The 57671-nt window shown below is 64.4% G+C and carries 49 protein-coding genes and 1 tRNA gene (2 of these 50 running past the window's edge); 16 read left to right on the top strand and 34 right to left on the bottom strand.

Annotation, left to right across the window (positions count from 1 at the left end; genetic code table 11):
• Positions 1–831, bottom strand: the 5' portion of a protein-coding gene (locus T31B1_RS05265) for an acyclic terpene utilization AtuA family protein (protein WP_353248754.1). Its footprint begins 990 nt before the window's first position; 831 of the gene's 1821 nt are visible here — the first part of the coding sequence; it begins with the start codon at positions 829–831; the stop codon falls past the left edge of the window.
• Between the two features lie 163 nt (positions 832–994).
• On the opposite strand from T31B1_RS05265, the gene T31B1_RS05260 reads away from it, so the two are divergent.
• Complete coding sequence (locus T31B1_RS05260) at positions 995–1642, top strand: TetR/AcrR family transcriptional regulator (RefSeq protein ID WP_353248395.1); 648 nt, start codon at positions 995–997, stop codon at positions 1640–1642.
• A gap of 122 nt (positions 1643–1764) precedes the next feature.
• Here the strand turns inward: T31B1_RS05260 and T31B1_RS05255 are convergent, their stop codons facing one another.
• Entirely contained in the window at positions 1765–2643 is an 879-nt protein-coding gene (locus T31B1_RS05255) for an SDR family oxidoreductase (RefSeq protein WP_353248394.1), read from the bottom strand.
• A 189-nt stretch (positions 2644–2832) separates the two neighbouring features.
• Between T31B1_RS05255 and T31B1_RS05250 the strand changes: the two genes are divergently transcribed.
• Positions 2833–3816: an NADPH:quinone oxidoreductase family protein gene (locus T31B1_RS05250; protein ID WP_353248393.1), complete on the top strand. Its 984-nt coding sequence runs from the start codon at positions 2833–2835 to the stop codon at positions 3814–3816.
• 535 nt (positions 3817–4351) lie between these two features.
• Here T31B1_RS05250 and T31B1_RS05245 read toward each other — a convergent pair.
• From T31B1_RS05245 to rmuC, 7 genes are all read right to left on the bottom strand, one after another.
• The gene (locus T31B1_RS05245) at positions 4352–6091 is read right to left on the bottom strand and encodes a diguanylate cyclase (protein WP_353248392.1); all 1740 of its coding nucleotides are present in this window, start codon (positions 6089–6091) and stop codon (positions 4352–4354) included.
• Between the two features lie 97 nt (positions 6092–6188).
• Positions 6189–7145, bottom strand: a complete 957-nt coding sequence (locus T31B1_RS05240) for an ArsA family ATPase (protein ID WP_353248391.1) — start codon at positions 7143–7145, stop codon at positions 6189–6191.
• Between the two features lie 60 nt (positions 7146–7205).
• Positions 7206–7469: a cory-CC-star protein gene (locus T31B1_RS05235; RefSeq protein ID WP_353248390.1), complete on the bottom strand. Its 264-nt coding sequence runs from the start codon at positions 7467–7469 to the stop codon at positions 7206–7208.
• Between the two features lie 58 nt (positions 7470–7527).
• Positions 7528–7944, bottom strand: coding sequence for a hypothetical protein (locus T31B1_RS05230; protein ID WP_353248389.1), 417 nt, complete (start codon positions 7942–7944; stop codon positions 7528–7530).
• Positions 7945–7994: 50 nt separating this feature from the next.
• Positions 7995–9695 carry a carbon starvation CstA family protein gene (locus T31B1_RS05225; RefSeq protein ID WP_353248388.1) on the bottom strand — a complete coding sequence of 567 codons (1701 nt, stop codon included), beginning with the start codon at positions 9693–9695 and terminating at the stop codon, positions 7995–7997.
• Positions 9696–9773: 78 nt separating this feature from the next.
• Entirely contained in the window at positions 9774–10886 is a 1113-nt protein-coding gene (gene moeB, locus T31B1_RS05220; protein ID WP_353248387.1) for a molybdopterin-synthase adenylyltransferase MoeB, read from the bottom strand.
• Positions 10883–12316 (bottom strand): DNA recombination protein RmuC, encoded by a 1434-nt coding sequence (gene rmuC / locus T31B1_RS05215; protein ID WP_353248386.1) that lies wholly within the window; start codon positions 12314–12316, stop codon positions 10883–10885. The genes moeB and rmuC overlap by 4 nt, the downstream gene beginning before the upstream one ends.
• A 344-nt stretch (positions 12317–12660) precedes the next feature.
• Here rmuC and T31B1_RS05210 point away from each other — a divergent pair, with 344 nt between their 5' ends.
• Complete coding sequence (locus T31B1_RS05210; protein WP_353248385.1) at positions 12661–14559, top strand: ATP-binding cassette domain-containing protein; 1899 nt, start codon at positions 12661–12663, stop codon at positions 14557–14559.
• A gap of 267 nt (positions 14560–14826) precedes the next feature.
• Here the strand turns inward: T31B1_RS05210 and T31B1_RS05205 are convergent, their stop codons facing one another.
• Positions 14827–15405, bottom strand: a complete 579-nt coding sequence (locus T31B1_RS05205) for a YceI family protein (RefSeq protein WP_353248384.1) — start codon at positions 15403–15405, stop codon at positions 14827–14829.
• A 204-nt stretch (positions 15406–15609) separates the two neighbouring features.
• On the opposite strand from T31B1_RS05205, the gene gltS reads away from it, so the two are divergent.
• The gene (gene gltS, locus T31B1_RS05200; protein ID WP_353248383.1) at positions 15610–16815 is read left to right on the top strand and encodes a sodium/glutamate symporter; all 1206 of its coding nucleotides are present in this window, start codon (positions 15610–15612) and stop codon (positions 16813–16815) included.
• A 43-nt stretch (positions 16816–16858) separates the two neighbouring features.
• Positions 16859–17704: an endonuclease VIII gene (gene nei, locus T31B1_RS05195; RefSeq protein WP_353248382.1), complete on the top strand. Its 846-nt coding sequence runs from the start codon at positions 16859–16861 to the stop codon at positions 17702–17704.
• Positions 17705–17716: 12 nt separating this feature from the next.
• Here the strand turns inward: nei and T31B1_RS05190 are convergent, their stop codons facing one another.
• Complete coding sequence (locus T31B1_RS05190; protein WP_353248381.1) at positions 17717–18295, bottom strand: exopolysaccharide biosynthesis protein; 579 nt, start codon at positions 18293–18295, stop codon at positions 17717–17719.
• A gap of 163 nt (positions 18296–18458) precedes the next feature.
• On the opposite strand from T31B1_RS05190, the gene T31B1_RS05185 reads away from it, so the two are divergent.
• Positions 18459–19442: an aldo/keto reductase gene (locus T31B1_RS05185; RefSeq protein ID WP_353248380.1), complete on the top strand. Its 984-nt coding sequence runs from the start codon at positions 18459–18461 to the stop codon at positions 19440–19442.
• A gap of 128 nt (positions 19443–19570) precedes the next feature.
• On the opposite strand, the gene T31B1_RS05180 is transcribed toward T31B1_RS05185, so the two are convergent.
• Complete coding sequence (locus T31B1_RS05180) at positions 19571–20899, bottom strand: lytic murein transglycosylase (RefSeq protein WP_353248379.1); 1329 nt, start codon at positions 20897–20899, stop codon at positions 19571–19573.
• A gap of 46 nt (positions 20900–20945) precedes the next feature.
• The gene (locus tag T31B1_RS05175; protein ID WP_353248378.1) at positions 20946–22148 is read right to left on the bottom strand and encodes a BaiN/RdsA family NAD(P)/FAD-dependent oxidoreductase; all 1203 of its coding nucleotides are present in this window, start codon (positions 22146–22148) and stop codon (positions 20946–20948) included.
• A gap of 315 nt (positions 22149–22463) precedes the next feature.
• Here T31B1_RS05175 and T31B1_RS05170 point away from each other — a divergent pair, with 315 nt between their 5' ends.
• From T31B1_RS05170 to T31B1_RS05155, 4 genes are all read left to right on the top strand, one after another.
• Entirely contained in the window at positions 22464–23492 is a 1029-nt protein-coding gene (locus T31B1_RS05170; RefSeq protein WP_353248377.1) for a hypothetical protein, read from the top strand.
• A 1-nt stretch (position 23493) separates the two neighbouring features.
• Positions 23494–25623 (top strand): TRAP transporter large permease subunit, encoded by a 2130-nt coding sequence (locus T31B1_RS05165; protein WP_353248376.1) that lies wholly within the window; start codon positions 23494–23496, stop codon positions 25621–25623.
• A 59-nt stretch (positions 25624–25682) separates the two neighbouring features.
• Positions 25683–26735, top strand: a complete 1053-nt coding sequence (locus T31B1_RS05160) for a putative solute-binding protein (RefSeq protein WP_353248375.1) — start codon at positions 25683–25685, stop codon at positions 26733–26735.
• A 568-nt stretch (positions 26736–27303) separates the two neighbouring features.
• On the top strand, positions 27304–28761 hold the full coding sequence (locus T31B1_RS05155) for an alanine/glycine:cation symporter family protein (protein ID WP_353248374.1): 1458 nt from the start codon (positions 27304–27306) through the stop codon (positions 28759–28761).
• Positions 28762–28852: 91 nt separating this feature from the next.
• Here the strand turns inward: T31B1_RS05155 and cqsA are convergent, their stop codons facing one another.
• The 3 genes from cqsA to T31B1_RS05140 form a co-directional block, all read right to left on the bottom strand.
• Positions 28853–30124 carry an alpha-hydroxyketone-type quorum-sensing autoinducer synthase gene (gene cqsA, locus T31B1_RS05150; protein WP_353248373.1) on the bottom strand — a complete coding sequence of 424 codons (1272 nt, stop codon included), beginning with the start codon at positions 30122–30124 and terminating at the stop codon, positions 28853–28855.
• Positions 30125–30459: 335 nt separating this feature from the next.
• Complete coding sequence (locus T31B1_RS05145; protein WP_353248372.1) at positions 30460–31479, bottom strand: response regulator; 1020 nt, start codon at positions 31477–31479, stop codon at positions 30460–30462.
• Complete coding sequence (locus T31B1_RS05140) at positions 31466–32836, bottom strand: sensor histidine kinase (RefSeq protein ID WP_353248371.1); 1371 nt, start codon at positions 32834–32836, stop codon at positions 31466–31468. Before T31B1_RS05140 ends, T31B1_RS05145 begins: the two co-directional genes overlap by 14 nt.
• A 251-nt stretch (positions 32837–33087) precedes the next feature.
• Between T31B1_RS05140 and T31B1_RS05135 the strand changes: the two genes are divergently transcribed.
• From T31B1_RS05135 to T31B1_RS05125, 3 genes are all read left to right on the top strand, one after another.
• Positions 33088–35541, top strand: coding sequence for an EAL domain-containing protein (locus T31B1_RS05135; protein WP_353248370.1), 2454 nt, complete (start codon positions 33088–33090; stop codon positions 35539–35541).
• Positions 35542–35604: 63 nt separating this feature from the next.
• A complete protein-coding gene (locus T31B1_RS05130) occupies positions 35605–36153 on the top strand; it encodes a lipocalin family protein (RefSeq protein WP_353248369.1) in 549 nt (182 codons plus the stop codon).
• Positions 36154–36211: 58 nt separating this feature from the next.
• Positions 36212–38026, top strand: coding sequence for an ABCB family ABC transporter ATP-binding protein/permease (locus T31B1_RS05125; RefSeq protein ID WP_502950914.1), 1815 nt, complete (start codon positions 36212–36214; stop codon positions 38024–38026).
• Here the strand turns inward: T31B1_RS05125 and T31B1_RS05120 are convergent.
• From T31B1_RS05120 to T31B1_RS05100, 5 genes are all read right to left on the bottom strand, one after another.
• Positions 38006–39190, bottom strand: coding sequence for an MFS transporter (locus T31B1_RS05120; RefSeq protein WP_353248368.1), 1185 nt, complete (start codon positions 39188–39190; stop codon positions 38006–38008). The genes T31B1_RS05125 and T31B1_RS05120 overlap by 21 nt on opposite strands.
• Before the next feature lie 187 nt (positions 39191–39377).
• Positions 39378–40259, bottom strand: a complete 882-nt coding sequence (locus tag T31B1_RS05115; protein WP_353248367.1) for a glycine betaine ABC transporter substrate-binding protein — start codon at positions 40257–40259, stop codon at positions 39378–39380.
• Between the two features lie 52 nt (positions 40260–40311).
• Positions 40312–41202 (bottom strand): ABC transporter permease, encoded by an 891-nt coding sequence (locus T31B1_RS05110; RefSeq protein ID WP_502950931.1) that lies wholly within the window; start codon positions 41200–41202, stop codon positions 40312–40314.
• Positions 41203–41251: 49 nt separating this feature from the next.
• On the bottom strand, positions 41252–42466 hold the full coding sequence (proV, locus tag T31B1_RS05105; RefSeq protein WP_353248365.1) for a glycine betaine/L-proline ABC transporter ATP-binding protein ProV: 1215 nt from the start codon (positions 42464–42466) through the stop codon (positions 41252–41254).
• A 95-nt stretch (positions 42467–42561) separates the two neighbouring features.
• Positions 42562–43164, bottom strand: a complete 603-nt coding sequence (locus tag T31B1_RS05100; protein ID WP_353248364.1) for a GNAT family N-acetyltransferase — start codon at positions 43162–43164, stop codon at positions 42562–42564.
• 208 nt (positions 43165–43372) lie between these two features.
• On the opposite strand from T31B1_RS05100, the gene T31B1_RS05095 reads away from it, so the two are divergent.
• Positions 43373–44155 (top strand): hypothetical protein, encoded by a 783-nt coding sequence (locus tag T31B1_RS05095; RefSeq protein ID WP_353248363.1) that lies wholly within the window; start codon positions 43373–43375, stop codon positions 44153–44155.
• 17 nt (positions 44156–44172) lie between these two features.
• Positions 44173–44724 (top strand): hypothetical protein, encoded by a 552-nt coding sequence (locus T31B1_RS05090; RefSeq protein ID WP_353248362.1) that lies wholly within the window; start codon positions 44173–44175, stop codon positions 44722–44724.
• Positions 44725–44734: 10 nt separating this feature from the next.
• On the opposite strand, the gene T31B1_RS05085 is transcribed toward T31B1_RS05090, so the two are convergent.
• The 13 genes from T31B1_RS05085 to T31B1_RS05025 form a co-directional block, all read right to left on the bottom strand.
• Positions 44735–45529 (bottom strand): sulfotransferase family 2 domain-containing protein, encoded by a 795-nt coding sequence (locus T31B1_RS05085; protein WP_353248361.1) that lies wholly within the window; start codon positions 45527–45529, stop codon positions 44735–44737.
• 195 nt (positions 45530–45724) lie between these two features.
• Positions 45725–47227: a tripartite tricarboxylate transporter permease gene (locus T31B1_RS05080; protein ID WP_353248360.1), complete on the bottom strand. Its 1503-nt coding sequence runs from the start codon at positions 47225–47227 to the stop codon at positions 45725–45727.
• A 3-nt stretch (positions 47228–47230) separates the two neighbouring features.
• Positions 47231–47668, bottom strand: coding sequence for a hypothetical protein (locus tag T31B1_RS05075; protein WP_353248359.1), 438 nt, complete (start codon positions 47666–47668; stop codon positions 47231–47233).
• 64 nt (positions 47669–47732) lie between these two features.
• Positions 47733–48716, bottom strand: coding sequence for a Bug family tripartite tricarboxylate transporter substrate binding protein (locus T31B1_RS05070; RefSeq protein ID WP_353248358.1), 984 nt, complete (start codon positions 48714–48716; stop codon positions 47733–47735).
• A gap of 50 nt (positions 48717–48766) precedes the next feature.
• Positions 48767–49588 (bottom strand): amidohydrolase family protein, encoded by an 822-nt coding sequence (locus T31B1_RS05065; RefSeq protein ID WP_353248357.1) that lies wholly within the window; start codon positions 49586–49588, stop codon positions 48767–48769.
• Positions 49588–50421, bottom strand: coding sequence for an HpcH/HpaI aldolase/citrate lyase family protein (locus T31B1_RS05060; protein WP_353248356.1), 834 nt, complete (start codon positions 50419–50421; stop codon positions 49588–49590). The genes T31B1_RS05065 and T31B1_RS05060 overlap by 1 nt, the downstream gene beginning before the upstream one ends.
• Complete coding sequence (locus T31B1_RS05055) at positions 50418–51668, bottom strand: CaiB/BaiF CoA transferase family protein (protein WP_353248355.1); 1251 nt, start codon at positions 51666–51668, stop codon at positions 50418–50420. Before T31B1_RS05055 ends, T31B1_RS05060 begins: the two co-directional genes overlap by 4 nt.
• Complete coding sequence (locus T31B1_RS05050) at positions 51665–52444, bottom strand: IclR family transcriptional regulator (protein ID WP_353248354.1); 780 nt, start codon at positions 52442–52444, stop codon at positions 51665–51667. Before T31B1_RS05050 ends, T31B1_RS05055 begins: the two co-directional genes overlap by 4 nt.
• Positions 52445–52903: 459 nt before the next feature.
• A tRNA-Phe gene (locus tag T31B1_RS05045) sits at positions 52904–52979 on the bottom strand.
• Positions 52980–53058: 79 nt separating this feature from the next.
• Positions 53059–53331, bottom strand: coding sequence for an oxidative damage protection protein (locus T31B1_RS05040; RefSeq protein WP_353248353.1), 273 nt, complete (start codon positions 53329–53331; stop codon positions 53059–53061).
• Positions 53328–54398: an A/G-specific adenine glycosylase gene (gene mutY / locus T31B1_RS05035; protein ID WP_353248352.1), complete on the bottom strand. Its 1071-nt coding sequence runs from the start codon at positions 54396–54398 to the stop codon at positions 53328–53330. Before mutY ends, T31B1_RS05040 begins: the two co-directional genes overlap by 4 nt.
• Positions 54395–54961 (bottom strand): SRPBCC family protein, encoded by a 567-nt coding sequence (locus T31B1_RS05030; RefSeq protein ID WP_353248351.1) that lies wholly within the window; start codon positions 54959–54961, stop codon positions 54395–54397. The genes mutY and T31B1_RS05030 overlap by 4 nt, the downstream gene beginning before the upstream one ends.
• A gap of 31 nt (positions 54962–54992) precedes the next feature.
• Positions 54993–57233 (bottom strand): AsmA family protein, encoded by a 2241-nt coding sequence (locus T31B1_RS05025; protein ID WP_353248350.1) that lies wholly within the window; start codon positions 57231–57233, stop codon positions 54993–54995.
• A gap of 194 nt (positions 57234–57427) precedes the next feature.
• Here T31B1_RS05025 and thiS point away from each other — a divergent pair, with 194 nt between their 5' ends.
• Positions 57428–57671: the 5' end (the start) of a sulfur carrier protein ThiS gene (gene thiS / locus T31B1_RS05020; RefSeq protein WP_353248349.1), read on the top strand. The gene runs 755 nt beyond the window's last position; only the first 244 of its 999 coding nucleotides appear in the window; its start codon is at positions 57428–57430; its stop codon lies beyond the right edge, outside the window.

Genomic DNA, 57671 nt, shown 5'->3' with positions numbered 1-57671 from the left:
GTCGGGCAGTCGATACGCCGCCGGATCGCCGATTTCATAAAGCAGCTGTTCGCCCACGGTATGCGGGCTGACGAGCCCGCCGGTCTCGGCCGGCTTGGTAACGAAGCACGCGCCATCTGCATGGCATTCGACGATCGGAAAGCCCATATCGGCATAGCCGTCGGCCACAAGATGCCAGTCGGTGAAGTTGCCCCCGGTGCACTGACAGCCGCATTCGATCAGATGGCCGGCCAGACTGCCGGCGGCCAACCGGTCATAGTCGTCCCATGCCCAACCGAAGGCATGCACCAATGGCGCGAGCGTGACCGCGCTGTCCACACAACGGCCAGTGATCACGACATCGGCACCGGCCGCGAGCGCGGCAACGATTGCCGGTGCACCGGCATAGGCATTGAGACTGGCCAGTCGCTCCGGCAACGGTCCGTCGCCCTTGGCCGGACGCATCAGGCCGGCCAGCGTGTCGCGGGCTGCCAGCAGGTCGTCGCCGGTCACGATGGCGATCGAAAGCGCCACGCCCGCCGCCTCCGCCGCCGCGGCGAGCGCATCGCGACAGGCTGCCGGATTGATCCCGCCGGCGTTGCTGATCACCCGTAGTCCCTGGGCCTTGATATCGGTCAGATAAGGCCCGATCGCGTGGTCGACGAAGTCCTCGGCGTAGCCGGCCGTCGGGTCGCGCTGGCGCTTGGCCGCCAGGATCGACAAGGTGATCTCCGACAGATAGTCGAACACCAGATAATCGAGCCCGCCCTTGGCGATCAGCTGCGCTGCGGCGGCATTGCTGTCGCCCCAGAATGCCGAGGCACAACCGATACGTATGGCCGAAGCTGCGATGGCTCACCTCCCGATAGCCGTTTAAGGACCCGTGCCGCCAACCGGCCCGAGCGCCCCTTCTCAGATTGAAACGCCGGACATTCTAAGTCAAGTCGAGTGACTCAGTTTAGGATACAGCTGATCCGTACTAGACTGCAGCGATGACCCGTTCACAGTCACTGCCATGAACCGCGCCAGTCCGGCCGCTGCCTATCAGCGTCAGATATCCACGGCCAAGCGCAACGCGATCCTCGACGCCGCGCTCGAATGCTTTCTCGCCCGTGGCTTTGCCGGTACCAGCCTGGCACGCATCGCTCGCGCCGCCGATGTATCGACCGCAACGCTGTATCGACATTTCCCGTCCAAGGACGAGCTGTTCGCCCAGATCATCGAGCGACCGTTTCTGGGCGAGTCGCCCGACGCCTCCACGGACTGGCCCGGCGGCCGGCCCGCTCAGACGCTGCCGGCGATCGCGCACCAGTACGCCCGGCGGATCCTCACCCCCTATTTCCATCCGCTGGTGCGAGCGCTGATCGCCGAAGCATTGCGGGCGCCGGAGATGGGCCACGCGCTGGAAGAGCGCGGACATGGGCCGTTTCTGGCCGCAGTACGCGAATATTTCGCCCGCGAAGACACGCTCGGCTCGCTGAGCGTGGTCGATCCCGGGCTGGCCGCGGAACAGTTTCTGGGCATGATCTCGGCCGTCGTGTTCTGGCCGCGCATGCTTAACGATGCACGCCGGCCGTCCGATGCCAAGATCGCGCGCACCTGCGAGGAAGCAGCGAAAACCGTGCTCGCCCGCTATGCGCCACCGACGGTGCCCGGCTGCTGACCCGGTCTGTGCCTCATCTGCGGTCTGCGGTCTGCGGTCTGCGGTCTGCGGTCTGCGGTCTGCGGGCACCGTCTGTCCTGCCCGGGCTCGGGCAAGCGGCGCGCTCGCGTAGAGCCTTCTGCTTAGTCGTTCCTGTCCAGCCCCTGGGCGGCCCTGGGCGGCGCGGCGCGGTGGAAGCCTCGAAACGGTGTACTGCGATCGTGATCAGCCAGCCCGAACAGGCCCGATGCCAGACTCGAACCGCCGTCGATCTTGATACAGCCGCCCGTGATGTAGGCCGCCGCCGGGCACAGCAGGAACACGATGGCCGCGGCTACCTCGGCCTCTTCACCCATTCGCTTGAGCGGCGTGGCGGCCGCACAACGGGGCATCATCGCCCGGGCAAAGGCCGGATCGTAATGATCCATGCCCGAGGACGCGATGTAGCCGGGTGCGACCGCATTCACTCGCACGCCGGAGGCCGCCCATTCCACCGCGGCGGATTCGGTGAAATTGAGCATGCCGGCGCGCGCAGCGCCGCTGTGACCCATCCCGGGCATGCCGTTCCACATGTCGGCGAGCATGTTGACGATCGCCCCGCCATCCGCGGCCATGCACTGGTTGTACAGCTCGCGCGCGACCAGAAAACCGCCGGTCAGATTGCTGGCCACCACCGCATCCCAGCCTTTCCGGCCGATCTCGGCCAGGGGCGCCGGATACTGGCCCCCGGCGTTGTTGACCAGCCCGCAGATGGGGCCGTGGGCCGCCAGCAGCTCGGCAATCGAGCCCGCCACCGCGTCCTCGTCACGTATATCGAAAACCGCGGTGGCCGCCCGGCCGCCGTCGGCAACGATTTCGGCGGCCGTGGCATCCAGACGTTCGGCCCGGCGCCCGGCGACGATGACCATCGCCCCCAGGCGAGCCAACTCATGTGCGGTGCAGCGGCCGATGCCCGAGCCGCCACCGGTCACCAGGATCGTCTGGCCGGCGAACAATTCATCACGGAAGACCGATCCATACATCCGGGCATACCTTGTCAGCGATTGATGACGTTCTAGAACATACAAGCCAGCGGCCGCGAAAGCGATGCGTACGCGCGTCGCATCGGGCGCGCGCGTCGGGCACACTACGGCGAACGATCGTTCGAGCACGAGCGTCCAGTCAGGCCGAACCCGCCACGGCCGGACGCCACCCACCACGAGGAAATTTGCATGAAAGCATTGCTGTGCAAGCAGTTCGGTCCGCCCGAGACGCTGGTCGTCGAAGAGATGCCGACGCCCGAGATCGGCCCGGATCAGGTACTCATCGATGTCCATGCAGCCGCTGTGAACTTCCCGGACAGCCTGATCATCGAGGACAAGTATCAGACCAAGCCGGAGCTGCCGTTCGCGCCCGGCGGCGAACTCGCCGGCGTGGTCGCCGCGATCGGCGACAACGTTCGCCATGTGAAGGTCGGCGACGACGTCATCGCGTTCACGACCTACGGCGCGTTTGCCGAACAGGTCGCCACCAACGCCGACCGCGTCATTCCGATGCCCAAGGGTGCGGACTATGTCACCGCCTCGGCGTTCGTCATGACCTACGGCACGACGTATCACGCCCTGGCCGACCGGGCCGCGCTGGCCGAAGGCGAAACATTGCTCGTGCTGGGCGCCTCGGGCGGCGTGGGTCTGGCCGCCGTGGAACTGGGCAAGGCAATGGGCGCCCACGTGATCGCCGCGGCCTCCAGCGACGAAAAGCTGGCTGTCTGTGTCGAACACGGCGCGGACGAGACGATCAACTATGCCAACGAGGACCTGAAGACCGCCATCAAGGAACGAACCGGCGGGCGCGGCGTCGATGTGGTCTATGATCCGGTCGGCGGACCGTATACCGAAGCCGCTCTGCGCGGCACGGCCTGGCGCGGTCGTCTGCTGGTGGTCGGCTTTGCCGCTGGCGACATTCCCAAACCGCCGCTCAACCTGGCCCTGCTCAAGGGCTGCTCGATCGTGGGCGTGTTCTGGGGCGCGTTCGTCAAGAAAGAGCCCGAGAACAACGCCGCCGATCTCGCCGCGCTGTTCAAGCTGCTCAATGAAGGCCGTCTTCGCCCGCATATCGCTGCCACCTACCCGCTGTCACGGGGCGGCGAAGCCATTGCCTCACTGACCTCGCGCAAGGTCTCCGGCAAGGTCGTGATCACGCCACGCGACGATTGATTCACGCCCTGCCAAAGGCTGCCGGGCCGGTCCGCCGGCCCGGGATCCTGCGGGATGGCCGAGCCTGCGTCAATACGGGCCTGACAGCCATTTGTCGAGCACCGGCCCCGTAGAACCGCGCTGGCGTCTGCATCGAAGGTCACCGGCGACGACTGTGCTCATGCCAGACGTCATCGAATCGTCTTGCGACGGTCATCGCCCGGTAATTGCTGCCCTACAGACGCGCTGTCATCGACGGCTCGCCGGTCCGATGAAAGTCCGAGGCAGGTGAATCGCCTTGCAGTCCGATGCCTGGCGACGCGGATGAACGGCGTGGTCACCGCGCGGGTTGCCGACTCGAGCGGGCCGGCCAAGATGTACTCGTGATTCATCCCGGGCTTGTTTGCCAGCGTGGCCTGTCCGGCCTATCGCGCGATCCGTCTGGCGGCCACCCCGCTGACACCTGTCGCGATGCGCCTGCTGCGATGCCGGCCCGAGGCCGTGCATATCGCCAGCGCGGATGCGCGGGTTGACCGATACCGCAGCACGTACGGATTTACTTGCGCATGCGTCCGTCGAGTTGATTGTCCGCCCAGGGCGAATCGACCGCAGAGTCGTCGTGGAACTGGTAACGGCCGCGGCCGGCCGTCTTGGCCCGATATAGCGCGATATCGGCCTTGTTGAGGGCCGCCTCGCCGGAGATCAGGCCCGGCTCGATCACCGCGACGCCAAGGCTCACACCGAGCGGCAACGTGCGTCGACAGGCTTTTACGTGGATCTTGCGCGCAGCTTTTATGAGCTTGCGAGCGATGGTATCGACATCTTCCGGCGCGGCCGACTCGACGATCGCGGCGAACTCGTCACCGCCCAGACGCGCCAGTACGTCGGAGCTGCGCAGGATCTGGCGAAAGGCCTCGGCGACTTCGCGCAGCAGCGCGTCGCCGATCGCGTGGCCGAAGCGATCGTTGATGGTCTTGAAATGATCCAGGTCCAGATACATCACGCAGGCCTTGCGCTGACCGGCGTTGACCTGGTGCCAGGCGCGTTCGAGCGCCTCTTCGAAGCCACGTCGGTTGAGCAGGCCGGTCAGCGGATCATGGCTGGCCTGATGCACGAGCTCTTCGGTCATGCGCCGGGCCTCGCTGATGTCCTGGAACACGAACACCACGCCCCGAACGGCGCCGGCTTCGTCGTGGATCGGCGAAACCGAGTCGACGATCGCCAGAAATGCGCCGTCCGCCCGTCGGAGCCGGCTGAAGATCGGCACGCGCACGCGCTCGCCGTGTTCGATCACTTCGGCCACCGGATCCGGCAGCAGCCGGTCCCGGGCTGCCTCGTAGAGTTGCACGACGTCGACGAAGCGCTGGCCGATGGTGCTTGCCGCATCACGCGCCAGCAGCGCGCAGCCGGCCGAATTGATTTCGCTGATACGGCCCTCGCGGTCGACCCGTATCAGGCCTTCGCCGATCGCCTCGAAAGTCACCTCGGCCAGTTCCTTGGCGTCGAACACCGCGCGCTCGGCCAGCTTGCGGTCGGTGATGTCGGACAATGTGCCGATCATGCGGTCGCCGCCGACATCCTCGTCTTCGGCGGCGCGACGGCCGGCCTCTCGCACCCACAGGTCCTGGTCGCCGCCCAGCCGCAGCCGATATTCGCAGACGTAGAACGCGCTCTCGCCGGCGAGATGGGCGAGCAGGCGACGGTGGCGAACCAGACGGTCCTCGGGGTGGACGAAGGCCAGCCATTGTTCGGCGTCAATCTCGACCTCTCCGCCATCGCTGAGTCCGATATGACGTGCGAATGCCCCCGAGACGCGGTAGATCTGGCTGTCGAAATCGATCAGTGCCAGCCCGGCGTTCTCGCCGGCAATGCGCCATCGGCGGCTCTGCTGCTCCGACTGACGATGCCGCCGGGTTTCGCGTTCGATACGCTCGACGGTTGGCGCATGAATGTCAAAGAATGCACCGGCCAACAGCGGCGCCTTGCCGCTGCGCACCTCGACGCCGGCTACGGAGTGTACATAGCGCAACTCGCCGTTGCGCCGACGTAGCAACAGCGTGAGGCTCCAGCCGATGTGTTCGTGGACCGCCCGGTCGATCGCCTCGCGAACACGAGCACGGGATTCGGGCTCGTAGAACTGCCCCACCGTTTCCGGGCTCGGCGTATAGGCCTCGGGCTCGATATCGTGGATCCGGTAGATCCCTTCAGACCACCATAACTGGCGGGTCTCCAGGTCGTACCACCAGGTTCCGCCGAGCCCGTGTCGTTCGATGACCCTGCTTGCAATATGGTCCATGGTCTCCACGCCATCGCGGTCCCGCGCCACTTCGTTCAATCATGGCACGATCGGCGGCCGGGGTAACCTGTCCTATTGGCGCAGTCCCGGCGCATCGTCAGGCGCTATCCGGCAGCCAGGCCGCCAGCGCTTCGAGCTGATCGCGGCCCACCACGTCGCGGGCGCTCTGGGCGACCTCGATCAGACGATGATCGGCAAAGCGGCGCCGAATCTCGTCGAGATACGCATCCTGCTGGGCTACGCGCTCGGTGATGAACGCACTCGCGGGCTCGGCCGGCCATAGCCGGTTGACATAGATCGCCCCCACGGGGATACGGGTCTCCGCCAGTTGCTCGACGACGCGCGCGGTCTCCTCGATCGGCAGCCGTTCGGCAAGCATCACCGGATGAAACACCGCTTCGGCATGCAGACGCTGGCGCGCCGTGGCAAAACGATCGGCACGCTGGCGCAACCGTGCCAACACACGATCCTCGCGCTGGGGCTCGGACACCCCGGCCATGTTGCGCCACATGCCCTGGAGCTTGTTGACCTTGGCACGCTGGCCGGCCAGACCTTCGACCCAGGCACCGAGCATGGACGGCAACGTCAGCAGGCGTAGCGTATGGCCACTGGGGGCGGTGTCGAAGACCACCGCATCGAAACGCTCTGGACACCAGGTCATGATGCGGGTGAAGCGGTCGAACAGAGCAGATTCGGCAGTACCCGGAGCCTGTACTGCCAGCTTCAGATGCCTATCCAGCGCCGGCAGCACCGCCTTGGAGACGGCCTCCCGCGCGTCCTCGCGAATTCCTTCGACATAATCACGCGCATCCGCCTCGGGATCGATCTCCATCGCCCAGAGATGCTCGCCGGCTGCGCTCGGTTCGGCGCCCAGGCGCCGGCCCAGCAGATCCGACACCGAATGGGCGGGATCGGTAGAAACCAGCAACGTTCGGCTGCCGCCAGCGGCCAGACGCAATGCATTGGCTGCCGCGAGCGTGGTCTTGCCGACCCCGCCCTTGCCACCGAACAGATAGAAACGGGTCGGCTCGTCGTGGGCGTGCGTATGCGCCATCGGGCGGCTCCATTGCAAACAAGTGTCGGCCGGCACGGAGACCGGTCGTGACCGCGCCGCTCAGCAGCAAACGCCGGCTTCGGGGAAGGTGTCCATGCCCATGCGCTGATGCCAGCGATGAAACGCCTCGATCAGATCGGGATAGAGTTCCAGCGCGTAGTAGTCTGCCGGGCCCGGAATTCCGAGCGCTTCGAGAAACAACAGTGCAACCAGCGCGTCCTCTTCGGCGCGAGCCTGACGTGCGATACCGGCCCGCCAAGGGGCCATGAACAATTCGTCGTGGTAGTCGTTGATACGTTGCCAGACGCTCTTGTCACGGCTCATGAAGCACCTCGATTACGGGTGGTATTTGGACGAGCCTGGCCCAGCCTACGCCGGGTCATCAGGCGTCGAAACGCCGATCGATCCGCTCGAGAATGCGCCCGACGACCTGCTCGGTCGGCGGCAGACGGCCAGCGAACAAGGTATCGCCATCGACGACCACGGCCATGGGCGAGCCGGCACGAGCCATCGAGCGCAGCGCCGCCCAGCGGCCCAGACCGTCACGGCGCGCGCTGCGCCAGACCGTCGGGTAAAGCCAGACCACGTTGCGCGGATCGACCACGACCACATCCAGTGCCGGCCGACACGCCCGCAACGCGCGGTAGACCTCACCGATCTGCAGCATGCGCGCACGGCTGTGGCTGAAATCCGCTGCCGCGCCCAGTTCGGTATGACATCCGCCGAGCCGGCCGCAGCAACCCGAGCCGCTGTGCTGCCCATCCTGCTCGCGTACCAGCAGCACCTGATGGGCGCCCACGGCGCGTGCCCCGCCTATCGACGGCGGGGCGACCGGCCGGGGCCGCGGCGTCATCGTTCGGCGGGCTGCGCCTGGCTGGCGTTGTGGCGTTCCCGGTTGAACGCCGTGAACGCCTCGACCGCAAGCCAGGCGGCCAGTATGAAGATCGCCGCATCCATGACCAACAGGAGGTAATCTCCCTTGGCGAAGAAATCGAACAGGTTGAGGATCAACGCCCAGGTGGTCATGACCAGCAGGAACACCAGCGGGATGAGCGCGGCGAGCGGATTGCGGTTGCGGGCCAGCACCCAGACGCCGATCACAGACAGCGCCAGCCCGGCCGTGAGCTGATTGGTGGTGCCGAACAGTGTCCACAGCCGGCCGAAGGCAAAGCCCTTGCCGTCGCCGCCGGGCACCAGGGCCAGCCCCAGCGGCACCAGCACGGCCAGCGTGGTCAGCACGTTCACGCGTCCGGCGAGCGCCTTGATACCCGCCAGCTCACTGATCTCTTCAAGAATATAGCGCTGCAGCCGCACGCCGGTATCCATCGTGGTACCGGCGAAGGTGATCACCACCACCGCCGCGAAGGTTGCTCCCAGAGTCGCCGGAATACCCAGATTGCTCAAAAAATGTCCGGTGCCGTCGACGAAATGTCCGAGTGCACCGCCCGACGCGGCGCCGAAATCGGCATAGGCGGTGTTCCAGTCGCCCGCTGCACCGAGACCAGCGGTACAGGCCAGGATTGCGGCCAGCGCCAGTGCCCCCTCGCCCAGCGCACCGCCATAGCCGACGAACCGTGCTTCGGTTTCGTTGCCCAGCTGCTTGGACGTCGTGCCCGACGCCACCATGCTGTGGAAGCCGGAAATCGCGCCGCAGGCGACGGTGATGAACAGATAGGGGAACCAGTGCGGCGAGCCGGCCGCCACATCGTTGACCGCCGGTGCGGTGATCTTGTCCCAGCCGACGAGCACGCCGGCAAAGATCACTACCAGGGCCACCAGCAGCTGCTGACCATTGATGTAGTCACGCGGCTGCAGCAGCACCCACACCGGCAGGCGCGAGGCGATCCACGTATAGGCGAAGATCAGGATGATCCAGGTCGTGCGGACCGACAGCCCTACAGCCTCGGCCAGGCCGTCGACATAAATCGGGTAGGCCTGGCCCACCGGGATCGCGACATACAGGATCAGCAGGCCCACGATCGAGGGAATGATGATCGATCGGCCCAGTCGATAGGCCCATTGACCGATGAAGATCGCGATCGGGATGACGATCAGCGCGGGGATCACCGCCCCGGGGTTTTTCATGAACAGGATCGCCATGACCACGCCGAACACGGCGTTCACCAGCGTCAGCAGGAAGAAGATGATCAGCAGGAACAGTGTGCTTGCCCGAGCGCTGATGACCTTGCCCGACAGGGTGCCGATGTTCTGGCCACGGTTGCGGGCAGACACCACGATCGAGCCGAAATCGTGCACGCCGGCCGCGAAGATGGTGCCCAGCACCACCCAGGTCAGCGCCGGCAGCCAGCCCCAGTAGACCGCGATCGCCGGGCCCACGATGGGAGCCGCCCCCGCCACCGACGTGAAGTGGTGACCGAGCAGCACGTGTTTGTGGGTGGGCACGAAATCCACGCCGTCGCGCAACTCGTGGGCGGGCGTGACGAAGTTCGGGTCCAGCGCATAGACCTTCTCGGCCAGATAGCGCGAATAGAACTTGTAACCGAGATAGAAGGCCACCAGAGCGATGACGATCAGAAAAAAGGCTGGCATGGCGTCCCCGGGCAATCGCTTGTCAAATCCGCCTGATGCTAGCAATGGTCAAGGTTTGACCACCATCCGACCAACGTCTCACGCACGCTCGCCACAACTGGCGCAACACGGATCGGCCGGCACTTCGAGACTGCGCCAGCGCTGGCTGCGTACGTCCAGCGTGAGCACGCGCGCGCTGAGCGTCTGTGGCATACCGATGATCTGCTTGATCGCCTCCAGCGCCTGCAGAGTGCCCACCAAGCCCGGGACCACGCCGAGTACGCCGGCCTCGGCACAGGTCGGCGCGCTCCCGGCCGGGGGTGCGCTGGCGAACAGACAGCGATAGCAAGGCCGCCCGCCGGCCGGGAACACCCCGACCTGGCCAGCAAAACGTTCGACCGCCCCATAGACCAGGGCGATGCGCGCGGCCACGCAGGCATCGTTGATCGCATAGCGGGCTGCGAAGTTATCCGAGCCGTCGACGACCAGATCGTGACCGGCCACCAGCTCGGCGGCGTTGTCGCTGCCCACGCGCGCCTGGATCGGCTCGACCTCGATGCTCGGATTGAGCGCCGTCAGGGTGGCCAGCGCCGAGCGAACCTTGGGCTGGCCCACGCTGGCATCGCGGTGCAGGATCTGGCGGTGCAGATTGGAACGGTCGACGACGTCGTGATCGACGATCGCCAGATGTCCCACGCCCGCCGCGGCCAGATAGAGCGCGGCCGGGCTGCCCAGCCCGCCGGCGCCGACAATCAGCACGCGGGCATCGCGCAGCTTCGTCTGGCCGGCCTCGCCGACCTCGGGCAGCGTGAGCTGGCGCGCATAGCGGGCGCGATCGGCGCCATCGAGCAGGGTGGGCGTCACGAACGCCAGTCCGGCGTCCTTCCAGGCGTCGAAGCCGCCGTCGACCGAGTGCACATCGGTATAGCCCAGCCCGCGCAACTGCTCGGCAGCCAGCAACGAACGCGAGCCTGAAGCACACAACAACAACAAGGTATCGTCGGCCGCCACGCCCTCGCTTTCCAGGCGCATCTCAAGAAAACCCCGCCCGAGCGCCCGGGCGGCGGTCGGGGTGCCCTGGGCGATCTCGTCGGCCTCGCGGATATCGATCAGCCAGGCTCCGGCCTCGACCCGTCGGGCGGCTTCGGCCACCGAGACCGGCGGGATCGATTCGCGCAGGGCGGCCAGACGTTGGGTCACGGATATGCTCATGAACGACTCTCGCTGTAGGGCGGCGCGGATGACGGGCGGCGGCTTGACTCAGCGCCCGGCTCACGCGGGCCGGCCGGCTGCCCTGGCGCCATCGAACGCTCTTCGCCCAATGCGGCACGCTCGTGCCAGTCATCGGGCATCGTTTTGGCGGTATTGGCGCCCATCTCGCGCAGCATCTCGGCCTGTCGCACGAGATTGCCGCGGCCGTCGACGAGCTTGCCGCGGGCCTCGCCGAACGAACGGGTCACGGTATCCAGGCCGCGCGAGACCTTGTCCAGATCGGCCAGAAAACCGACGAACTTGTCGTGTAGCAGGCCGGCCCGCTCGGCAATCTTCTCGGCATTCTTTTCCTGGCGGTCCAGCCGCCACAGATTCTCGACCGTGCGCAACATGGGCATCAGTGTCGCCGGCGAGACCAGTGCGATATTCAATGCCAGCGCTTCGCGCTGGAGGTCTGCATCGGCGCGCATCGCCTCGACATAGGCGGCTTCGGAGGGCACGAACATGAACACGTAGTCCAGCGAGCGGATCGATTCGATGCCCTGATAGCGCTTGGCCGACAACTGTTTGAGATGACGCCTGACCGAGGCGATATGGGCGGTGAGTGCCGCCTGCCGGCCAGCCGGGTCACCGGCCTCGTGAACACGCAGATAATCGGTCAGCGACACCTTGGCATCGATCACCAGATCGCGCTCGCCAGGCAGGTGCACCACCGCGTCGGGCAGCTGGCGCCGGCCGCTGTCGTCGGTGGCTGCGAACTGGGTTACGTATTGCACGCCTTGAACAAGGCCCGAGCGCTCGAGCACGGTCTCGAGAATCATTTCGCCCCAGTTGCCCTGGGTCTTGGACTCGCCCTTGAGTGCGTGGGTCAGCTGGGTGGCATCCTCTGCGATCGCCCGGTTGGACGCCTCGAGCTGACGGACCTGCTCGGCCAGCGCCGAACGCTGCCGGTTCTCGGCGTCATAGGCTTCACGCACCTGCTTCTCGAAGCGCCCGATATGCTCGCGCAGCGGCGTCAGCAATGGCTCGAGGCTGGCCCGGCTGTGTTCGGTGAAGCGCTGACTCTTCTCCTCCAGAATCTCCTGCGAGAGCGTCTTGAATTGATGAGTCAGCGCCTCGCGCGCCTCGCGCAGGTCGGCCAGCCGGCCCTCGGCGTGGCGACGCTCCGATTCCAGACGCGTTTCCAGACGCGCCTTGTCGGCACGCGCATCGGCAAGCGCCGTCTGCAGTTCGCGGGCCTCGGCCACAGCGGATTCGTGGGCCTGGCGAGCGGCGAACAGCCGTTCGAACAGCCCGGTCCGCGTCGATCGCGCCCACAGACCAACGATCAACGCGCCCAGCCCCAGGCCGGCCAGCCCGGCGGCAACACCGGATAACAACAGACGGCTCGACGGTGACAGCGCGGCGAACCAGGTCGTGGGATCGGTCATATCCCGCGCATTCTAGGGCCTGTAGCGGTTTCACGCGACGCCGAGCCGATGGCCGCTCGCTGACCCGTCGTGTGCGTGGCCCGCGGGCAGACTGTCACGCCGCGGGGCGCCTGACCGAGCGATAACGCTGTCGTTGCGCACGACACGATGCCCTGATCGCGCCGTTCGGCCCTACCCCTTCACCGCCCGGGAAGAGCCAGGCCGGTGATTCGCGGCTCGGCCCAGGCACGGCCAGGCCGGCCACCCGGCGCTCAGGCAGACGGCCTGTGCGATCGTCCACGCGCCGGCCCGGCCGGCGCGTACAATGCCTGCGCTGAATCCGTCCACTCCCATGCCCAGGCGCCATGCTCATTCAACTGCGTAATCTCAAACTCGCCTATGGCACCCACCCGCTGCTCGACGGCGCCGAACTGGCCATCGACCGCGGCGAACGCGTTGCGCTGGTGGGCCGCAACGGCACCGGCAAATCGACCCTCATGCGGATCCTTGCCAGCGAAATAGAGCCCGACGAGGTTCTGCGCGAACAAAAACCCGATGTCCGCGTGGCACGTCTGGAACAGGAAGTCCCGGCAGGGACCGCCGGCGCGGTCTTCGATGTGGTCGCCGGCGGTCTGGGCGACGTAGGCGCTGCGCTGGCGCGTTTTCACGAACTGGCCGCGCGATTGTCGGCGGGCGAAGACGTCATGGACGCGTTTTCAAAGGCCCAGGCCGCCGTCGAGGCAGCCGACGGCTGGACGCTCGCGCCTCAGGTCGAATCGACCCTGTCGCGCCTGAATCTGGACGCGGACTGGCGGTTCGAGGATCTGTCGGGCGGTCAGAAACGTCGCGTGCTGCTGGCGCGGGCGCTGGTCCAGGATCCGGACCTGCTGCTGCTCGACGAACCGACCAACCACCTGGATATTGCAGCCATCGCCCAGCTCGAGGAAATGCTCATGGCGTGGCCGGGTGCGCTGCTGTTCATCACCCATGACCGCGCCTTCTTGCGCAATCTGGCCACCCGCATCATCGACCTGGACCGTGGCGTGCTGACGTCCTGGCCCGGCAACTACGAACGCTTCATCGAAGGCAAGGAGAAGATGCTGGCCGACGAGGAGAAGACCAACGCTTTGTTCGACAAGCGTCTGGCCCAGGAAGAGGTATGGATCCGCCAGGGCATCAAGGCCCGACGTACCCGTAACGAGGGCCGCGTACGCGCGCTCAAGGCCATGCGTGCCGAACGCGCCCAGCGCCGCGAGCGTAGCGGCACCGCCAATATCGTCACCCAGGACGCCTCGCGCTCCGGCAAGCACGTGCTGGTCGCCGAGAATCTGGCCTATCGCTGGGGCGACAAGCCGATCGTCAACAACCTGTCGACGATCATCCAGCGTGGCGACAAGGTCGGCATCATCGGCCCCAACGGCTGCGGCAAAAGTACGCTCATCCGTCTGCTGCTGGGCCAGATCGCCCCGGATGCGGGTCATATCAAGCTGGGCACCAACCTCGACATCGCACATTTCGATCAGCACCGGGCCGCGCTCGACGATTCCATCAGCGTGCTCGACAACGTCGCCCAGGGGCGGTTATCGATCACCATCAACGGCCAGGATCGGCATGTGATGAGCTATCTGGGCGATTTCCTGTTTTCGCCCAAGCGTGCTCGCAGCCCGACCCACGTGCTGTCCGGCGGCGAACGCAATCGACTATTGCTGGCCAAGCTGTTCACCCGGCCGGCCAACCTGCTGATCATGGACGAGCCGACCAACGACCTGGACGTCGAGACCCTCGAACTGCTCGAGGAACGGCTGATGAACTACGACGGCACCCTGCTGCTGGTATCGCACGACCGCGCGTTCCTAGATAACGTGGTGACCAGCTCGCTGGTCTTCGAAGGTAACGGCGACGTCAACGAATACGTTGGCGGCTACAGCGACTGGCTGCGCCAGCGCCCGCGCGATGCCGCACCGGCGACATCGATGAGCAAGCCTAAGACTACATCCAAACCCGGGCCCGCCGCGCCGAAGCCCAAGGCGCAACCCGTCAATCCGCTGACCAGCGCCGAGCGCAAGGAATTGCGCGCGTTGCCGGATATGATCGAGAAGCTGGAAACCCGGATCGGAGGCCTTGAGGCCGAGTTCGCGAAGGCCGGTTTCTACGACCGGCCCGCGGATGAGATCAAGCGCAAGACGGAAGAGCTCGGCAAGGCGCAGAGGGAGGTCGAGGATGCCTTGGCGCGCTGGGAGGCGTTGGAGGCGCGTCAGGGATAAGGGCCAGCAAGGGCCAGCTCGCGTTGCAGTAGAAGCGACTAACTCCCGGGCCGCGGAGTGCTAGATCGGCCCGCGAGTTCATCGAACCTTTTGTTTCGCACTGCAGTGCAAAACCCTAGGGGAAAATCAACCCGCACCGTCGACGCAGACACTCGTGACCTCCGGCTACAAACGGTCAGCCTCTGGCCAATCCCTACAGAACTACCGCGCACAAGAATGCCGGCAGTTCTCTCGAACCACCGGCGCTCCAAGACCTGTCTATGAAAATCAGGCCGCCTCGTTCGGCCGGCTGGCCTCGGCTTCGATCTGAATCTCGACTTCGTCGGCCACCAGCGGAATGAACGCATCCATGCCGAAATCGCTGCGTCGGATGGTGGTCTCGGCCGAAAAGCCACAGCTGTATTTCGACGATTCCATCGGGTTGGTCTTGCAGACGATGTCCTCGACCTCGAGGGTGACGGGCCGGGTGACGCCGTGCAGGGTCAACTCGCCCTGGACCGTGGCCTCGTCGTCGCCGTCGAAAGTCACGCGCTTGGAGACGAAACGCATGTCGGGGTACTGATCGACTTCGAAAAAGCCTTTCTCGTTGCGCAGGTGTTCGTCGCGTTTTTCATGGCCGGTATCGACGCTTGCCGGGTCGAGCGTGACTTCGACACGGCTGGTATCGCCCTGGCGATCCATGACGATCTCGCCGCCGGTCACGTCGATACGTCCGTGCATCGTCGACAGGCCCATATGGCCGATCTCGAAGTTGCCGTAGGTATGGCCGGGATCAATGGTATAGGTCTGAGCCGCGGACGCCGCGCCGGTCAAAGCCAGCAGTGCCGGTACCGCAAGAGTTCGCATGGTGCGGAGTGTCATGTTCTGCCTTTGGTTTCAAACGGTGGGAACCTGCCCTGGCCAACGCCCGGGCCTGCGAGCTCGAGTCTAGCGTAAACACGCTTATTTGCGCCCACACTATTCGCCTTGCATGATGAAGGCATCTGCAGACGTATATTGCGGCCGGCCCCGGCGGGGTTGGCTGGCGCATGCCCGGGGGCGAACCTTTCCATGGAATTCAACGCGATATTCACGCTCCTCGTAGCGGTGGCCGTACTCGTGATCGGCCAGCTCGCCGTCCGGCGAATCGGGCTGCTCCGCGAATTCAATATCCCGGTGCCGGTGGTCGGCGGGCTCATCGCGACGATCGTGATTACCGCACTGCGCCCGATGGGGTTCAACGTCAGCTTCTTCGACGGCCTGCAGGAGCCGTTCATGCTGCTTTTCTTCGGCAGCATCGGCCTCGGTGCGGATTTCCGCATGATCGCGGCCGGCGGCCGCAAGCTGATCCTGTTTTTCGTACTCGTGGCCGTGCTGCTCGTACTGCAGGATGCGCTGGGCGTAGGCATCGCCGCTGCCTTCGGACTGGACCCGTTGCTGGGCCTGCTCGGTGGTTCGATCACCATGTCGGGCGGCCATGGTACCGGGGCCGCCTGGGCCAAGGTCTTTGGCGACCAGCACGGCATCGAGGGCGCGTTCGAACTGGCCATGGCCTGTGCCACTTTCGGCCTGGTGTTCGGCTCGCTGGTCGGCGGGCCAGCCGCACATTTCCTGATCCGCCGAATGAAGAAAAACGGCGTGGCCGTCCATACCAGCGAACCCGAGACCGAGGCCGAAGCCATCGCTGCCGGCGGCGGCGACGGACAGACCCAGGGCGTGGCCACGGCCAACGTACTGCCCGCGCTGCTGGTATTGCTGATCGGTATCGCGGCCGGGTACGGGCTGCGCGATCTGACCTACGGCACAGCGTTTTATCTACCCACCTTCGTCTGGGTACTGTTCACCACGATCGTGCTCGGCAACCTCGGACGCATGACCGGCATCTACCGTCCGCACGGCGAGAGCGTCTCCGAGATCGGTTACCTGTCGCTGTCGGTGTTTCTCGCCCTGGCGCTGATGTCGCTCAAGCTCTGGGAGCTGGCTGGACTGGCGTTGCCGATTCTGGCGATCCTGGTCGCACAGCTGGTGCTGGTGTTCGTCTACACCACCCAGATCACGTTTCGTGCGATGGGCGGCAACTACGATGCTGCCGTGCTGGTGGCCGGCAACTGCGGCTTCGGCATGGGCGCGACGCCGACCGCAATTGCCAACATGCAGGCGGTCACCGACCGGCACGGTCCGTCGCGGCTGGCGTTCATCATCGTGCCGGTGGTGGGCGGTTTTCTCATCGATATTGCCAACGCGTTCATCATCAAGGGCTTCATCGCTTTCCTCTGATCGCACGTAGACAGGTCTTTCCGATAGCCGCGAGAGACGATCTGTGCCCGAAGGTCCGGAAATACGACGCATGGTCGATGCCATCGATACCGCCGTCGGCGGGCGCGAGGCACGCGCCGTTCACTTTGCCTTCGAGCGGCTCAAGGGGTTCGAGTCGGCGCTGTCCGGTCGCCGTGTGATCGGTGTGGCCGCGCGTGGCAAGGCCGTGCTGGTGACCTTCGCCGCGCGTGGCGACGACGGCCAGTGGTGTGTCTACAGCCACAACCAGCTGTACGGCCAGTGGCGCGTCGGCCACGCCGATAAGCCACCGGCGACCACCCGCCAGCTGCGGTTCGCGATCATCGGTGCCGAACGCGCCGCCCGGCTGTACAGCGCGTCGGATATCCGTCTGGTCAGGCCCGACAGCCTTGGCGAGATTCCCTACCTGGCCCGGCTCGGCCCCGACCCGCTCAACGATGCTGCGATCGATCACGCGTGCCTTTACCGGCAATTCGACGACCCGCGATTCCGTGGGCGTGCATTGGGCGGGCTGCTGCTCGACCAGGCTTTCGTGGCCGGTATCGGCAATTATCTGCGCTCGGAGATTCTGTTCGAGGCCGCTCTGCATCCGTTGCGCAAGCCGCGCACGCTCGGTGCCGAAGAACGTACGGCCCTGGCGGCTGCCATTGTGTGTCTGATCGAGCGCGCCTATCGGCTCAAAGGCATCACCAACGACCCCGAGCGCGCCGCCGAGCTCAAGCGCCAAGGGCAGCGGTTCGCCCAGCGTCGGCACATGGTCTTCAACCGCGCGGGGCATGCCTGCTATATATGCCGCACACCGATCGACAGGACGACCGTGGCCAGCCGCCGGTTGTATCTGTGCCCGGTCTGCCAGCCGTGCCCGGCGTGACCGACCGTGCGATCAACCGATCAGCTTGACGACAAACCAGACCCCGACGGCGGCCGGGACCAGGCCCGCAATCACCCAGTAGCCATCCTTGCCTGTCAGACCGAGGCCCATCATGGCGATCGCGCTGGCCGGTGCGGCCGCGGCGAAGGGCAATAATTCGAGCGGGATCATGCAGGCGCCCAGCGCGACCCAGCTCAACCCGATGACACGTGTAGCCACGCCTTCGGTCAGCCAGCCCATGCGCGGACGGACGAGCCGATCGAGCCGGCGAGTCCAGGGCATGATGCGATCGGCCACGGAAGCGTAGTGCTGACGGTCGATGGACATACGGCGCAGCCGGGCCGGCAGCCATGGGTAGTCCTTGCCGAAGACCAGCTGGGCCGAGACCAGAGCGATCGAGATGCCGCAGACACTCGGGATGCCCGGCACCGCCCCGGTCGGCAGCGCCGCGATCAGCGCCAGAATGAGCACGAGCGGCCCATAGCCACGCTCGCCGATGACGGTGAGCACCTCACCCAGCGTCAGGCGTTCGCCCTCGCCGTCCGACTCGAGCGTCTTGAGCAGTTCTGTCAGGGTGGTGGCGTCGCTCATGGAACTGCGATCGGTTGTCTCGATGGATTGCGCCGGCCGGCACGAGCGACTCGGCAGAACACGCCGCGGCTTGCGGGCAACTGACCTGCCATGCCCAGCCGAATGCCTGACGATGCGTTATTGTATCGCGCACGAAAACTCTCACGAATCACAAGGACTACCGATGGAATACAAACGTCTGGGAACCACCGGCACACGCGTGTCGCCGCTGTGTCTGGGCACGATGACCTACGGCACGCCCGAGTGGCGCGAATGGGTGCTCGACGAACAGGCCAGCCGGCCGTTCATCAAACAGGCGCTGGATGCCGGTATCAATTTCTTCGATACCGCCGACATGTACTCGCTGGGCGAATCCGAACGCGTGGTCGGCAAGGCGCTCAACGACTATGCGCCGCGCGAGGATTTCGTGCTTGCGACCAAGGTCTACAACCCGATCGGCGACGGGCCCAACGACCGCGGTCTGTCGCGCAAGCACATCATGCATGCCATCGACTCGTCGCTGACACGCCTGACCACCGATCACGTGGATCTCTACCAGATCCACCGCTTCGACTACGACACCCCGATCGAGGAGTTCATGGAAGCGCTGCACGACGTGGTCAAGGCCGGCAAGGCCCGCTATATCGGCGCGTCTTCTATGTATGCCTGGCAGTTCGCCAAATGCCAGCACATCGCCGAGATCAATGGCTGGACCAAGTTCGTGACCATGCAGCCGATGTACAACCTGGTCTATCGCGAAGAAGAACGTGAAATGCTGCCCCAGTGCATGGACCAGGGCGTCGGCGTGATCCCCTGGAGCCCGCTGGCCCGCGGCGTGCTCGCCGGCAAGAAACAGGGCGCCGAGGGCGAGTCGACGCGCTCACAGACCGATGCCAACACCAAGAAATGGAATCTGGGCGCGGTCGAGGCCGACGATCAGATCATCGACGCGCTGCGCGAAGTGGCCCAGGCCCGCGGTGCCTCGATGGCACAGGTCGCTCTGGCGTGGGTGCGTTCCAACCCGGCAGTGACCGCACCAATCATCGGGGCCAGCAAGTCGCACCACCTGGAAGAAGCCATCGCCTCGCTGGATATCACCCTGAGCGACGAGGAGAAGACGAAGCTCGAAGCGCCCTACCGACCGCACCCGGTCGCCGGCCACCGCTGATTTGCAGACGGCCGGTCACCCTCGGGCGTCGGTCCGATCCCACTCCCGCCCGGCGGGGCGTTCCCACACGCCGCGCCGGGCGGATAGGCAATACGCAACCGGCAGCCGACCGACGCCCGGTTCGGATATCAGCTGCCAGCGTCTTCGATTCGGCGCAGCAGTTCGAACGTTGGATAGCCGTCCGGGGTGAGGCCCTGAGCGCGCTGGAACGCCCGCAGACCGGCCCGGGTATTCGGGCCCATGATGCCGTCCGGTGTACCCGTATCGTAGCCCAGGCGGTTGAGGCCACGCTGCATGGCTTTGAGATCCGAACGCGACAGGCTGGCCAGTGTCCGAGGCCACTGCCCCTGTACGCCCGGCTCGCCGGCCAGACGATCGGAAAGCAGGCCGACCGCCAGCGCATAACTGGTCGCGTTGTTGTAGCGCAGGATCGCACGGAAATTCGGCCCCACCATGAACGCCGGACCGTGAGCGCCGGCCGGGGCGATCACCGCCGCTGAATCGAACGCCGGGAGCCCTCGCTCGTCGACCGGGCGAACACCACTTGCCCGCCACTCGGCTGTGGAACGACGGATGTCCGGGTCGGCGCTGCCGTAGTCGAAGTCGGCCGGTAACACCACTTCTCGCCCCCACGGCTGGCCGCGCTTCCAGCCGCTGTGTTCCAGATAGTTCGCGGTCGAGGCCATCACGTCGGGAATGCTGCCCCAGATATCCCGCCGGCCATCGCCGTCGGCGTCCACGGCGTAGGCCAGAAAACTGGTCGGGATGAACTGGGTATGACCCATCGCCCCCGCCCAGGAGCCTCGCATGCGGTCCCGGTCGATATCACCACTGGCCAGAATCTCAAGCGCAGCATACAGCTGCTGCTCGGCGAAAGTTTCGCGCCGCCCGTCGTAGCCCAGCGTGGCCAGCGCGTCCACGGTTTCGTAATTGCCGAAATTGCTGCCGTAGTTGCTTTCCACGCCCCAGATTGCACCGATCACGGGACCCGGCACGCCGTAGCGGGCAGTCACCGTGCGGGCGGTTTCGGCATGGGTGGCCAATTTATCGCGGCCGGTCCGGACACGCGTGTCCGACACCGCGCTGTCCAGATACTCCCAGATCGCCCGGGTGAACTCCGGCTGCCGGTTATCGAGCTCGATGATGCGCGGCTGGAACTCGGCGTCGTCGAAGGCGACCGACAGGGTGTCCGAGGCCACGCCGCGTGCCGCGGCCCGGCGCCGGAAGTCGGTGACCCAGGCTTCAAAGCCGGCTGCATCGCGCGCCGTGGGCGCTGGCGTCGTTTCGGGCTCGGCCGCAGGTGGCGACGCCGAGGACCCGGGGCTCGAATCGGCCGCAGTGGCCGGTCGCTGGGCCGACGGCGAGGCCGCGGGCGCACTCTCGACCGGCTGCGACGCGCAGGCGGCGAGCGTGAGCGATACGAAGGACAGCATGGACAAGCGGGCCGATAACTGCATACGAATCAATCCTGTGAGGGCGTGGGCCGAACGACGCTGGCCGCTACTATACGACGGCACCGGCCGCTTGTGCCGAGGCCCAGGCCCACTGGAAGTTGTGACCGCCCAGATGGCCGGTGACGTCAACGACTTCACCGATGAAGTACAACCCCGGCACCTCGCGGGCCGCCAGCGTCGATGACGACAGCACCTCGGTGTCGACACCACCCAGCGTGACTTCGGCGGTGCGATAGCCTTCGGTCGTCTCGGGCTGGAACGGCCAGGCAGACAATCGCGCAGCCACCGCGGCCAGCCGGGCTTCGTCGATCTGTTTCAGCCGGGGATTGCCCAGGGCTTGGTCGGCCGGCCCCTCGCACAGACAGCTCGCCAGCCGACGCGGCAGGCGTTCGGCCAGCACACTGGCCAGACGCGCGTTCGGCCGCGCTGCCCGGCGTTCGCGAAGCCAGGATTCTGCTGCCTCGCCGTTGTAGAAATCCACCTGCACGGTATCGCCAGGCTGCCAGTAGGAGGAGATCTGCAGCATGGCCGGTCCACTAAGTCCGCGGTGGGTGAACAGCAGTCCGGCGTCGAAGACGGTATTGCCGCAGGTGGCTTCGACATCGAGACCGATGCCCGACAACGTGCCGAAGCGCTGCCGGGCCTCACCTGACAGAACGAAGGGCACTAGGCCGGGCCGCGGCGTGTGTACCGCCAGCCCGAATGCGCGTGCGATATCGAAGCCGATGCCGCTGGCGCCCATCTTCGGAATGGACAGCCCGCCCGTGGCCACGACCACCGCATCGGCGCGGGCGCGAAAGCCCTCAGCACGAACCTCGAAACGCCCCTCATCGTCACGGACTACGGAATACACCGGGCATCGCAGGCGGACGTCGACCCCAGCGGCCGCACAGTCATCCAGCAGCATGGCCACGATGTGCTTGGAAGACTCGTCGCAGAACAGCTGGCCGCGCTCTTTTTCGTGGTAGGCGATTCCGCGCGCCTCCACCTTGGCGATGAAATCGGCCGGCGTATACCGGGCCAGTGCCGACTTGCAGAAATGCGGGTTGGCGGAAACGAAGTTCGCGGGCGTGCTGTGCATATTGGTGAAGTTGCAGCGGCCGCCGCCGGACATGAGAATCTTTTTGCCACAGCGATTGCTTGCTTCGAGCACCGTCACCCGCCGTCCGCGTGCGCCAGCGACCGCTGCACACATCAGTCCGGCGGCACCGCCCCCCAGTACCAGTACGTCGGGGCTGTGGCGTTCTTCCATGCGACAAATTTCCGGTCGTTCGTACCGTCGGGACGGGCCCGGCCGGGGGCATTGTCCCATGTTTCGAATGCCCCGGAGACGACGAACCACGACGAGCTTGGCCGGGCCTGGCCAGGACGCAGACTTGGATTGGCCGACAGAAAAAGATATATTTTCCGAAATTGCCCGTTCGCCTACTGACAACGACGCCCGAGCGGGCGCAGACAACCGGGTCAACTCACCGGAACGACCCTGACCAGGCGCCATCGGTATAAAGCCCGGCGTCTAAAGTGCGATAACGCTAGAACGACAAGAACCCTTCGGAGGCTGATAACGATGCTCAAGACTCTGTCACTGCCTGTCATGGCTGGCCTGGCCGTCTGTTTGAGCGGCTGCGGCTTGATCTACAAGCCCACCGGTCATGTCCTGGCCCACTATTCCCAGGACGAGGTAGTGCCTTACGTCATGGGCAGCGGCGACATGGACATGTCCGCCTGCGGCACCGGCATGGGCCAGAATCAGCTCCTGTCGTCGTTCTCGCGTGTCATCGACCGACCCTCGAACGTATTGCTGACCACCAACCTGCTTGCCGGCCTGTGTTCGGAAAGCCAGGCACAGGAAGCCGATCTGCGCTTCCAGCGCGCGCTGCGCGCCGGCGATACGGCCAGCGCTCGCGATGCCCGCACCGAAGCCCAGCGCCTGTACCGACGAACCGCGCTGCGCCGTTACCAGACATATAAGGACACGGTGGATGCCTTCGGCGAACTCGGCGACGACAAGTGTCCGTCGCTGGGCAACGACACCGAAGAGATCGAACATCTGGTCGGCACGCTGACCTCCGTGCAGGCGTTGCTCAGCGATATCCAGGCCTCGAGCAGCGTCGGTGTACCCCAGGACGTCGCCGCCAAGGCGGGCCGCGAAGCCGAGTGCATGGACAACGAAAAATGGTGGGGCATTCCGAACGCCCTGCAGGCCGTAGTCTGGCTGAGCGTGCCTGGGGCCGCGCCCGACGGTGCCGATCCGTGGAGCCAACTCAAACAGGCTGCCGACTACGGCGAGTCCAAGGGCATGCCCATGGCCGCGATGCTGTATGCCGTGGCCGGCTACGGCCAGTCCGACGAAGCCAAGGAGAAAGCGGGCATCGCCCAGGTCGCGCGAATCTACAACGACGGCGTGACGCCCAAGGAATATCTGATCCTGGGCGAGGTCGCGTACAACCAGGCGCTGTTTCTTTCCGATCGCATCTGGACCCGCGAAGCCGGCAAGCGCACACCGTTTCTCGCGCTCGGCGACTTTCCCGGCAGCGAAGACGACGGCGCTACGGCAGACGACACCGATTTCGACGCCGACGATTTCCTGAACTGAAATGGCCGACACACGACTCGACAACGGGCCGGCGCACGCTGACCCGCACGCCGGCGATGTGGCCGTTGAGTACAGCCAGGCACGAAACTGGCTGATCACGGCTCCGATCGCGATCCTGTTGCTGCTTGCGATCGTGTTCGGTACCAGCGCCTTCATCCATGGGCAGTTGCTCAGCCTCGGCGGCACTCTCTGGGACAACTACAACATGCTGCGTGTCGACATGTCGGAGCCGACATGCGACCCGAACATGGACATCGACGCGCGTATCGCCAACATGCAGGGCAGCGCCGCTGCCGAGGACAGCCTGTTCGATGCCGGGCCGGCCGATCCCGAGGCCCGGCGGCGTTCGCTGGAGTCGCAGCTGGCGCAGTGCAAGGAGAACTACCAGCGCTACGAGTACAACCAGAAATGGACTGACACCTCCACGCTCAGGGCGTTTCGCGCACTCGAACTGGGCATGGGCCGTATCAACCAGATCGGCCAGGGCGCGCAGGCCTATATCCTGGTTCTGCTGATCATGTTCGGCGGCTTCATCGCCCTCGTGCTCAATGAGCAGATCGCCCTGCGCATGCCCAAGACGCGCCTGGATATCCGGGTCAGTTCGGGCGCCCAGGTAGCGGCGAATGTCGCCATGGCGATCAGCGGCTTCGTATGGCTGCGCCTGGACGGCGGCGGCGATACTTGGCTCAACCTGGCCTGGCTCATCGGCTTTGTCATGCTCGCCGCCGCGGCGGCCTATCGCATGATCCGCGTGCCCGAGGACGCGCCGAGTGGCGGTTCGCTGGCCTATGCGCCACTGACCATTCCGCTGTACTGCTGGCTGGCGCTGGTCAGCCTGGTCTATTTCTTCGTCAGCGAAGGCTATATCGCCGGCCCGGCGATTCAGCTGAGCAAGATGATCCGGTTCGCCGATCTGTACACCGGTATCGGGCTCTTCGTCTGGGTCGGCATGATGCTCAAACACACTCGCATTGCCGAGCTGTTGTTCGGGCTGTTCCGTTCGTGGGAACTTCGGCCCGAGTTCATCGTGATTCTCGTGGTGCTGGCCTCTGCCTGGCCCACCGCCTATACCGGGGCATCCGGGATCTTCGTGCTGGCAATTGGCGCGGTGATCTACCAGGAACTGCGTATCGCCGGCACCTATCGCCAGCTCGCGATCGCCTCGACGGCCATGTCGGGCAGCATGGGCGTCGTGCTCAACCCGTGTCTGATGGTGGTGATCATCGCCGCACTGAATCGGCAGGTGACCACCGATCAGCTCTACGGCTGGGGCGTGTACGTGTTCCTGCTGACCGCAATCATCTTCACGGGCTTTGTCTATCTCACCCGCAAGAGCCGACCCTACCTGGCGACGCCAGACGATGCGTTACCCGCTTTCCGGCGGGCGATCGGGCCGACGCTGCCCTATATCGTGATTGCGGTCGCTGTGGTGATGATCTATTCGCACCTGCTCGGCCAGAGCTTCAACGAGTTCTCGGCGCCGGTGATCCTGCCGCTGATGATGCTGGCGTTGCTGGCCTATGATCGATGGCGTGCACGTCGTCTCTACGCTGCGGCCATCTACAAGGCCGATCGCGGCGAGGCGCGTGCGCCGGCCCACGAACCAGCAGGCTTCTGGAATGCACTGCGTGCATCGACCGCCGAGTCGGCCGTGCTTCTGGGCGCGTTGCTGTCGCTGATGGTCATGTCGATCGTCTTCGGCGGCGTCATGGAGCGCTCCGGCGTGATGGAACTGTTCCCGGACCACTTCGGCAACGTCTGGTATGCCACCGCTATTCTGGTGGTGATGCTGGTGATCATCGGCATGATCATGGATCCGTACGGAGCGATCATCCTGGTCAGCGCGACGCTCGCACCGGTGGCCTACGACAACGGCATCGATCCGGTGCATTTCTGGATGATGGTGCTGGTGGCCTTCGAGCTCGGTTATCTCAGCCCGCCTGTGGCGCTCAACCAGTTGCTCACACGCCAGGTGGTCGGCGATGCCGAAATTCAGCTGGCCAAGGCCGAGGTGGCCGACGATCCGAGCTTCTGGCGTCGCCACGAGGCATTGCTGCTGCCGATCACCGTACTGGCCAGTTCGTTGCTGCTGGTCGCGTTCGTGCCGCTGATCTTCATGCACCTGTTCTAGCTTGGGTGCCGGCCCGCCGCGAGCCGGGCACGCAGAACGAATCACAAGGAGGAAAACCCATGTCGACCCGAAATCTACTCACCTCGTATCTGGGACCGCTCGCCGTCGGTGCGGCCGTGCTGCTGGGCGGCGCGCTGCAGCCCGCCGCCGCCCAGACCGAAACCCGTTCACTGTGTGTCTACGATCCGATCGGCGCGAACGGCTTCATCTACCAGTCGTTCCAGGATTACGTCGTGCAGGCCCGTAGCTGGGGAATCAAGCTCAACACGCGTGCCTATACCGATGAGGCGGTAGCCGCCAACGATTTCAAGGCGGGTAAGTGCGACATGGTCGGCATTACCGGCATCCGCGCGATTCACTTCGTGAAGTTTTCCGGTTCGCTGGACATGGCGGGCGGGCTGCAGACCTACGACCAGGAGAAGACCGCCATCAAGGTGATGTCCAGCCCCAAGGCAGCCGAGTACATGGTCCAGGACGGCAACGAGGTCGTGGGCGTGGTACCGCTGGGCAAGGCATTCCTGTTCGCGCGTGACAAGTCCTATCTGGAAAGCCTGGACACCATCGCCGGCAAGAAGATTGCGGTGATGTCCTATGACAAGCAGGCCTCCACGCTGGCCAACGTGGCAGGCGCATCGCCGGTCGGTGCGTCCATCGCATCGTTCGGGCCGATGTTCAACAACGGCAGCGTCGACCTGGCCTATGCACCGTCGTTCGCCTACAACGCGCTGGAACTCTACAAGGGCCTCGGCAACAACGGCGGGATCGCCGACTTCGTACTCGGCATGCTCTCGGGCCAGCTGATCGTGCATCAGGACAAGTTTCCGGACGGCTTCGGCCAGAAGTCGCGCAGCTGGGTGTTCGACAACATGTTCGATTCGACCCTGCGCCGCGTGAAAGCGGCTGATCAGGAGATCCCGGATAAGTACTGGGTGCATATTTCCGGCGATCGCGATGCCGATTACCGCGAAATGTTCCGAAACACGCGTCAGCAGCTGTGGGATCAGAACTGGTACAACCATCGCATGCAGCATCTGCTGAAAAAAATTCGTTGCTCGACCGACAGCGGTCTGGCCGAATGCAGCCAGGACAGCGAGGGCGGCCCGGTCAACTGATCCGGCCCACCGACTCCCGGGGCCGCGCCCGGCCTTTCCGCCCGCCACGACGCCTGTGTCGTGGCGGGCTTTTTCATGCGCCGGGGGCCATCGGCTGTACCCGACCATGTCCGCCCCGCGTTGCGCCAGACTGGCGATTGTCGAAACGACGGCGTAGGGTTTAAAAAGCAACGATGTGTGGCACAGCCAACCATGGTCATGGGGGACCGACCGCCGTGCAGACGATTCCGGGCAAACCCGACGCCCCCGCGTGGCGGTCATACCGGCGGACCCGCCGGCGTATGGTATTCACGGTGTTTTCACCGGTGCACACGGGTGCCGTGAGCGGTACAGGGTACCGCCACGGCTCACTTGCCACGGGCACGCCGGGCGATGATCGGCGTATCGGCCCGGGCCATCGCGCAAGCGCCTGGTCCACAGCCGACTACGGCATCGACGCGACGCGGCCGCCGCAGGCAGCCGTTTTGCCTGCACGGCCGTGCATGGCCCGCCGCCCATCCTCTACCGAGCCCGTCTTCGACCGGCTCGACTACTCACCCAGCGAATCCAGCACCGGGAGCCTTGAACGATGGAGTTAATCAATACGCTGGAGCAGGCGGTCTATGCCGTGATGACGCCGATCAGTGATTTCATCTGGTCGTACGTTCTGTTCTATCTGCTGTTCGGCGCCGGCATCATCTTCACCGTTGCCACGCGCTTCGTGCAGTTCCGGCTGTTCTTTCACATGGTGCGGATCACGTTCGACAGTCGCAGCAGTGAAAGCGGCATCAGTTCGTTCCAGGCACTGGCGACATCGCTGGCCGCCCGCGTCGGCACCGGCAACCTGGCCGGCGTAGCACTGGCCCTGTGGATCGGCGGGCCCGGGGCGGTGTTCTGGATGTGGATGACCGCGCTGGTGGGACTGGCCACCACGTTCATCGAATGCACGCTCGGGCAGGTGTACAAGATCCACTATGCCGACGGCGTCTATCGAGGCGGCCCGGCCTACTATATCGAGCGCGCGCTCGGTCAGCGCTGGATGAGCATCCTGTTCGCGGTGTTCTTGATTCTGGCCTACGGGTTCGCCTTTTCCGGCGCGCAGGCGAACACGATCGCCAAGGGCATGGAAGGCGCGTTCGGCGTACCGACCTGGGCGACCGGCATCGCGCTGGTGATTCTGGCCGGCATCGTCATATACGGTGGCCTGAGATCGGTTGCCCGAACCGCCGAAAAAGTCGTGCCGCTGATGGCCATCGGTTACTTCCTGGTCGCGATGTACGTGCTGGTGGTCAACTACGACCAGGTACCGGCGATGTTCGCACTGATCGTCAAGAGCGCGTTCGGCTTCGGGCCGGCCGTGGGCGGCGCCGTGGGCTATACCATCAAGGCGGCCATGGAGAACGGCGTCAAACGCGGCCTGTTTTCAAACGAAGCCGGCATGGGCTCGACGCCGAACGCAGCGGCAACCGCGGAGGTCAATCATCCGGCAGCCCAGGGCCTGGTGCAGGCGTTCGGCGTGGTCATCGATACGCTGATCATCTGCAGCTGTACGGCGGTCGTGATCCTGTTGTCCGGCGTGTACGACCGGATGCTCGCCCACGGCGGCAGCGATTCGATGCAGGGCATCCAGCTGACCCAGGATGCAATGGCCGACCATCTGGGCATGTTCGGCGTCGGCTTCATCGCCGTCGCGATCCTGTTTTTCGCCTATACCTCGATTCTGGCCAATTTCGCCTATAGCGAGATCAATCTCGAATATCTGGCCGGCCGGCACGGCAAGAAGGCCGTGGCGATCCTGCGCCCACTCGTGCTGGCTATGGTGATGATCGGCTCGGTGGCGACCCTGAGTTTCGTCTGGGACTTTGCCGATCTGGCGATGGGCCTGATGGCCACGACCAACCTCATTGCCATCCTGTGCCTGTTCCCGATCGCGCTGCGCGTGCTCAAGGACTACGAGCGCCAGCGGGCCGAAGGCATCGACGAACCGGTCTTCCACCGCAAGGTGCTGAAAAACCCCGATCAGGTCGAGCCGGGCATCTGGGACTAGCAAAAAAATGCCGGCCGTATCGACGGCCGGCATTGGACAACCTGGCGGCCGGGGCACGGCACGATGACTGGCTGCCCCGGCCTGTCCGGTACTACGCCGCGCGGGCGGCGTCCTCCGGGCGTTCGCGCTTGGCCGCACGACGCGTAGACGGCCAGTTGGCCAGATCCACTTCGTCGCGAATCTCGGCGCAGACCTCGATCACCCGGTTGATCTGTGCATAGGTATGGCTCGTGTTGACCGACAGACGGATCAGCGATCGCTTGGTTGCGGTGGCCGGTGCACAGAATACCGAACCGAACACCCCGCGCGATTCGAGCGCGTCGCGAAGCACCATCGTGTTCTGCTCGGGCCCCGCCTCGAGCGCGATCATCTGCGCCTGACCGGTGTCGACGTTATAGCCGAGCGCTCTAAGATGCCGGCGCAGATAAGCCGCGCTGGCATGCAGGCGTTCCCGTTCGGCGTCGGCTGCGCGAATCAGCTCCAGCGTGCGCGATAGCCCGGCAATATCGTGCGGCAACAACGATGAGCTGAAGATGGCAGGAAACGAGTTGTACTTGATGAACTGACGCAGCCGCTCGCTGCAGGCGATCAGACCGGCCCGCGCCGCAAACGCCTTGGCCAGACTCGCCGTGACGAAATGCACTTCCGACTGCAGCCCCAGCCCGGCGACCAGACCGCGGCCCTGATCCCCGTGAGTGCCGAGCGAGTGCGATTCATCGACGATGGTCACACAGCCGTGGCGATTGGCGACCTCGACCAGCGCCTTGAGCGGTGCAACGCTGCCGGTCGTGCTGTAGACCGAATCCATGACGACGATGCCCGGGCCATTGCGCTCGATCATGGTCTCGAGATGCGAGGCATCGTTATGACGGAACGGCTTCCACTCCAGCCCCGCACTGCGGACACCCTCCCAGAGCGAGGCATGAGCGAACATGTCCACATACACCGGAGTACCCGGTGCGCCGATCGCCTGAATCAGGCCGACGTTGGCGGCATAGCCGGACTGGCACAGCAGACTGGATTCCATGCGCATCCAGCGGGCCATTCGCCGCTCCAGGTCGAGCTGCGGACTGTCGCCGTGCAGGTAGACACCCGACATCACCACGGTGTTGTCCGACCCGCGCAGGCTGTCGATCTGCGCCTGCAGGATCTGCGGGTTGTTCGCCAGATCCAGATAGTCATTGGTGACCATGAGGATCGCATCCGGGCCGGGCGTACGCCCGTGCATGATGTGTCCGCCCTTCCAGGTCTTTTCGACCCGCTCGCGAAAATAGTGGTCCACGTGCTCGCGCAGAAATTCCGGCTCGGCCTTCGAGCGCGGACGCAGCGCGGGGCCATGGAAGGATTTGTTATCGACACTCATGAGAACCGCTCCAATTTGCAGCATATAGATAAATACGATTTATCAGCGAAACTGACAATTTTTGTCACTTAAGCTGATAATTACTATATTTACTTACCGCATCTGGCGCTGATATACAAATTACGTTTGGCGCTCAGCGTGTTGCGCGCGCAATCCTATCGACTTCTGGAGGCGATTACGGGCGCATGTCCGGGGCAGGCCAACTTCGATCTCGCGCGCGCTTTCCTCCGACCAGCACAGACGGATGGAATAAAATTTTTATGGAAACAGAGGCTTAATGCCGGCGCCGCCGAGCAGCTGGCAAATGGACCGCAACAGTGGGCCGACGGCGGGGATTACATCAACGAGTACCCGACCGTATCCAGCCAATCCAGATATCGGGAGAAAGTCGCATCCGGCGGGCTCGGCGCACCGGGCATATCGCGCTGATCGAACAGGGCCCAGAAAGCGTAGCGATGACTGTTCAAGGCGGTCGACGGCCGCGAATAACGCGACCAATGACGTAAAATGTCACTTTCGCCAGCAGCTACCAGCTGCGCAACCGACGGCGCGATGAGGACTTCGCCGCGCTCCAGCGCTTTCAGGCAGTCGCGGGGCGCACCGGCGCGACGCATCAGCGCGATCTGGGCGTCGCGCTCTTCGGGCGTGATCAGCATCAGCCGGTAGAGGTTGCCCTCGCCATCGACGAGCATGAAGCCGGCCGGATCGCTCACCAGATAATATTCGACGATGTGATAGCGACGGCGCAGGTTTTCCATGAGCGCGATCACGTGCCGGTCCTCGAGCCACGACGGTGCGGCTACATGGAACACGTCGCTGGCATGAGAAAACGTCTCGCGGATGTGGGCCTGCTGCAGCTCGCGAATAGTGCTGTTGAGATGGTCGTAGACCAGATGCTCGCTCTTGCGTATGTAGCGGTCGATCACCCCATCGTTGAATGCGTCGATCGCCGCTTTTTCGCTGGCGACGCCGGTGAACAGGATTTTCTTGATATGCGGGTTCTGTATCCGACGACAGAAATCCAGCCCGTTCATCTGCGGCATCGCATAATCGACCATGGCCACCGAGATCTGGGAAAAGCGATTCGAGTAATGCATTTCCCGAGCGATCGCATCGGTATCCAGACTCACCCGTTGGCCGCCCTCGCCTTCGCAGACGCGAAAGAATCGCTCTCGCGAGCGGCCGTCGATTTGCCGATCGTTGATATAGCCCAGGGCCTTGGTGGTCGAGTCGAACAGCAGATAGGGCAGATCGGCCTCCAACTGCAGGCTGAGATTGCCCAGGAAGTCGATATCGTCATCCACCAGCACGATCTGGGTGGGGTGGAAATACGGGGCCAGTTCAGCCGTGCTCATGATTCTCCAGGGCCGGAAAGCTCAATACGAACTCAGTGTAGCGTCCCAACGCCGAATGACAGCGAATATCGCCGCCAAAGCTCTCCATTACCAGTCGCGCAAAGGCCAGCCCGATACCGGTACCCTGCCCGCGCGGCATGGCCGAATAGAACCGTTCGAAGATACGGGGCAACACATCCGGATCGATGCCGGGCCCGGTATCGCGAAAATGCAGACGATGCGCGCCGGCCGGGCTGCGTTCGGTCCAGATCCGGATATCACCGCGGTCGGCCTGGGCAAGGAAGTACAATGCGTTCTTCAGCAGGTTGAACAGCAGATGGATCATCAGCAGCTGGGATCCATGGAAAGCGAAATCTGTGCCCTTCTCCCAAGAGACAAGGGTACGCTCTCTATCCGAATGAAACGGATACCGTGCGAGCGCGCCTTCGACACACGCGCCGATACGCACCACGTCGAACGTGCTCGTATCGATGGTCGTCCGGCTGGCATTGATCAGCAGCATGTCCAGTATGACGTTGGTGTATTCGGTCTCGCCGTTGATGCGCTCGAGTACGCTGTGCATCTGGCGCAGATGCGCAGTACGCACCGGCGGCACGGGGAGCCCCTTGTCGCGTGCCAGTTCGTAGCCTTCGAACAGCGCCGGCAGATAGGTCTGCAGACCGCGCGCCCCGCTGCGGATACTCAGCAGCGGCGTTCGCAGTTCGTGGGCGATGGTTCCGACCGCCGACGTGATCGCGCCGAGTTTTTCCCGAGCCACGATTTCGGCCTTGTAGTTGAAGATGCTGCCGCCGATCAGGGCGAACAGATAGATCGGTGCCAATGCGATCAGTTCGTCGGCCTGGTCAGCGAACGATCCCCCGATCGCCCAGAAACAGCCGGCCGCCGCAGCCGCGCCGGCAATAGCGACGCCGAAGACCATCAGCCAGTCGAAAACCAGCAGGACGGTGAACAGACAGGCGGCCATGGTCGATAACGCCCAGACGGTGCTGAAACCGTTCATCAACGACATGAACACGAAGAAGAACGGCAGCTGATAGACAACGATCAGGAACCAGTACAGCGTGATGCGTCCGCGCCATAGCCCGGCGTTGGATACATACGGCTCGAACAGCATCGGCAGCGCGATCACGATACTGAATGCCCGCAGCCAGACGCTTTCGAATGGCTGCGGGCTGAGTTCGGTCCAACAGAGGTAGTAGACCGGATGCGCGATCACCGCTACCAGCGCGAAAAGTTGCATGTTCGGGCGCGAATAGGCCGCGCTCTGTTCCATGGCCGCGATCACGCGCACTCGAAGCCAGCGCAGTCTGGCCTTCAGACCAAAGCCGAGCCGGCCGGTCAGTCGTGGCCAGTTCATCGAAACTTTCGCTCCGGATCAGGCATGTGCAATGGTCTCAGTATGGAACATCTGGCCATGCATACTACCTGCCAGTCATCCCGTTCACCGGTACCCGCGTGCGATCGCGCCGCCGGCACGCTCATATTGCTGCTGATCGGTATACTCGTAGGGCGCCATTCGCCTTATCGGCATCCGGGGACCATGCGACGCCAAGGCCACAGCCTGTCTTTGACCCACGAAACGGTCGTCGAACCGATCGTGGCTCCGTCGTGAGCGGCATTCGTCGGCCTTCAAGTGAACTGGCGATGCACGCCCTGATTCTGGGGCTGGCGTTGTGCATGCTCGTACTCGCCTGGTGGGTCACCGACGATGCCCACATGGTCCCGGGGGCCCTGCTCGGGCTCAGCGCGGTGATCATTGCAGGGCTGTCGCTAGCGCTGTGTCTGCGAGACCCGGCCAGGGCCGGGCCGGAGGTCAGCCGTGTGGTGAACTGGCTTCGCCAGATCGATGTGGCGGGCGAACGACCACCACCGGCACTGTCCACCCATGCCCGCGGTGATGCCGAGGTGGCCGCGGCGGTCGAAGACGTCGTCGACCAGATTCATCGCTACCGCGAAAAGCTGTTGGTACGCCATCAGCGGGTACAACGGCTGCTGCGCAGTGTCTCGGACGTGCTCTACCATACCGATCGCGACGGGCGGATCACCTGGGTCACCGATACCGTCACCGAAATGCTCGGCTATACCGCGGCCGCGCTTGAGGGCCGATCGCTGCGCGAGGTCCTGGCCAACCCCGAAGCCGACTACGAGCTGCTCACGCTCAGTCCGCAGTTGTCGCGCCACCCCACCCGCTGCTATCGCCAGGATGGCAGCATCGCCTGGCTGCTCATCTCCTCGCGCCGGATCGACGACAGCAATGGCCAGCCAATCGGCAGCGAAGCCGTGTGCCGCGACGGGACCCGCCTGATCGAGACACAGCAGGCGCTCAATCAGGCCAAGGAACGTGCGCAGGTCACGCTGTCTTCGATCGGCGATGGCGTGATCACGACCGACGCAATGGGCGAAGTCGACTATTTGAATCCTCGTGCCGAGCAGATGCTCGGGATCACATCGGCCGAAGCCGTCGGCCAAGCGTTCGATGCGGTGTGCCAGTTCGCCGATGTGGCCAGCCGGATCTCGGCGCATACGATGCTGCGCGACTGTCTGGCCGGCGGCGAAACCCGCCAGTGGAACGAGTCGCCCGGGGCCGACAGCCGCACGCTTCGTGACAGCGGTGATGCGGTCAAGCTGACGATCGCGCCCATTCGTGACGCACAGGAAGCCGTAATCGGCGCCGTGATCGTGCTCCACGATATCAGCCGACTGCAGCAGATCTCGCGGGAGATGCACTACCAGGCCAACCACGACATGCTCACCGGGCTGCCCAATCGGCGCGCCTTCGAAAAACTGCTGGTCGGTTTTCTCGAGGATTCGAGCACTCGCAGTATTGAGCATGCGCTGTGTTATCTCGATCTCGACCAGTTCAAGCTGGTCAACGACAGCTGCGGACACAACGCCGGCGACGAGATGCTGCGTCAGCTCACCGCACAGCTCGCCAGCAAACTCCGCGCGGCCGACACCATGGCCCGACTGGGCGGCGACGAATTCGGCGTGGTGATGCGCAATCTGTCTCTGGCCGATGCAAAGGCCAAGGCCGAAGTGCTGCGCGCCGAGATCGACCAGTTCCGCTTTCGCTGGGAGGACAAGCTGTTCCGCCTGAGTGCGAGTATCGGCGTGGCCGCGATCGACGGCAGCGCAGTCAGCGCCAGCGAGCTGCTGCGGCGTGCCGATACTGCCTGCTATCTGGCCAAGGAGACCGGCCGCAATCAGGTACATGTCTATCGCGGCGACAGTGACGAAACCCGTACCCGCCACGGCGACATGCAGCGCATGCAGCTCATCAGCGAAGCGCTGGACAACGATCTGTTCGTGCTGTTCGCCCAGATCATCGAGCCGGCCGATCCGAAAGGCCGACACGAGCGTATCGGCGTCGAACTGCTGCTGCGTATGCGCCGCGACAACGGCGAAATCGTCGCCCCACAGAATTTTCTGCTCACCGCCGAACGCTACAACGCAGCCTCACGAATCGATCGCTGGGTACTGCGCCACGCGCTGCGCCTGATCGCCGACGCCCGTAGCGAACACGCCGAGATCGAGCACTACAGCATCAACATCTCCGGGCAATCGATTACCGACGAGCATTTCGTCGACTATGCCCGCGAGTTGATCACCTCGCACGCGATCGACCCGCGCGTGCTGGTGTTCGAAATCACCGAGACGACCGCGGTGACCAACACCCAGCGCGCCGGCGAGCTCATGCGTACGCTGCGTGCACTGGGCTGTCGCTTCTCGCTGGACGATTTCGGCAGCGGGCTGAGCTCGTTCTCCTATCTCAAGCATTTGCCGTCCGATTTCATCAAGATCGACGGCAAGCTGGTACGCAACATCATCGACGAGCCGGTGGAATGCGCGATCGTGGAAGCCATCAACCGGGTCGGACAGGCGATGGGGCTGTCCACGGTCGCCGAACACGTCGAGTCCGCGGCCCTGCTCGAGGCCCTGCGTCGCATCGGCGTGGATTATGTCCAGGGCTATCACGTGGCCCGGCCGGTACCGTTCGAACAGATCACCGGCCTGCTGGCAGACCGTGAGCAGCACACGATCGCCGGCCGATCCTCGGCCTAGCCGAATCCGGGGACCCCGGCTCGGCGTAGACTGCAATCATCGCTTGTCTAACGCACCCATCCCATGCGCTTAACTTCATTGCTGATGGCCACGCTGGCCTGTCTTCTCACCGCCTGCAGCGTGATGCCGCCGCAGGATTTCCCGCGGGAAGAACAGGTCGATATCGATCGCTACATGGGTAAATGGTATGTCATTGCCCATATTCCGCCGGGCCCGACCAAGAACTCATACAACTCCATCGAGCGTTACCGGCAGACCGAGCCGGGTCGGATCGAAACCACCTTCACCTACCGCGAAGGCGGTTTCGACGGCGAGCAGAAGACAATGAAGCCCGTCGGAACGGTGATCGACGACACCGGGAATTCGGTCTGGGCGATGCGCTTCTACTGGGTATTGCGCATGCAATACGTCATCTCGTATGTGGACGATGACTACCAGACCACGATCGTGGCCCGCGACAAGCGCGACTATGTCTGGATCATGGCCCGTACACCGCAGATCGACGAGACCACCTACGAGACGCTGGTACAACGCGTCGGCGACCTCGGCTACGACACCAGCAAGCTGCGTCGTGTCCCGCAACAGCCGCTGGACGAACGCAGCGACGGCTGATGGCCGCGAGACGTCCTGACCACGGCCAGCAGCGCGAACGCCCGAAACGAGCCGCGGCGTGAGCCGCGCCGCCCATCGCGACCATCCATCGGACTCGGCCCGGCGCGAGTGGCACCGGCTCGCCCAGCTCTGGCCTTATCTGTGGCAGCATCGCTTGCGCGTGGGCATCGCCCTGGCTCTGCTCATCGGCGCCAAGGGCGCGACGGTTGCCTTGCCGGTCGTACTCAAGCATATCGTCGATACGCTCGACGCCGGCGAGAATGCGCATGTCTATCTGCCGGTCGCCCTGTTGCTGGCCTACGGCGCGCTGCGGCTCGCCTCGGTCCTGTTCGGCCAGCTGCGGGATCTGGTGTTCGGGCGCGTGAACGAACGCGCCATGCGCCAGATCGCGCTTAACGTGTTCGAGCATCTGCACGCACTGGATCTGGATTTCCACCTGTCGCGCCGTACCGGCGGGCTGTCGCGGGATATCGAACGCGGCATTGGTGGTATCAGCTTCATGCTGCGATTCATGCTGTTCAATATCGTGCCGACGTTTCTGGAGATCGCGCTGGTCGCCGGCATTCTGATGATCTATTACAGCGCCTGGTTTGCCGTGATCGTGCTGGTCAGCGTCGTGATCTATGTAACGGCGACTGCCCTGCTCACCGAATGGCGCACACAGCACGTACGCGAGTCCAATCGGCTCGACGCCTCCGCCAACACCCGCGCGGTCGATAGCCTGATCAACTACGAAACGGTCAAGTACTTCGGCAACGAACACTATGAAGCCCGCCGCTACGACCGTGAGCTGAGTGCGTGGGAGGCGGCGCTACGCCGGTCTCGCCGCTCGTTGGGCCTGCTGAATACGATCCAGGCGGTCGTGATCGCAGTGGCGATCACGGCCATGATGACGCTGGCCAGCCAGCGGGTCGTTGCCGGTGCCATGACGCTGGGCGACCTCGTGCTCGTCAATGCCTACATGATCCAGCTTTTCGTGCCGTTGAACTTCCTCGGCTTCGTCTATCGCGAACTCAAGAAGTCCATGGCCGACACGGCCCGCATGTTTGCCCTGCTCGATATCGAGGCCGCCATTGCCGACGAACCGGGGGCCCGCCCACTGGCCGGGCGGCGTCCGCGGATCGAGTTCGACCGGGTCGACTTCGGTTACCACGCAGACCGGCAGATACTCGAACAGGTGAGTTTCGTGATCTCGCCGGGCAAGAAAGTGGCCGTGGTCGGCGCCTCCGGCGCGGGCAAGTCGACCCTGGCTCGTCTGCTGTTCCGTTTCTATGACGTCAACGCCGGCCATATCCGGATCGACGATGTCGATATTCGCGAACTGACGCTCGACAGTCTGCGGAATGCCATCGGGGTAGTGCCCCAGGATACCGTGCTGTTCAACGACAGCATCGAATACAACATCGCCTACGGTGCGCCGGGCGCCGACCACGAAGCGGTGGCCCGTGCCGCGCGTCTGGCTCATCTCGACGGCCTGATCGGACGTCTGCCCGAGGGCCTGGCGACCGTGGTCGGCGAACGCGGGCTCAAGCTGTCGGGCGGGGAGAAACAACGGATCGCCATCGCGCGGGCGATTCTCAAGAATCCCGCGATCCTGATCTTCGATGAGGCGACGTCTTCGCTGGACAGCCACGCCGAGCAGGCGATCAATACCGCGCTGGCCGAACTCGCGGCCGATCACACGACCCTGGTCATCGCCCATCGCCTGTCCACGGTGGTCGATGCCGATGAGATTCTGGTCCTCAACGGAGGCCGCGTCGTCGAACGTGGTCGACATGCCGGCCTGCTCGCCGCGAACGGCCGTTATGCCGCGATGTGGCGCCTACAGCAACAAACCCGCGACGACCGGACATCAACGCCGGCGTCGGCGTAACACCACCAGGCTCACCAGCGCGATAGCGGCCAGCACCGCCACGGCCAGAGAAAAACCGATGCCGGCGGCCGCCAGCCCGGCCCAGCCGGCCACCAGCCCGATGCCGACCACCGGGATCGAAATCGCCACATAGGCGACCACGAAGAATGTCGAGGCCACCTCGGCTCGTCGTGTGGGTGGGCTGGCGGCTGCGATCGCGCCCAACCCGGCCCGAAAGGCAACGCCCTGGCCAACACCGGAGATCAGCGCGCCGATCACCAGCAGCGCGAGCGAGATCTGGGCAATCGCCAGCGCCACACACAGGATGCCCAGGATCAGAACCACGCAGCCGATCGGCAGCCGAAACCGTTCCGCCAGGCGCGCTTGGCCGAGCTGGCCGAGCGTGGACGCCAGGAAGAGCAGGAAGACCACCAGGCCGGTCAAGGCATGATTCGACAGATGCAGTATCTTGCCCATCACGGCCGGCGCTACCGCGGTGAACAGCCCCAGGACGGCAAAGCCCGCAAATCCGGCGATGGCCGCCGGTATGAACGCCGCTCGCACGTCGGGCGGCACGCTCAGCGGTTGCAGGCCGAGCCGAGCCCGGCTCGGCAGCTCTGCCGTCTCCGGCGCCCGCCAGACGACCACGGCCACCAAGGCCACCAGCACCAGGTCGAGGGCATAGCAGACCGTCAGAGGCGCCGGCAGATACTGCGACAGCACACCGGCCACCAGAGGCCCCATGCCCAGACCGCCCATGTTGGCGGCCGTGGCCACTAACGTGGCCACGCCGGCCCAGGCGGCCGGCGCGAGTTCGACTACGGCGACCGTTGCAGTACCGGTGAAGATTCCAGCGGAGATACCCGACAGCACACGCCCGAGCAACAACATGCCCAGGCCATCGGCCACCAGGAAGACGGCGGCACTGGCCGCCGAAAATGCCAGGCCGGCCAGCAGCATCGGCCGACGGCCGAGCTGATCGGACCAGCTGCCCGTGACGATCAGCGCTCCGATCACGCCCACGGCATAGGCCGCGAAGATGACTGTAACGATCAGCTCGGAAAAACCCATCTGCTGCTGATAGATCGGGTACAGCGGTGTGGGCAGGGTCGTGCCCATCATGTTCAGGGCAAAGGTCAGCGCCACGCCGATGAATACGGCTCGGTTGCGCGTGTCTGTGGTCATGCGACGGATCCTGCCGTATGGCGGCGGCACGCGCGGACCTTGCAGCCGGGCCGCATGCCGCCGGAATGGAAACTGGCGCGATGATGCAACAACCTAGCGTCCCGGTGAAAGCGCCCCTCCAAAAAAAAGGCCCGGCGATCTGCCGGGCCCGATATCGCCGTGGACACCCGGGGGCGCCCGGTGCGTATCAGCTTTCGCCGAACCATTCCTTGATTTCGTCCGGATGCGATTCGATGAACTTTTTGATCGCCTCGTCGTAGCTGGTCTGCTGGGCGTCGTACATTGCTGCCTGCAACTCGTCCAGCGGCAGATGCATGTTGGTCAGAAACTCCGCGACCTTGGGGTAGTCTGCCTCGAAGCCCTGACGCACGACCGCGTCGATATGCTCGGCGCCGCCCAGCGAGCCCTTCGGATCCTTCAGGAAACGCAGGTTCCAGCGCCCGAACATCCAGTGCGGCGTCCAGCCGGTCACCACGATCCAGTCCTGGTTGTCTTCGGCCCGCGCCAGGGCGGCCGTCATGGCCGCACCGCTGGCCGAGACCAGCCGGTAATCGTCGTCGAGCCCGTAGGCATCCATGGCCTTTTCCGAGGCCTGCATCAGCCCGGCGCCGGGGTCGATGCCCTGGACCTTGCCGCCCAGCTTGTCGACCACCTCGGCCTTTTTCATGTCCTCGATCGAGGACAGCTGGTCCTCGGGGATGTAGTCCGGCACGACCCAGCCCAGCTGCGCGCCCTCGTAAAGCGGGCCGAGGTCGACCACGTCGTCCTTGAAGCGCTTCCAGTAATCGGCATGGGTCTTGGGCAGCCAGGCCATGAGCATGCCGTCCAGATCGCCGTTGGCCACCCCTTGGTACTGAACGCCGATGGCAGCCATGGTGAGCTTGACGTTGTAGTCGGTGTGTTCTTCGATCAGGGTCTTGGCGAGCTTGGTGACGAACTCTGCGTCCGACCAGGCGGTCCAGCCGAATTCGATCGTGTCGTCGGCGGCCTGGGCCGAACCCATGCTGCCCATCACCAGACCCGCGGCCATCGCCGCGATGCCGAATACCCGTTTGATTCGATGTGTCATCAGTGGTCTCCCTTCGTATGAACTCGTGTAGGCGGACGACGCCGGGCCGCGCTCAGGAATGTCGCTCACCCGTGCGGTCGCGCGTGAACCATCGCTTGAGCCGGGTCAGCGCGCTTTCGCGTCCGCGCCCCGGCAGGGCAAAGCTCTGGGTGAGCCGATCCAGAATGATCGCCAGGATCACGACCCCGAGCCCGCCTTCGAAGCCGGTGCCCAGACGCAGCTGCTGGATGCCCGCCAATACCGGATCGCCCAGGCCGCCGGCGCCGATCATCGAGGCGATCACGACCATGGACAATGCCAGCATGATGGTCTGGTTGATGCCGGCCATGATCGACGGCAAGGCCAGAGGCAGCTCGACCTTGAACAACAGCTGGAGCGCATTACAGCCGAACGCGCGACCGGCTTCGACGTTTTCGGTGGGCACCTGGCGGATGCCCAGATTGACCAGCCGCACCGCGGGCGGCATGGAGAAGATCACGGTGGCGATCGTACCCGGCACCCGGCCGGTGCCGAAGAAGATGACCGCCGGGATGAGATAGACGAACGCCGGCAGTGTCTGCATGAAATCGAGCACGGGCCGGACCACCGCCTGGAGGATATTGCTCTTGGCCATGATCACTCCGATCGGCAACCCGATGCCCAGTGCGGCGAGCGTGGCGGCGACCACCAGCCCGAGCGTGTCCATCGACTCCGACCACAAGTCCATGCCCTGGACCACGAACAGCCCGACCAGCACGAAACCGGCGAACAGCCAGCCGACCCGCCACAGCGCAACGATCGCCAGAATGCCGAAGACCAGCGTCGGCGGCAGCCAGTTGAAGAACTCGGTGAGGTTGTCGGCCACGAAGCTGATGGTGGCCGACACCGCGTCGAAGAACACGCCGAAGTGGTCCTTCATGTATTCGACCACCGCGCTGAAACCTTCCCCGATATGCAGATCGATCATGTACGACTCCGGACCGGATCAATGCCAGCGCAACCGCGGGCCAAGCTCACGACTGCACCTGTTCGCTGCGGTTGAGTGTATGCAACAGGGTCGCGCGTGAGATGGCCCCGCAATAGCGGCCCTCGGCGTCCACCACGGGCAGCGGCCAGGGGCTTTCTGCGACATGTGCCATCAGATCGGTCAGTGCCGTATCCGCGGTGATCGGGCTGACCTCGGCCAGTAGCGCATCCTCGATACGCCCCTCCTCGCCGGGGCTCAGACGCTTCATGGCCGCCGCCAGGGAGTCCGCGCTGACCATGCCCTGATAGCGCCGCGCGCGGTCGTGGACCACGGCGGCCGAGCGGTCGTGTTCTTCAAGCCGCGACAACGCGGCATGCAGGCTCACGCCCACCCGTTCGATGACCGTGACCTGATCGCGCCGTGCGATGTCGCCGGCGCTGAACACGTGACTGACATCCACATCGCGGAAGAACGAGCGGACATACTCATTGGCCGGTGAGCGCACGATTTCCTCGGGCGTGCCCACCTGGATCACCCGACCGCCCTGCATGATGGCGATGCGATCACCCACCCGCATGGCCTCGTCAAGGTCGTGGGTGATGAACACCACGGTGCGCGCCTGCTCGGACTGCAATCGCAGCAGCTCGTCCTGCATCTCTGTACGAATCAACGGGTCGAGCGCCGAAAATGCCTCGTCCATCAACAGAATGCCTGGATTGACCGCCAGTGCACGCGCTAAGCCCACGCGTTGCTTCATGCCGCCGGACAACTCGTCCGGATAACTGTCGGCATTGGCCTTGAGCCCGACCGCGTCCAGCGCCGCCAGAGCCCGCTCGCGACGTTCGGCACGGGTCGTACCCGCCACCTCGAGCCCGAACGCGGCGTTGTCGAGCACGCTCTGGTGCGGCATGAGCGCGAACGACTGGAACACCATGCTGATCTCGCGGCGGCGCAACGCGATCAGCTGGCTGCGACTCATGCGCGTGATGTCCTGACCGTCGATATGCACCGTGCCCGCACTCGGATCGATCAGCCGGTTGAGCATGCGCACCAGCGTGGACTTACCCGACCCGGACAGCCCCATCACCACGAAGATCTCGCCTTCGCGCACCTCGAAGCTGGCATCCGAAACACCGACGGTCATGCCGGTATCGGCGAATATCTGGTCCTTGGTCTGGCCGGCACGCACGCGCTCGATGGCCGCCTGCGGCCGCGGTCCGAATACCTTGAACAGGTTTTCTATGGATAGTTTCGTGCTCAACCGCGTCCCCCCGACGCCCGTTGCCCGGATGCCAACCCTAACGCAAAGATCGGACCACTGTCGCCCGCCGCCGACGTTCCTGCCCCGGCACGCGGCTAACCTTCGGCCAGCTGCCGCACCCAGAACACCAGCTGTTTGGCGGTTTCCTCCGGCTGGTCGATATCCTGCCATCGGTAGGTGGTCGTGATGTCCGGCCGTCGCGTGTAGCCGCGCCGGCGCCAGAATGCGTCCAGCGGCTGGTAACCGGCCGGGCGGAGCGCGTGATCGGACGGCCGCTGGACAGAACAGAAGCAGGCGTGATCGAAGTCGCCGGCAGCTCGTGCCCAAGCCTCGCGCTCATCGAAAAAGACATGCCCCAGGCCGCGCCCGCGATAGCCGGGCAACAGCAGCGATTCCCCGAAATAGAACAGCCGATCGATAGCAAACCCGGCCTGCGCCAAAGGAACTCGAAAAGCCGGCTCCTCGTCGGCCATCGGCAAGGCAGTGGTCGCACCGACCAGTACGTCGTCGTCGTAGACCAGAAACGCCAACGACGCCGGTGCATCGACATAGGTCGCCAGATACTCCCGCTCGTAGGCCTGATCGCCGTTGTAAAGATAGGGAAAATCCCGAAACACCGAGATCCGCAGATCCGCGAGAGCCGGCACGTGTGCGGCGATCTCGTCGCCCCGGCACCGCCGTGTCGTCAGTTCGCTCATGGGTGGCCGTCCGACTTGGTCCGAACGGTCAGTCTGACAGCCGGACGTCCACGCGCCAACGACATAGCGCTTACAAAATGCTAACAACCGGCATTTTTATTCCTGCTAGTTTCCGACGGCGTTCCCATGCGGTCATCTTTGTATGGTTGATATCCACCGCCGCCATCACCGGCCTATCTACAGCACCGGCAAGCGGATTCGACGGAGCATGCTGCGCGCGCTCGGGCTATGGTCGCGCGAGCACTACGATGTCGAGATCGTGCTGGAGAACGATCAGCCTCGCTACAAGAAGATCACGTTCAAAAGCGAAGGTCACGCGCACCGCGTGGCCTCGAACCTGCGCCATTACGGGCGTACACGCCATCTGCCCGCGCTCCACGACCAGCGGGCCAACGTGCTCTGGGTGGACTATGTCCACGGGCGGCCGTGCGCGACGGTCGACGATCGCATGATGCCCGAGATCGCACGCTGTTTCGGCCGCTTCGCCGGGCGTGGCTCGCGTATGCGGCCGCTGGCGAGCACACCGTATTGGCAGACCCATCTCGCCCACCTGGCCGAGCTGCGAACCCACGGCGTGATCGACGCCCGGTTGCACGACGAGCTGCTGACTCGGTCGCACCATGCTCGGCCCGACTTCATCCGAGTCGGGTTCGATTATCGTGATCCGATCGGCCCGAATCTGCTCCATCGAGACGGCTGCGGGAGCATCTGCGCAATCGACGTCAAGAATCTGCATCAGGACACGCTGGTCGGCGAAGGGCTCGCAAAGGCCAGCGATCGATGGCTGCATGCCGATCGCCGCGCCTACGTGTTCGACCACCTGCGCGCGCTCGGTCTGGCAGATATCGAGTCGAGCTTTGCCTTCATCACGCTCTACGAGCGCACGTCACGCGTGATGCGCAAAGCCGAGCGGGACCTGAAACTCCATCGCCGCGTTCGTCGGCGCGGTTTCAAGCGCCAGCGGCTCACCGGGCTGCTCGACACGCTCTAGCGCCGGCGCAATCGATCATGCATGTATTTCCGATCACCACCTATCCCTGGCGCGCACTGGCCGCGGCCAGTGCGCTGACCATTGGCCTGCCGCTGCTCATCGCCGCCGCGGCGCTGATAGGCTCCGCTGCCCTGCCCGACTGGCTGTTCATTCTGGCACTGGCCACGGCGCTCGCCTGGCTGCTGGCGGTGAACTTCGCACTCGTGGTGCTCGCGTTGTATGTCGCCACCCGCAACGAGATCACCATTCGCGGCGGCACCATGCACCTGAAGGGCGGCGAGTTTCATGAGCGAGTGCCACTGGAGGCCGTCGTCGACGCACGGGTCGTCGACGTCGCCGACCGTCCCGATCTGGCCCGTGCCCGGCGGCGCAACGGGATTGCGCTGCCCGGCTTTCGCGTGGGCTGGTTCGAAACCGCCGACGGGCGCAAGCTGTTCGTCTTGCGCGCGGCGGGCGCGCGCTTGCTGCACGTGACCACCGATATCCGATTCGACGTGTTGCTCGGTGTGGATGAGCCCGAGGCATTGGGTCAGCGTCTGTTGTCCAACCGCTGCGAAGATCGGGACTAGACCACCCGGCTCAGCCGGCCATCAGCCGGTAGGCCGAGACCGCCGGCTTGTAGACCAGATACCGGTAAGCGCCATTGGCAAAGAAACGGGCGTTGAACTGGCGCGGCCGGTCGGCCGCGGACACGGCGACCTGCGTACGCCCGGCGAGTCGCTGCTGGCGCGGATAAAGCTCGCGCTGAACATACTCGAACACCGCGCTATCGGCCTCGTTGGCCGCTGCCACCTCGGCCATCGCCTGCGGATCGGCGAGCACCGCATCTCGAATACGATGATCGGATGCGGCATTGACTCGCCGCTGCAGCGGCGTGAACCGCGGCAAATTCAACAGCGGTTGCATCATGGCCAGCGACTCGTCGAATCGCTCCATTAGGCCCACGAACGCGATCCTTTCGTCGAGCTCGCGTATCGCCCGAGCGGCGTCGTCGCAGCCGGCCAGGCTACGGGTCTGGACGTTGCGGAACACCGGCCGCTGGATCCACTCGGCGAACGAATCCGGTGCGCAGCGCCCCTGGTGGACCGAATACTGGTATTCGGAAATACAGCGCTTGATGGGATCACGCATGAAGGTGTAATAGCGCAGCGCCGGCTCTGCCGTCTGCAGGTCCGAATGACTGCGAATACTGTGTCCGGCGATGCTGACCAGCCCCGGATGAATGCGGCGCAGCCGGCGCAGATCCTCTGCACCGAAGCATTCGTCTTGCGGCTGCCATCGCTTGACGTCGCAGTGTGCGACGCCGAACGCACAGCGCATGATGTGCTTGAGGCTCTTGCCCGCAGTCTTCTTGATATGGATCAGCGCGATCATGACGACGCCGTCTAAAAACCGGCCCTCAGTCTAAACGGCGGCGCGTTAACCCCGTATCAAGCCGATCGCCGACTCTTAAGGCCGGCGAGACCCGCGGGCGTCCGGTGCCCGCCACCATGACCGGGCGCGGATGTACATGACCGGTCTCACAGGCTTCCGATTCGGGCACGGCCGCTGCGATATCGCCGCAGACGCTCAGAGACCCTCGCCGGATTCGGATTGCTCGCGTTTGAGCCGCCGCCCCTGAAACCACGGCGCGGCCAGGCTCGCGCAGGTTGCCAGTATCAGAACGATACAGATCGGATTGGTCCAGAAAACCGATAGATCGGTTCCGTGCAACTGGAAAAAACGGATCAATTCTGAATCCGCGGTCTTGCCCAGCATGAGGCCGATCACTACGGCGACGACCGGATAACCCTCGCGCTTCATCAGCCAGCCGAGAATGCCGCAGGCCACCAGCAATCCGGCGTCAAAGCCGGCGTTGCGCACGGAGAACGCACCGATATAGCACATGGTCAAAACGATCGGCACGAGAACCGAGTAAGGGATATAGATCACGCGCAGGAACAGCGCGGCAACGCCGAAACCCACAACGATCAGCAGAATCTGTTCCAACATCTCGGCAGCGAGCAGGCCGTAGATCACATCGCCATGCTCATAAATCAGACGTGGACCAGGCACGATGCCCTGCAACGTCAATGCGCCGATCAGTATGGCCGTGGCCGCCCCGCCCGGAATGCCCAGGGCCAGCATCGTCGCCATAGCCCCGCCCTCTGAGGCATTGTTCGCCGCCTCGGCGGCGATCACGCCGTCCGGTTCGCCCTGACCGAACTTCTCCGGCGTGCGGCTGCTCCGACGCGCCGTTTCATAGGAAATAAGGCTGCCCACCGTCGCGCCAACGCCGGGTATCGCGCCGATGAATATGCCGATGACCGACGAACGGACCAGCGTGAACAGGCGCCGTGGCGCCATCAACAAACCCTTGAATATCCGGCCAAAATTGAGCCGCCCGGCCTTGGGCAGACTTTCATCCGGCAATTCCAGCTTGTAGAGCAGCTCGGACAAGGCCAGGAACCCGATCAGCGCGGGAATGATCGGCATGCCGTCGATCAGATACATCGACCCGAAGGTAAACCGCATCGAGCCCGACGCCGTGAAACCGATCGTGCCAAGCATCAGACCGAACAGCCCGGCGACAAGCCCTTTCATGAAACTGCCCGCCGATAGCGACGCGATCGAGGTCAACGCGAAAATGACCAGCAGGAACGTCTCGGCCGGGCCGAACTGCAGTGCGAAGCTGGCCAACGGCTGGATGATGATGCATAGAAAGATCATGCCCAGAAAGCCGCCGAGCGCAGAAGCGCCCAGCGAAATACCAAGTGCTTCGTTGGCCTGTCCATTCATGGCCATCGGATAGCCATCGAGCGTGGTCGCGACCGCCGACGGCGAGCCCGGCGCGTTGATCAGGATGGCCGTGATCGCGCCACCGAACACGCCGCCGGTATAGATAGAAGTCAGAAACACCAGCGAACTCAGCGCATCCATGCCGTAGGTGACTGGCAGCATGAGGGCGATGCCGATACCGGCATTCAAACCCGGGATGGCACCGAACACCACGCCGAGAAACAACCCGATCAGCATATAGGCCACGATCCAGACATCGGCCAGCGGTGTGACCGCCGCGATCAGCGTATCCATGGCTCAGCCCCCGAACCAGATAGAATTCAAAGGCACACCGAGCATCGAAAAACCGAAATACAGCGCGATGGGCAATCCGATCGCCGTGGGCACGACGACCGCTACTCGTCGAACACCCAGTGCCGGAATGGCGATAGCCAAAAAGGCCGCCGTCGCGAGCATGAAATCCCAGGCCGCGCCGAACAGCAGGACCGCAGAACAGACCAGCAGCATCACCGGCCGTTTGAGCCGGGCGGCGGTAAGCGCTGGCCCGACCGGTACACGCTTGCGCATGATCGATACGATCAATACCAGCGACAACACAGCCAGCAGCAGCGTAACCGGCATAGCAAAGCGCATATCCGATGCCGGAACGCTGCGATTGCTCCAGCCGTAGACGATGGCGAAGACCAGCATCAGCACCGGTACCACCAGCGCACTCGCCGTTCTCTCTTTGTGCATGCCGTTCACTCCCGTGCAATACGAACCAACGGAGCGCGCGTGAGACACGCGCCCCGTTATGCCGCTACTCGCCGAAGGAGGACTTGTAAGAACGCATCAGCTCGTCCATGTCGCGCACGATCTTCGTGCTCTGCTCAGGTCCGCGATACGAGGTTTCCTCGGCCGAACCCTGTTTTTCGAGCAACGCCTGGTAGTCCGGGTTGGCGAGCACGGCCTGATAGGCGCTGAGCAGCTTTTCGTAGCGCTCGGGATAGGCTTTTTTCGTGCCCGCCTTGACCGCAAGGAAACGCACGTCGCCGATCTCCGGCACTTTTACGTCGTACTGGGCCAGCACATCGTTCAAATACGGCGCGTCGGAAAACGCCGAGATGCCGTTCGAGGTCGACAACGCCAGCGAGCGCACCTTCGGCTTCATGGCCGCATCGGATACCGCGCCATTGGTGGAACTGTCGATCTGGCCGCCGAGCAATGCCGTACGAACCGGCGCGCCGCTGTCGTAGGTGACCAGACGATCGTCCCAGCCCAGCTTGTCTCTGAGCAGCAGCGCCAGCAGATGCGAGGCCCCGCCGCGTACCGTCCCCATCGATACGCTGCCCGGATTGGCTTTGATCGCATCATTGAGATCGGCAAACGTCTGATAGGGCGAATCCGCTGGGACCGTAATCGAAATATTGCCCACGTTGTGTACGTTGAGCACCTCAAGATCGTCGACGCTGTAGCTCGCCCCTTGCAACACGATCGACGCGCTGAAATATGGCTGGGCGTTCAACAGCAGCGTGTTCGCATCTGCCGGCCGAGCAAGAAACTGCATGGTTCCGATCTGGCTGGATGCGCCGGGCCGATTCTGTATGACGATCGAGGTATCCAGTTCTTTTTCCAGATACGGGGCCAGATTGCGTGCCACGCGGTCGGCGCTTCCGCCGGCTGCATACGGCACGATGATCGTGATCTTGCGCCCCGGCCAGTCCGCGGCCTGCCCGGCGGTGGCGCCAATCACCAGAACCGCCGCCGCTATCGTCGATAGCAGCCTGTTCGTGAACTTCTTCATTGGTCTAGTCCTCCTTTTTGTGATCCTTGATCGCCAGGCCGCGCGAACGGTCAGGCCGGTGTTCCAAATCCATAGAGGGCGGCCGGGGTATGAACCGCGATGGTTTCGATCAGGCGCGGATCGCCGGCGCACCAGTCGTGCAGGGTTGCCGCAATCGTCTCCGGCGCCGGCGCCTCGGCGCCTTCGGTGACATGCGGCCAGTCGCTGCCCCAGACGAGCCGGTTCGCAATGGCCTCGACCCAGGCACGCGCAACAGCACGCGCATCGTCGAAACCGGCCGCGCCCGGTCGCCGATTCAGATACGGGCCGGACAGCTTGACCCAGGCATGCCCATCGTTTGCCAGCCCGCGAACCAGATCGAACGCGGGATGGGTAAGACAACCCCGGCCCGAGGGCAGGCGCGCCATATGATCGATCACGAGATCGCAGGGAAGACGCGCAAGCTCGGCCCGATGGGCCACGAGTTGGTCGGCCGACATATGCAGCTGCAGATGCCAGCCCAGCGGCGCGATGCGCTCGGCCACGGGCATCAGATCGACCGCGTCGACCACGGCGTTCGTCGGATTCCATAGCGAAAACCGCACCCCGCGCACGCCGGCTTTGTGTAAACGCACCAACTCGTCGTCCCCGATACGGCGGTCGACGACCGCGACGCCACGCGCCCGCGGCGAAAAACGCGCCAGCGCATCGACCAGGCACCGGTTGTCGGTGCCGTAGTTCTTTGCCTGTACGATCACCACCCGGTCGGTGCCGAGTACCGGCTGAACCGCCTCATAATCGGACGCCGTCATGCCCGTCGGCACACCCTGGCCATCGACCGTGGCAAAAGCCGGATCCAGCACGTGAACATGGCTGTCGCAGGCGTTGTTCATCAATCGTCGCCTGCTTTGGCGATCGTGGCCTGCGCACGCCTGATCATCGGCCGATCCACGAATTCGCCGTCCAGAACGAAGGCACCAAGCCCCTGATCCGCGGCTCGCGTGGCGGCTTCCAGCACCCGGCGCGCCCGGGTTATGGCCTCTTTGGAGGGCGTAAACGCCGCGTTCAGGGGCGCAACGACCTTCGGATGGATACAACTGGCGCCGTCGAAGCCGAACCGCGCGGCCTGTCGCGCTGCCTGTACGATCGTCTCGGGGTCGTTGTAATCCGCAATGGACTGCAGCAGCCCCAGAGACTGTTTCCCCTCGGCCTTCGCCGCATAGTGAACGAGCAATTTCGGCAGCCGCACGACATCCATATCCGGACATGCGCCGGTGTCGGTCGCGAAATCCTCGGCCCCCAGGCACAGGGCCGAGACTGCCGGATGTGCGGCGATCGCACGTGCGTCGAGCAGGCCGGCGGCATCTTCCACGATCGCAAGCAAATCCAGACCGCTGTGCCAGGCCGCGCCCGCGCCGGCCAGAAAGGCGTCGATCGAAGCCGCGCCGCGCGCCTTCGGCACCATGACGCCCTGAACGCCGGCCGCCAGGGCCGCCCGCGTATCGGCGATCATTCGCTCGCCGGTATTCACGCGCACATAGACCCGCGCGCCTCGACGACCCACGGCAGGCACCGCCGCGGCGAGCGCGCGCCGGGCCAGATCCTTCGATGGCTCGGCAACCGCATCCTCGAGATCCAGAATGATCGCGTCGGCGCCGCGCTGATGGGCTTTGGCAACGAAGCGCTCGGCGTGAGCCGGCACGTACAGCAGCGAACGCAATCTCATTCGGACCGCCTCTTAACCGAATACACGGTGCCGTCGGTCAACAGGGCGTTGTATTCGTTCTCGGAATAACCAGCTTCGGCGAGAATCTCGGCGGAATGCTCGCCCAGGCGCGGCGCGGGCCGGCGCAATGAGCCTGGAGTGCGCGACAGGCGCGGCAGGGGCGAATGCGTTGTCGCCTGACCCAGATCCTCGTCGGGGATATCGACGAATATTTCGCGCTCGATGAAATGCGCGTCGTCGACGATATCGTCGACGCCGTAGACCGGCGCTGCCGTAATCCCTTTGCGAGCGAACACGTCCATGACCTGATCACGCGTTCGCTCACCAATCCAGCCGCCTACGATCGCGTCGACTTCCTCGCGGCGTGCAACCCGTGCCTCATTGGTCGCATAGCGCGGGTCGTCGTTCATGTCGGCACGGCCGATCGCTTCGAAAAGACGCTCGGCCGTGCGCTGAATCGAGGCCGATATGGCGATATAGCACCCATCGGCGCTCTGATAGACATTGCGCGGGCTCGAGGTGTTCGACCCGTTGCCCACCCTTGGCTTGGGCCTGCCCGTCAGTGCGTAATCCAACGGCTCCGGCCCGAGCACCGACACCATCGATTCGAGCAGCGAAACGTCGATGATCTGTCCGTGGCCGTCGGTATCGCGAGCGCGCAGCGCCATCATCACCGCGTTTGCGCCGTAGAGCCCGGAAATCATGTCGGCGAGCGCCAACGGCGGCAGCAAGGGATCTCCATCGGGCTCACCGTTGCGATGGGCAAAGCCCGACATCGCTTCGACCAGCGTTCCGAAACCCGGACGCGGGCTGTAGGGTCCGGTCTGGCCAAAGCCGGAGATACGCAGCATGACCAGGTGCGGGAAGTCGTGCTCGAGGACGTCCGGCCCAAGCCCCATCTTTTCCAGCGTGCCCGGACGAAAGCTTTCAATCATGACATCCGCACGGCTCATCAAGCGCTTGATCAGCGCCAGCGCACCATCGGTACGGAAATCTACCGCCAGCGAGCGCTTGTTGCGTCCGTAGGTCTTCCAGAAGGTCGCTTGCCCGCCCTGCTTCCAGGCCCGTAAGGGATCACCCTTGGCCCGCGGCTCGATCTTGACGACATCGGCGCCGAAATCCGCGAGTTGCAGCGAGGTCATGTTCCCGGCCACCAGCCGTGACAGGTCCAGTACCCGCACCCCGTCGAGCGGGCCACGTGCCTGTGGCGAAAACGACTTCTTGTGCCAGTGCTGGGCGACGCTCATGAGCGGGGTTCCTTGCTTGCAATGGATGGCGACGCCGAGGCCGCGGCCATGGCCTGGCTGACGGCGCTGGCCGCTTCGCGTACGACGCGTTCGACACGGCCGATATCTTCAGCGAGGCGATCGGCGGGTCCGGCCACGTTGAGCGCGGCGACGATGCGCCCTTGACCATCGGTAATGGGCGCCGCAACGCCGGCCGCACCTTCGACCACGCCGCGCGGATTGCTCTGTATGCCGGCTTCGCGCGCCGTGTGAATACGCTTGATGAGAGCCTTCGTCGGTTCGTCCAGCCGGCCCGCCTGGGCTTCTTGCGCTGCATAGGCGGCGATGTCGTCGTCGCTCAGCCCGCCCAGCAATATCAAGCCGGAAGACACGCGATGCGGACGGCGCTCGATGGTGATATCCCGGTCGTAGCGGATCTCTCGCGCCGGCAGCAGCTTCAGCAAATAGCGCACGTTCAGATCGTCTTCGAGAACCGCGATGAAGCCGCTCTCACCCAAAGTGTCGACAGCCGCCTGGAGCGGCGCCTGTGCCTGGCGTTTGAGCACCCCCCAGCGACGGCGTTCAGCGCTCGCCTCGCCCGGCAGGCGCAGCAGCACGTAGCGGCCATCGGTCCCACGCCGGGCATAGCCCTGTTCCGTCAACAGTCGAAACAGCGACAGCGCACTGCTTTTGGGCAGATCGAGTTGACGGACCGCGTCCATGAACGCGACCGATGACGGCTGCTCGGCCATCCACTCGATCAAGGACAGAATGCGTTCCGCGCCGCGACCGCTCAAGCTAGCCCTCCCGGATGTTCAGTATATTGAACTTTGTTCTATATTGAGAACCGCCTTTGTAGCCTCTGATGCCGGTTGCGTCAACCGACCAATGGACCGGAAGAGGAGATCGCTCTTGGTTGAGCCGGACGACGCCACCGCTCACGGATCGACCGACCACCACGTTGGCGCTATCCCGCGCGCAGACGATGGAGCACGGGGCGGTTGTCCGATCGCGCACAATCTTCCTCGACGAGGCGGCTGCGGTAAGTCGACTGGCCTCGAGGGTGTGGCAGCGGGTCGCGCCGATCGACGGCCTGCCAAGGACTATCGATACGATCGCGGCGGCTCGACTGCTTGCGAACGCGTCACGAGCAGGCGAGCGGCCAGATGCTAGATGTGGGAGGCGCCGGTGATACGGCGGCGTCGAGATGTCGGGATCTCGAGCGATCCTGTCGAGGGATTCGAATCAGGAGAAGATGGTGGCCGGAGGTGGAATCGAACCACCGACACTGCGATTTTCAGTCGCATGCTCTACCAACTGAGCTATCCGGCCGGATCGTGGAACCGATCTCGAAGAACGCGTATTAGACCGATCCGGACGTTGCGAGTCAACCGCCCGGACGCGAATCACGCTAGCTTTTCGGCGGCACGTAGTGTGTTTCCGCGGTCTCGCCGCTGCCGAAGAAATATTCCTCGGTCTGCTCGGCCAGGAACTCCCGCGCCTTCGGATCGGCCAGGTGCAGCTGATATTCGTTGATCAGGCGGGTCTGTTCGACCAGCCACTGCTGCCAGGCCTGCATCGAGACGTTGTCGTAGATACGCTGGCCCAGCGTGCCGGGCAGCGGCGGGCGCGGCAGCCCTTCGGCGTGCTTGTCGAGCTTGACGCAGTGGACGGTGTGACTCATAGCGCGAATGCGTGTTGGTGTGTGTCGAGCACGCGCGCCATCGGTGCGGGCAGACCCGGCAGCCGGTCGCGTGCGTACCATTGCAGCGAACTATCCATGATACGGGCTGAACCGATCACCTGCACCTTCTGTGGATGAATCAGCAATTCGAAATGGGTGAAGGCATGAGCGATGGGCGACAGGCGGGCGCCGGGCTCGATCTCGATGCCGAGGCGATGGCGACAGAATGCGACGATCGACAGATCGGCTTCCTGCTCGGGCAGGCTCCACAGCCCACCCCAGATACCGCTGGGCGGGCGTTTTTCCAGCAGGATACGGCCTTGATCGTCGCTCGCCACGATCACCGTTACTTCGCGCTGCGGCCGTGCCTTGCGTTTGCGCGGGGCGGGGATTCGGGGCTGCAGATCGTAACGGGCGGCCAGACAATCTTTATGCAACGGACAGCGCGTGCATTGTGGCCGGGCACGCGTACACACGGTTGCACCCAGGTCCATGATCGCCTGGGTGTAGTCGGTGATGCGCCGGTTTGGGGTATAGCGCTCGGCCAGCCGCCAGAGCGGCTTTTCGAAGGCGGCCGTACCCGGTGTTTCGGTGACAGCCGCCAGCCGCGCGATCACGCGTTTGGCGTTGCCGTCCAGGATCGGCGCCCAGATGCCAAAAGCCTGCGCGACGATTGCGCCGGCGGTACTCCGGCCGATGCCCGGCAGCCGCATCAGTTGCTCGACGCTGGTCGGAAAGCGGCCTCCGTGCTCGGCGACCACACGCTTGGCCGCCGCATGCAGATTACGCGCTCGAGCGTAGTAGCCCAGCCCCGCCCAATGTGCCATCACCGCATCGTTGTCTGCCGCGGCCAGCGTCTGTATATCCGGAAACCGCGTCATGAACGCGTTGAAGTAGTCGACGACCGTGACGACCTGGGTCTGCTGGAGCATGATTTCTGCAACCCAGACACGATACGCGCTACGGGGATGCTGCCAGGGCAGATCGTGCCGACCGTGGTCATCGAACCAGCGCAGCAAGGGCCCGGCGATATGCGCCGGCGGCGTGTCGCGCTCGCAAGCGCTCAATTCGGGGCCTGCCCGGGCCGATGGGCGTCCATGTCGGCGGCCAGGCGCTCGATAGCGCGTCCGGTGATTTCGGCCTGGCGGCGGAGCTCACGCGCGACCAGGTAGCCGCCGACCAGTGGCGGCACCCAGAACGCCGGCTGGATATCGGCCTCGAACGCGAGCCGGGTATGCCCCTCGCCGGCCGGCAGGAAACGCCAGTGCGCGCTGCCCTGCTTCAGATCCCCGGAGCCGGGCACCACCTGCATGTCGATAGCCGTAGGTGGCTGTTCGGTCACGGTCAGAGTCTGGCGCACCGTCTTGCAGAACCATGCCGCGCACAGACGCATATCCGAGCGCAGGCGATCGTCGCCCAATCGGCGGCTGGATAGAATCGACGGATTGTACTCAGGCAGCCGCTCGTAATCCGTGGCCGCCGCGAATGCCGACGGCTCGGCCACTTTGAGCACCATCGCAGCCCGTACGGTGAACCGATCGCCGTTGCGCTCAACGTCCATGCGCTCGATCTGCATCGCACGGGCCAGCGGGCTGGCCATCGATCCGCCGAGTATCGCGAGCGCCGACATCGAAGCTGCCAGGGTGACGGACCGAGCGCGACTAGCGAGCGGGTTGCTGCGCATCGTCGTCGGCCTTGTCGCCGTTGCCGAACAGCCCTCGAATGCCTTGCTTGATCTTGTCGGCGACCTCCGGTTCGACCTTGTCGGCGCGCGCATCGATCTTCTGGCGCACCTTGTCGGCCAGTTTGGCTTTCTCGTCGGCCAATCGCTGATCCGCGAGCCCCTTGAGCGCGCTGCCGATATCCAGCGAATAGCTGGGTGCCAGCAGGTTGCCAGTCAGATGGATCGGCACACTCACACCGGCCAGATCAGCCAGTTTGCCGCTAGCCTCGTCGGCCACCGTGGTCTTGACCGTGTAGTCCAGCGCGTTCGATGCCAGGTCGTACTGACCGGCGCCGGAGGCCCGTGCGAATGGCGTCACCAGCGTCAGGTCGTCGCCTGAGACCACGCCGCGGTCGATATCGAACGATCCATTCATGCGGCCGAAGGGCGTCTTCTGTTCCGAGCCGATACCGCTGCCGCTCTCGGCGGCCTGGCTGCCGGAAAAGCGGGCCCGGGCGCCGGCCAGCATCTGGCGCAGATCGAAGCCGTTGAATGATCCGTCCCTGAGATCGAAACCGAAATCCCCGGACAAGCCGCGCTTCATGGCCGCGACCTGGCGGCCGGCGGTGCGCACGTCCACGTTCATGCTGGCCAGCGCCGAGATCTTGTCGGTATCGGCCATATCCTCGAGCAGCGGCTGGAATTGCAGCCCGTTCAGGTTGCCGGCCAGCGTATAGCCCGGCGTGTCGCCGGATGCATCGACCGTCGCAGCCATGCGTAGATTGCCCTGATACAGATCGGCGGTCAGCGGATCGATCGTCAGCACGCCATCGCGCGCCTTGACGGTGAGCTTGGCATCGGTGACCCGAATATTGGCGGCGGTCAGCGCAGCGACCGCGAGCTTGCCGTCGAGGCGAAGGTCATCGAGCGCCGACAGATCGATCTCGGCGTCTTTCTGCTGGTCTCCGCCGCCGGTTTCCGGCGGCGTGTCGGTCCGGGCCTGCTCGGCACTGCCCGGCGGCAGATAGTCGTCGACGTTGAGCTGGTCCAGGCCGAGATCGAAGCCGATGCTGGGCTGAGCGAAATCCGCGATGCCGGCTGACCCCTTGAGGGAGCTGCCATCCAGTGTCGCCAGTATCTGCTTGAACTCGATCTTCGAGGGCGTGCCATTGAACTGGGCATCGAACCCTGCCGAGGACAGGGCCGAGGCTTTCTGGGTAGCCGGTGCAGCGATATCCAGTTCACGCATCACCGCGCGCGGATCGAAGGTCTTGACGGTGACGCGTCCACTATAAGAAGGATCGGCGTTGAGCCCGACGCTGTCGAGATTGCCTGTGATGTTCAGGCCGGCCCCCTGCAGACTCACGCCTGCCAGCTTGAGCCGTCCGTCGGCCAGATCCAGCTCGCCGCTGCCCGACAACGTGGCCTGTTGCCGCCCGGCAGGCACGCCCTCGCCGGTGGCCAGCAGATTGAGACTGAGCCCCGAGAAACGATAGAACTGCTCGGCGACATCGGGCTCGATACGGGTGACCAGGTTGAATGCGGCGTCGACCTTGTGTGCCGGTGCTTTTATATCGCCGGAAAACTCCAGCCGCACAGGCTGGCCGTCGGACAATCGCCCGGTTTCCAGGTTGAAGCCGTCGATCCGGTAGTCGCTGTCGGCTTGTTCATCGCGCCATGAGACCGCCGCGTCGTGTACTTCGATGGCGCCGATCTGCAGCGACGATAGCCGGAAACCCTGTTCGCCGCCGGCCGGCGCCGGTTCGGCAGTCTCGTCTTCCGACGAATTCGGCGGCTCCGGATCGCTCGGATCGCTGTTCTGGTCGGCCGACAGATGCTCGGTGATATCCGTCCAGTTGTCCCGGCCGGCCGCGTTGCGAGCCAGCCGCAGCCGCAGTCCATCGAGACTGACAGTGCCCACCTCGATCTGGCGGGTGATCAGCGGCAACAGCTTGACGCTGATCGCCGCGCCAGCCATTTCGGCCATCGGCTGTTCACCGAAGCCCGGTGCGTTGGCCACGGTGACCCGTCCCAGTTCGACACCCAGCCAGGGGAACACAGACAGCTCGATATCGCCCTGGATATCCACCGAACGGCCAATCTGGCGCTCGATAGCCGCATGGATCTCGCTTTTGTAGTCGTTGGGATCGAACCACAGGGCCAGCGCACCCAGGCCCAGCACCGCGACCACCAAGAGCGCGATCACCACGCCGATAAGAATTTTGACGAAACGTTTCATGAAGGCCACGCCGTGAACAGATGATGACCGGTCGGCCGGACGCCTGCCGGCAGCACGGTGGACGCCACCTTGGCGCGCCACTGCCACGACGCGCAAGTCGTGCATCGCACGTCGGCGACAGCCGCGTTATTCTACCTCGCCTGATCCGTGCCGGCCGCTGGCTGGCCACGTTCACGCCAACTCGGGCAACATCCATGCAGATCGAAGTCAACGGCGCACCGGCGGAGTGCGCAGAACACGCCACGCTGGCCCAACTGATCGTCGACCTCGGCTACGGCGATCAGCGTATTGCCGTCGAACACAACGGCCAGATCGTCCCGCGCGACAAGCACCCTGAAACGCTGATAGCGCCGGGCGATACCCTGGAGATCGTGCACGCGATCGGCGGCGGACAGGCGGTTTCGGAAAGCGACACCCTGCGCATCGGCGAGCGCCGGT

The sequence above is a fragment of the Salinisphaera sp. T31B1 genome (assembly GCF_040361275.1).
Lineage (GTDB): Bacteria > Pseudomonadota > Gammaproteobacteria > Nevskiales > Salinisphaeraceae > Salinisphaera.
Note: the sequence above shows the minus strand (reverse complement) of the source record. Positions and strands in the feature narration are given on the sequence as shown.

Coding starts and splice junctions, on each gene's coding strand:
- T31B1_RS05180 (WP_353248379.1), bottom strand. CDS start 20,899: ATGCAGTTATCGGCCCGCTTGTCCATGCTGTCCTTCGTATCGCTCACG.
- T31B1_RS05040 (WP_353248353.1), bottom strand. CDS start 53,331: ATGAGTCACACCGTCCACTGCGTCAAGCTCGACAAGCACGCCGAAGGG.
- T31B1_RS05080 (WP_353248360.1), bottom strand. CDS start 47,227: ATGGATACGCTGATCGCGGCGGTCACACCGCTGGCCGATGTCTGGATC.
- T31B1_RS05025 (WP_353248350.1), bottom strand. CDS start 57,233: ATGAAACGTTTCGTCAAAATTCTTATCGGCGTGGTGATCGCGCTCTTG.
- T31B1_RS05070 (WP_353248358.1), bottom strand. CDS start 48,716: ATGAAGAAGTTCACGAACAGGCTGCTATCGACGATAGCGGCGGCGGTT.
- T31B1_RS05240 (WP_353248391.1), bottom strand. CDS start 7,145: ATGGCGCATACGCACGCCCACGACGAGCCGACCCGTTTCTATCTGTTC.
- T31B1_RS05210 (WP_353248385.1), top strand. CDS start 12,661: ATGCTCATTCAACTGCGTAATCTCAAACTCGCCTATGGCACCCACCCG.
- T31B1_RS05095 (WP_353248363.1), top strand. CDS start 43,373: ATGCTGCGCGCGCTCGGGCTATGGTCGCGCGAGCACTACGATGTCGAG.
- T31B1_RS05085 (WP_353248361.1), bottom strand. CDS start 45,529: ATGATCGCGCTGATCCATATCAAGAAGACTGCGGGCAAGAGCCTCAAG.
- T31B1_RS05145 (WP_353248372.1), bottom strand. CDS start 31,479: ATGAGCACGGCTGAACTGGCCCCGTATTTCCACCCCACCCAGATCGTG.
- T31B1_RS05115 (WP_353248367.1), bottom strand. CDS start 40,259: ATGACACATCGAATCAAACGGGTATTCGGCATCGCGGCGATGGCCGCG.
- T31B1_RS05130 (WP_353248369.1), top strand. CDS start 35,605: ATGCGCTTAACTTCATTGCTGATGGCCACGCTGGCCTGTCTTCTCACC.
- T31B1_RS05255 (WP_353248394.1), bottom strand. CDS start 2,643: ATGTATGGATCGGTCTTCCGTGATGAATTGTTCGCCGGCCAGACGATC.
- T31B1_RS05225 (WP_353248388.1), bottom strand. CDS start 9,695: ATGCCAGCCTTTTTTCTGATCGTCATCGCTCTGGTGGCCTTCTATCTC.
- cqsA (WP_353248373.1), bottom strand. CDS start 30,124: ATGAGTGTCGATAACAAATCCTTCCATGGCCCCGCGCTGCGTCCGCGC.
- T31B1_RS05155 (WP_353248374.1), top strand. CDS start 27,304: ATGGAGTTAATCAATACGCTGGAGCAGGCGGTCTATGCCGTGATGACG.
- gltS (WP_353248383.1), top strand. CDS start 15,610: ATGGAATTCAACGCGATATTCACGCTCCTCGTAGCGGTGGCCGTACTC.
- T31B1_RS05165 (WP_353248376.1), top strand. CDS start 23,494: ATGGCCGACACACGACTCGACAACGGGCCGGCGCACGCTGACCCGCAC.
- T31B1_RS05170 (WP_353248377.1), top strand. CDS start 22,464: ATGCTCAAGACTCTGTCACTGCCTGTCATGGCTGGCCTGGCCGTCTGT.
- T31B1_RS05090 (WP_353248362.1), top strand. CDS start 44,173: ATGCATGTATTTCCGATCACCACCTATCCCTGGCGCGCACTGGCCGCG.
- T31B1_RS05260 (WP_353248395.1), top strand. CDS start 995: ATGAACCGCGCCAGTCCGGCCGCTGCCTATCAGCGTCAGATATCCACG.
- T31B1_RS05060 (WP_353248356.1), bottom strand. CDS start 50,421: ATGAGATTGCGTTCGCTGCTGTACGTGCCGGCTCACGCCGAGCGCTTC.
- T31B1_RS05235 (WP_353248390.1), bottom strand. CDS start 7,469: ATGAGCCGTGACAAGAGCGTCTGGCAACGTATCAACGACTACCACGAC.
- T31B1_RS05075 (WP_353248359.1), bottom strand. CDS start 47,668: ATGCACAAAGAGAGAACGGCGAGTGCGCTGGTGGTACCGGTGCTGATG.
- T31B1_RS05190 (WP_353248381.1), bottom strand. CDS start 18,295: ATGAGCGACGCCACCACCCTGACAGAACTGCTCAAGACGCTCGAGTCG.
- T31B1_RS05205 (WP_353248384.1), bottom strand. CDS start 15,405: ATGCGAACTCTTGCGGTACCGGCACTGCTGGCTTTGACCGGCGCGGCG.
- moeB (WP_353248387.1), bottom strand. CDS start 10,886: ATGAGCATATCCGTGACCCAACGTCTGGCCGCCCTGCGCGAATCGATC.
- rmuC (WP_353248386.1), bottom strand. CDS start 12,316: ATGACCGATCCCACGACCTGGTTCGCCGCGCTGTCACCGTCGAGCCGT.
- T31B1_RS05100 (WP_353248364.1), bottom strand. CDS start 43,164: ATGAGCGAACTGACGACACGGCGGTGCCGGGGCGACGAGATCGCCGCA.
- T31B1_RS05160 (WP_353248375.1), top strand. CDS start 25,683: ATGTCGACCCGAAATCTACTCACCTCGTATCTGGGACCGCTCGCCGTC.
- T31B1_RS05030 (WP_353248351.1), bottom strand. CDS start 54,961: ATGTCGGCGCTCGCGATACTCGGCGGATCGATGGCCAGCCCGCTGGCC.
- T31B1_RS05250 (WP_353248393.1), top strand. CDS start 2,833: ATGAAAGCATTGCTGTGCAAGCAGTTCGGTCCGCCCGAGACGCTGGTC.
- T31B1_RS05185 (WP_353248380.1), top strand. CDS start 18,459: ATGGAATACAAACGTCTGGGAACCACCGGCACACGCGTGTCGCCGCTG.
- T31B1_RS05140 (WP_353248371.1), bottom strand. CDS start 32,836: ATGAACTGGCCACGACTGACCGGCCGGCTCGGCTTTGGTCTGAAGGCC.
- T31B1_RS05175 (WP_353248378.1), bottom strand. CDS start 22,148: ATGGAAGAACGCCACAGCCCCGACGTACTGGTACTGGGGGGCGGTGCC.
- T31B1_RS05055 (WP_353248355.1), bottom strand. CDS start 51,668: ATGAGCGTCGCCCAGCACTGGCACAAGAAGTCGTTTTCGCCACAGGCA.
- T31B1_RS05120 (WP_353248368.1), bottom strand. CDS start 39,190: ATGACCACAGACACGCGCAACCGAGCCGTATTCATCGGCGTGGCGCTG.
- T31B1_RS05245 (WP_353248392.1), bottom strand. CDS start 6,091: ATGGACCATATTGCAAGCAGGGTCATCGAACGACACGGGCTCGGCGGA.
- T31B1_RS05065 (WP_353248357.1), bottom strand. CDS start 49,588: ATGAACAACGCCTGCGACAGCCATGTTCACGTGCTGGATCCGGCTTTT.